Here is a 57,671-nt window from a genome sequence, read left to right as displayed (position 1 = left end):
TTATTCATTATTTTTAATTGTTTGGCATTTTCAGATTCCAGTGCTTCTTTAGCTGCGACTTTGCTCTGTACTACTTTGACTACAGGTGGTGTTCTCTTGTCTTTAACAGTCTGGACCTCTTTGTAGATATCATTTAGATTTTCACTAAATTGATTCATCATTTCTGTTAGAAGTAAAACTTCACTATTGGTTTCCTGCAGCCCTTTCACCATTTCAAGCGGAACTTCTTCAGAGAAGTTAGACATATGCTCTAGTGGCAATTCAGGAACTTCTAAACTACTGATCCAGGTCCGTAAATCACTGATTTGTAATTTACTGAGTGGATGTGCCAAAGCCAAAAGTAATGTAATATAAACAGCTTTTTGTGTCACGCGTACATAAAGATTTTTTGCGACACAATCTTCAAATTCATGATTGAATTGTTCTGGAAGATCTGCCAAAAGTGCTTCAAATTGTTCTGGCTTCTCATAATCTTCCGATACCTCGAATTTTCTTAGGAGATAGACAGAATATTGACTCAATACATCATCTGAATAGAGCTCTTCCCCTAATCGACTCGCTTCAATTTCTTTTCTAAAAAAAACTTTTTTGCTTCCTGTTGCATTCTTTGTAAGATTCAACTTTTCCATATGTACTAACGGCCCCTTTTTCACTTGTACCTTACCTTTTTATTTAGAAACACCCTTTTTATGATCAAAGAGGCTGGGTCCAAAGTTTTTACTTTAAAAATCAAGACCATCAACTTTCCTTAAAAGCCGATCAGATTGAATGGGTCATGTCTTATCAAATAACTTTTGTAACACCAGTTTGCTTGGATTAAGGCAGCATCACGTAACACTAAGCTACTTATGCTCCAATCCCCTCTACATCCTTTTTTATAATTCTATGTTTACTACGTTCTTTTTTAAACAATCATATTTAATTTTACCCTAAAAACAACCCGATTTGTTTTCATAAAATGTGCTGATATCATAAAAAAATGAGAATATCTCGTTTAAAAATCGATTTTACATCTTTATTTATTTTAAATTGCAACAAAAACAAAATAAAAAGGATTTTATTATCCTTTTTATTGGATTTATATAAAAAATATCGTGTTTACTCCTTATATTGTTTTTCAATTCGTCGATCTGGTATGATCCACATAATCAAAATCCCAATATTTACAATTAATACGAAATAGGGATGGATTAATAACCCTAAGACCAACCCTAGAATATTTAGAAAAATCGTTACATACGCTTTATTATAACGTTGAAACAGATTTTTTAATGTTGAATCACTGCCGTTTGCCCGAATCAACTCACGAGTCAGCACCAGGTATGAACTATTCGCTAAAAGTGTCATCACACCATATGTTAACTGAGGAATTAAACTATCAATAAAATCCCCCACCCAGGCAGTAGCAAATGGCACGAGTGTTAATGTAAAAATGAAAAAGTTATTCGCCCATAGAACACGTCCATCGATTTTGTGTACTAACTGAAACATATGATGATGATTATTCCAATAAATCGCCAGCATGACAAAACTTACTATATAAATGAATAACTTCCGCTCAATTCCTACTAAACCAGCTAAAGTATCTGTTGTTGGCTGACGTAATTCTAAAACTAAGAGGGTCATTACGATGGCTATAACGGCATCTGTAAAAGCTTCTATTCTTGATTTCGACATATTTTTCATCTCCTTCTTTTTAATTTTACGTTCTTTTTGAGCAAATGCAATGAATATGACCCGCCTAAAGATGGATAAAAAATCAGCCTAAAGGTGGATTTCTTGAACGGGGATTCTTGCTATACTTTATTCATAGAGAACGAGAGAAAAAATGGAGGTTTTCATAATGAGACAACGATCAATGGTAATGAATATATTAATGGTAATCGGGTTATTTTTCTTAGGAAGTATTGTTTTAAGTATTGCACTTGGGATTTTAGGTGGACTATTATGGTTTGCAATTAAAATCATGATTCCTGTGGCTATTGCAGTTTGGTTAGTTCGTATGATTTCAGGTTCATCTAATCGTCGTAGATATTACTAATAAATAGAAAAAAAGATTCGACCTAATAAGGGTTGAATCTTTTTTACCTTGTTTATTACTTAGTTTCTGTTGTATACATTTTATCTCGATAACGCAATAATTGTTGCTCCTTGATTTCTTCAATCGCTTTTACAACATAAGCAAGTCCCTTATGGTAATCTTTATGAACTTGTTTGGAAACAGTCAAAAGATTCGTTTCATGATCGCTGCCACCTTCGGATACAAAAACTAAGTGATGGATTTCTACTTGCTGATCGCTTGTTGGAATTCTAACGCCAAAACGGTTGGTAAAGGCTAAATCTTCGCCTGTTATCCTACAATAGAATCGATCTCTACTGGCAATTCTATAAGGTAACGTGGAAAGGCCCCGCTTAAAAAAAGTTGCTTTCCCATAATTCCGACTACAACGGTCTGAGCAAAATGATCTGCGCCGACCTTCTAAAGGTTGGTTACACCATTTGCATAAGCTTATATCTTCTCGAAAATCAATCGTTTCAAAACCTAATGTTTCACCAAAGGCTTTTTCATATTCATAAAGACTCAGCCAGCGTCTTGTATAGGTATCTGATGTTTCTTCTAAACGTAATTGGCTGCCCTTCGCTTTATAGATATATTTATCAGGAATCTCTTCAACAGTTTCCTGAATGTCTTTTTTCCTTTCAATAGAAAACGCTGAGAAGTCATTAACAGGCAATTCTCCCACACCAAATTGTCCAATCGTTTTACATTTAAAACAAAGGTAAAATTGCGGTAAACCTGAAGACTCTTCTGAAAAAAGTAACTCTACTTTTTTTGAGCATTTCGGACAATAGGCTTTCGGTAGTTTAAAACGATGATAATTCATGGTGTCATTCCTTCGTGTTTTTTTCTATTATAACGTATTTTAGAAATAAAAAAGTAGAGAAGGATCTAATTGACATCCTTCTCTACTTCTTTATTATTCAATTAGTTTCGGTCATTACCCTAATTCTTCTGTTTTTTTAACGATTTTTTTGATTTCATGAATCGCCTTCTTTTGTTCTAAATAACTTTTCACTTTATTTTCACCGCTATCGATTTTACCCAACGTTGCATCTAATTTATCAATTTCATTATTGATTTGACCAACCAATGATTCTTGATCATCGATCCAGTTTTCAGTATTTTCAACTGCTTTATCACGTGCTTTTTGTTCGTCTTTTTCAATCTTATTTTCTTTGCGGATAATTGATTTTACTTCATGTAACGCTTTTTCTTGTTCATAAAAATGTTTGATTTTGCTGTCAGTATCTTCCATTTTTCCAAGAGTAACGTCTAACTTATCCATTTCTTTACCGATTTTTTCTACTAATTTTGCTTCTTTTTCTGCATAATTTGTCATAACTTAGTCCTCCTTGTCTTATCTAAATGCATAAACAATATGTGTGATACCAAAAAGCATAAAATAAAATCCAACTAGAAAGCTTAATGTTAGAGCAGAAGATAAAGGATTCATCAATAGCATGATTCCTAAAATAATCCCTAAAACATCTACAACTAAGGTAAACCAAAAGTAGCCTGTACTAACTGATTTCGCCAAATCTAAAGCAAACAATCCAAAAACAGAGTCTAAGATAAACCAAATTGCAAATATAAACGGTAAAGCTGCAACACCGATATTTAAATTGAATAAGAAATACACACCGATAATAATATCGATTACACCTAAAATAATTGGTGCATACGCTTTGTACCCTGTTAATTCTTTCATTCTGTTACGAGCGAAAATTTCAAAGATTCCTTTCAAAATCGCAAATATAGCAAAAACCATCACAATTGCAATCAAGTTTCCAGCTGGATCTTGAAAAGATAATAATGCTGTTAAAACAAACAGAATGCCTAGAATCAAAGAACCCCAATCAATGCCTTTTTTGCTTGTTTCATTCATAATTTCCCACTTCTTCCTGTTTTATTTCTCTTTACAATTTTATGGTACTCCTAAAAAATGACTGGGTCAAAACAAAAGGTCCTAAAAACAACAAACGTTATTTTTCTGACATAAATCACACAAAATCAGTTATTTTCTGTCAAAAATCATTCAAAAAATTAATTCAAGCATATATGAAAGATAAAAATTCGCCAGATTTCCTATAACTATGAATCATACAAAAAAATTTTATAAGAAATCCGCTATATTGCTTTACAATATAGCGGATTTTTAGTATATTGTATTACAAGATACCAATATCAAAGGAGGAACTTAGTTGGATGCTACCCAGATGTTAAAAGGTTTACTCGAAGGTTGTATCTTAAAAATTATTCAAAAAAAGACTGTTTACGGGTACGAGATGATTACGCTCTTATCAGAATATGGCTTGAATATGGTCAGTGAAGGTAGTATTTATCCCATCTTACTCAAGCTTCAAAAACAACAATTGATTTCAGGTGAGATGCGTCCATCTTCTGAAGGACCAAAAAGAAAATATTACTCTTTGACACCAACTGGAGAAGTTTATTTACAGCAATTCGAAAAACAATGGGCATTGATCTCCACAGGCGTTAACAACATTATGGAACAGGAAAACGAGGGCTGAACATGAACACAAAAGAGATTATCCAACAAAATAACGAACTAAGAAAACAGTTAAATCCAGAAAATAAAAAATACTATGAGGAAATCTTGCTTTATATCCGCGTAAACGTGAATAAAGATGAACAACAGACAGAAGAAATTCTCTTAGAAATTTTACAAGATATTTTAGATGCGCAAAAAAATGATACTTCAGCGCAAGAATTTTTCGGGAAAAATCCGAAAGAAATCAGTGATCGTATTTTAGCAGAATTACCCCATAGCGCTGGAACAGATTTAATAAAATTTGTTCTTATGATCTTCATTTTGCTCCTGCAATTTAATTTATTTAATCTTCTACTTGAGCCTGTAATAGCAATCAGCCTGTTCAAAACAGGTCTTCCGATTTTGCTGTTAGGTTTAGCTATCGTGTTTATACTTGCAACAGTGAAATACAGTGGGGTTTCAAAAAAAGTGAGTTATTCTTTTGCCCTATTAGCTTTTGTTTGTTGGTTAGCTAGTTTTTTAATTCCAATATTCGACAACATGATGAACGGTATAGGAAAAACAATCATACTTTCTCATCAAACATTTGCTTTGATTCTACTTTTTTTATCCGGGATTATTTTAATAGGATATTACTTAGAGAAAAGCAGCTTTTTAGAGGCCATCCCGACGGTCATTCTAACCATTTTAGAATTCACTATTCTACTAGGATTAGTGAATCCTGCCACATTGTCTTTAGGGAGTAAAACGATTTTCTCAACGCTTCTACTACTAATGATGTTCGTACTCCCTTCTATTCAATTTTATAGGCAGGAGAAAAAGAATTAGCTACAACTGTAACAAAAAGATCAGAGTCAAAAAACGATTAACGTTTTTTAGCTCTGATCTTTTTTTATTTTTTCTTACCAATCGATTGAAATGCACGTTTGATTACATCAAAAAATCCTAATGACTGTACCATATGATCTGGCGCTACATATTCCTGCATCTTCCTAAGCACTTTTTTTGGTTGCTTAGAAGAAAACGTAAACGTTCCATTTTTCTTTGTTTGGATCGCATAACGAGGAATCCATTTCCCCTTAAACATCACAGAAGCAATCACATAATCAACTTCTTCCCACGGGATTTGAACAAATTTTCGGCTATCACGAGAATTATAAAATTCAAAACCTTTGTCTCCGATCATAATTTTTCCATAATCCGTAAGTCCCGTAAACGCGGTAGCATCTGTTATGAAATCTACTTTAGTATTCAGTGATTGAACCATTTTATCTGCTCCATTTCTTCCGTGATCTATAGTCTTTATTATATGTGTTTTCAATCAATTAAGCTATGTAAATGAAACTTGGGACAAAACCGAATGGCTTTATCCCAAGCATAAAACTCATAGACGTATTACAGTAAACCGATTACGTGACCAAGTACACCGACTACGAATAAGCCAAGAATAATAACGATTGGAGAAACTTTTTTCTTCAATAACCACATACATAAAAATGTAAGTAGTAACGCTGCTAAACCAGGAATCAATTGATCCAAGTTATTTTGCAATGTCGTTACTTTCATTGCTGAAAGTGCCTTGCCTGAGCCAACTTCTTCAAAGGCTTTTTGTAACCCTTCACCATTGATTGGAAGTTTGTCCCATTCAACATACGCACCCTTATCCAATTTAACCGTTGAAACGATTGGTATGAACTTGATGGATACCCACCGCTGTACGAGCGCCGCCAGTACAAACATACCGAGAATCGAAGCACCTTTTGTAACATCTTGCAATAACCCGCCTGAAAGGTCTTCTGTGATCTTAGAACCAGCTTTATAACCAAATTCTTGTGTATACCACATAAATGACCAGCGAATGATATTCCAAGCTAAGAAGAAAATGATTGGACCAAGAATGTTCCCACCAATTGCTAGTGAAGCTCCTAAGGCACCTAACATCGGACGGATCGTAAACCAGAATACTGGATCACCAACACCAGCCAAAGGTCCCATCATTCCAACTTTAACACCTTGAATCGCTACATCATCAACAGGTGCGCCATTGGCACGTTCTTCTTCCAATGCTAACGTTACACCTAGAATTGGTGAAGCAATGTATGGGTGAGTGTTAAAGAACTCTAAGTGACGTTTTAATGCCGCTGATTGATCTTCTTTTGTTTTATATAATTTACGGATCGCTGGGATCATTGAAAATGCCCAACCACCATTTTGCATACGTTCATAGTTCCAAGAGCCCTGAATGAATGTAGAGCGCCATGCAACGGCTAAACGATCTTTTTTGGATAATTCAATTTTTTCTGCCATGTCTTTTCTCTCCTCCTTCAGGATTAATAATCATTTAAGATATCGCCTAGTGGGTCACCAGTATTGCTTCCGCCGCCGCTACCATTTGAAGAACCACCCATTTTAGAAAGGTTCAAGTAGATCAACGCTAACGCAACGCCTAAGGCACCAAGTGCGATCAATGTTAATTGAGAAATTGCCGCTACAACGAATCCGATGATAAAGAATGGCCATACTTCTTTTGTTGCCATCATATTGATTACTAATGCGTAACCAACTGCTACAACCATACCACCACCGATAGCCATACCTTCAGTTAACCATGCTGGCATTGATTCCAATGCTGATTGAACAGTTTCTGCTGGAATGAATAAAAGTGCTGCTGCTGGAATCGCAATACGGATCCCTTGCATACATACTGCTAAAATGTGTAACATTTCGATTTTTCTGATATCGCCTTTTTCAGCTGCCGCATCCATCATGTGAACGATCGGTACAGCGAGTGTACGAACGATCATTGTTAAGAAAAGACCTGCTACTGCAAGTGGTACAGCAATCGCGATTGCTGATGGAACACCTTTAACACCTTGTCCGCCTAATACTAAAATAATTGCTGATGCAACAGATGCTAATGCCGCATCCGGTGCTACTGCGGCTCCGATGTTTGCCCAACCAAGTGCGATCATTTGTAACGTTCCGCCAAGAACGATCCCAGCTTCCAAGTTTCCTGTTACTAAACCGATCAACGTACATGCCACTAACGGTTGATGGAACTGGAATTCATCAAGAATTCCTTCCATACCAGCTAGAAAGGCAACTAAAATTACTAAAATAATTGTTATAATAGACATGATAAGCCTCCTATTTTCATTTGAATTTTTGGATTATTTTGAGTGTGCTTGTGCTAACTCATGTTTTGCTTTTTTAAGGATTTCATCCATGTTTGCGCTAGAGTCATTTGGAACTTTACGAACGTCGAATTTAACGCCTAAATCTTCTAATTTCTCAAAAGCTTCAACATCTTCTGGTCCCATTGATAATACTTTACTTACGACTACTTTGCCGACTGAATGTGCCATAGAACCAACGTTTACTTCTTTGATATCTACGCCTGCTTCGACTACTTTTACCACATCTTCTGGGTTTTCAAATAACAATAATGCTTTGGTATTCCCAAAACGTGGATCTTTTGAAATTTCAATCATTTTGCTGATTGGGATAACATTTGCTTTAACCCCTGGAGGCGCTGCTTGTTCGATCAGTTTTTTACGAAGATCATCTTTAGAAACAGCATCTGAAACAACGATAATACGATTTGGTAAAACCGATTTTGTCCAAGCTGTCGCTACTTGACCATGTAATAACCGAGAATCGACACGTGCTAAAACGAACTTGATTTTGCCGTCACCGACAACTGTTCCTGCTGGTAATGCCCCTTTTGGTTGCGCATCTTCCACAGCAGCTTTCGGTGCTTCTGCAGGCTCTAGCTCTTCTGGTTTGATTCTCACACCTTCTTTAGCTGTTTCAAGAATGTGTTTAGCAATTTCTTGCGCTGAATTCATTGAAAAGCGTGATGCATATGCTTCAATCAGCATTGGTAAGTTCAAACCACTAACAATCGCCCATTTGTCTTTATGTTCTTCAAAAAGACTGTTTGCTTGGTTAAACGGTGTGCCTCCCCATAGATCAACTAAAAATAATACTTCGTCTTCTTCATCAAACGTTGCGATTGCCTCTTTCAGCTTTGCTTTTAAATCGTCTGGGCCTTCGCTAGGCATCAATACAACTGCTTGTACTTTTTCCTGTTCGCCAAAAATCATGGAACCGGATTGTAAAATGCCTTGAGCAAATTCCCCATGGCTAGCAATAATAATTCCTACCATAATTTGATACCTCCTATATTTTTTTCAATTACTTGGTTATTACCCTCATCAACAGACGAAAACACTTGTTAGAAAAATATAAAAAGAAAAAATGCATGACTCTTTTTGTGCTCTCAATTGCTGCTTGCAATCTGTCAGATGATTTTAAAGTTAGAACCATCTATTGCTCAACGATCAGTACTCACTTTTTGATCGATCGGATCACTCCTTCCAATACTATGCATAAGTTTCGACAATTGGCATCTAGTTCATCACTTCATTTATATAGAATCTGAAAAAGAATTATACTAACTGTTCTTTTTTCAGCAATTCCATCAAATCTACTTGGTTATCTGCAACTACTTTTCGAATTTCCAATGTAATTCCTTGATCATGTAAATATTTGAATGCTGCAATATCCTTTTCGTCAACAGCAACAGCATTTGTGATCATTCGTTTACCACTAGTAAAGCTCATACCCCCAATATTGACAGAGGTAAGTTTGACATTCCCTTCAACCACACGTTTTACATCTTCTGGATTAGTGAACAACAACATTACTTTTAAACTGTCAAAACGCTCATCGGCAAAAACGTCGATCATCTTTTCAACCGTAATGACATTTACTTTTACGCCTGGTGGGGCAGCTTGTACCAGTAATGCTTTTCTTAACGTATCGTGAGCAACTGCATCGCTTATAACTAAAATTCGATTTACATTCGTACTTTTGGTCCAGACAGTAGCAACTTGACCATGTATCAAGCGATCATCAATTCGCACTAAACGAATATCCATCATGTATTGTTCTCCTTTTTTCCTATTGTCTAATCAATAAATACTTAGTGTGTTATTACTAAAATACTATGTCCAGTCATTTATTGCCAAAATAACGACTAGCGGAATCGACTACATCATCAAAAATTAAGTGATTGCGTAGTAGGCAGATTTCACCCACGACTTAATTAAAGCAAGTATCGTGCCAAAAATAGTGTATTGCTGAAATAAAGTAAAAAATAAGGCTTTTATTAAGAAAATACACAAAGAAGATACACTAAAACAGTGTATCTTCTTTGTGTATTCCTTCTAGTGTATCTTCTGTATTTTGTTCTTGATTCAACTGTGTATTTTTAATCAGCTGAATAATATAATAAATTTCTTCTATTGGTATTTCTATTTTAAAGGTTTGCTTTAAATAGAGAGATGCTTTCATCACAGTTTCATAGCTTGGCTCAGAAGTGATTTGTTGCAATTCTGCTTCAGTGAGTGTCAATGTGTCGTGTTGCAGCACTCTTTCTAACATACCAGCTAAATGCATAACTAAGTTAACGTAGAATGTATAGTCCAGTTGTAAAGCAAGTTTAGTTCTGATAATGTCTGTAAACGCCCATAACGGGTCAATTACTTTTCTAGGATTGATAAAAATAAAACTTTCTTCCATATAATCAATACAGATTTTTTTTGCAGCGGATTCATCCATTGCTTGCGTCTCTACATAGATGTCACTAGCCATCAATAATTGATCGATTACAGACTCAGCTTCTCCTGAAAAGAACGTCTCCATTGGAATAAATGGTGCTGCAATTTTTGGATCGGTGATTCCCGTTGCAGCAATCACACGATATTCATCTTGAATAGCAACTAGTTGCTCTTTCATATCGATAATAGACAACGGTAATACTTCTAACTCTAATCCTAACTGTGGTGGAACAGCTGCTTCGATCATTTCCTTCATCCGTTTAGCTGTCCCTTCACCAGAAGCACAGATTGCGATGATCACTCGTTTTTTCCAAGAGGCTAAGGGGTCGATTTCTCTCTCTTGCTGAATATCCGCATATCCTTGAAAATTTTTCAAAGAATCATATAGTGTATCCAATTGTGTATCGATCAAAGTCGTTTTTCTGGCAGTTTCTAAAACAATAGGGGTTGTGACCATATCGACTGTCCGCACATCAATTCCAGTCTGTCGAGTAATTTCATCTGAAAACGTTGCTAAAGAACCCATATCTACTAAAAGAATCACACCACTATCTTCATTGACTTCTTTGACTACATTGACAATTTGGCGTAATGCCTCTTTTGGTTGCATTTCTAAAGGCATATCGACAGCTCTTAGATTATCGACATTAAGCAATTGAGATACAACTTGTACCATACTTGTAGCTGTACTTTTTCCGTGTGCAGCAACCACAATCCCAATTCGTCCCGCATCTTTATTTTCTCTTAATGAAATTAGTAACACTGCTAAATAATAGGTTTCAAATTCTGGTATTTTCATTTGATAATTGATTTCGATGATACGCTTGATCTCTTGCGCTGTCTCGAATTCTACTGGATAATCCAACACCATATTTCTGATATTTTCGTTTAGCTGATGCTGACGCTCCTCACCGTTTTGGATTCGTTTTAAAAATGAACTGATATGCAAACTCATAGCATAAATAAAATTAGATTGAAAATTGTAATTTAGTTTTTGTTTCGCAAAATTATAGATTTCCTTGGTGACATCAATAATTCTCTGGTCAACGATTTCCGCTAACTTATTTTCAGTATCAAAGGTAAAACCATGATCTTTATAGAAGGATTTTAGATGAACATTGATATCTGTCGTAATAAAATTATTGATCACTTCTTGTTCTAGTCCATCTGCTTTTAATAAGGCGGCTTTGTCTCCAATAATTTCGTATAAATTATATGGCAGTTCATATGAATCAGACTGTATCGTTACTAATGGTTCATTTGGTGTAACGATCATTTGTGGTTCTAGATATTTAGATAGTTCAGCTAGCATATCGCGATTACTTGCCAGTTGCATCATGCCTTCTTTAATACTATCCGTCAATTCATCAATCGTGATTGTTAGTTCATCTTGATCGATATGATTCAAAAACCCTCTGGCTGTCACTAACTGAACATTGGATTTCAATTGACCTACATTTCCGTAGGAGACGCTGCCGATCAAAGCTTTGACGACATCTTCAGATAAAGATATTTTTCGTTGAATTCGTGAAGCTTCCATCGAAATCATCACTCTAAGCAAATCGATTTTTTCTTTTGCTGGACGATCTATAAAATTCGGCAATTGGATAATAATCGGAATTCTACGGACAAAAGTATTCAATAAAGAGGAGGTTGGATTTTCAGTTGTTGCACAAATGATCCGTACATCTGCACGGCGATTTTTGACAGTTTCACCTAGCCTTGAATACGTCCCATGATCCATAAAATAAAAAACCATCTCTTGTCCTTCCGGCGGTAGGCGATGCACCTCATCAAGAAATAAAATACTGCCGTCAGCTTCGTGAATGATTCCTTCTTTAGCTTTTGTTGCACCAGTAAATGCCCCTTCAGCATATCCAAATAAATGGGACATCAACAACTCTGGGTTGTGGGCATAATCAGCGCAATTAAAAACAACTAGTTTTTTATCTGAATCGATCACATGATTTAATAAAGCAAATTGAAACATTGCATGAGCAAAGTACGTTTTCCCCGATCCAGTCGGTCCTGTGATTAAACAATTTAATCCTTTTGGCGGATATAGAATTGCCGCTTTGGCTTGCTCCACAGGTGTTCTCATACTCCCCGTGGAGCCGATCATTCCTTTAAAAATATCTTCTCCAGCAAATTTTTTCGTTGGCTTATGTACCTGTTCAGCACTTGCGGTTTGACCATTTATTAAACTATGTTCACGATAGCTCATAACAGGTTTAGACAAAGGCTGATATTTAAAAATAGCTTTATCGACATATTTGACTGGTCGACCTTCTGTTTTGTCTAATAATCCTTCTCGGACAAGCTGATTCAAATCTTTACTAGCATTCGTCCTTTGAATATTCAACGCCTTGGAGACATCCTCTGTTGTCAGTCCGCCTCCCAAAGAAACATCACTCGTCGTTAAATTTTCAGTCTGTTCTTTTACGTAAAGGTAGATTCGTTCGATGCGCTTCATCTTGACTTCTCCTTTCAATTTAAAAGCCTTACGAGTTCAGCCGAGACTAACTCATAAAGCAAGATCACAATACCATTTGGATCTATAAAAGATACACTAATTTTATGTGTATCATACAGTGTATCGTTTTAAATGTACACTAATAACCTTTTTATTAAAATGTTTCACATGAAACACCTTTTTTATAAAAAGTTATCTCATTTTAGTAAAATCCATACAGTATTTCTGAAAAAGTCTGAAATTCCTTGAAAAATATGGGTTTCCTCGCTATAATGCAGAGAGGTTTAACTATTCTATATGAAGTGAGGAAAACAATTGATTACTGTAAATGATGTAAGTTTGCTCTTTTCAGATCGCAAACTTTTTGATGATGTAAATATTAAATTCACACCTGGTAACTGTTATGGCTTGATTGGTGCAAATGGTGCTGGTAAATCAACGTTTCTTAAAATTTTATCTGGTGAAATCCAACCAACAACTGGATCGATCACATTAGGACCAGATGAACGTATGGCAACATTGAAACAAAATCATTTTGATTTTGAAGATAATACTGTTCTGGAAACAGTTATCATGGGTCACAAACGCTTATACGAAGTAATGAAAGAAAAAGATGCAATCTACATGAAGGAAGATTTTACTGATGAAGATGGGATCAAAGCAGCCGAACTTGAAGGAGAATTTGCCGAGTTAGATGGTTGGGAAGCGGAACCAGAAGCAGCTGTTTTACTGCAAGGTTTAAACATTCCTGAAAGTCTGCATGATCAAAAAATGAGTGAGCTAACAGCTGGCCAAAAAGTCAAAGTGTTACTTGCACAATCTCTATTTGGTAAACCAGATGTTTTACTATTGGATGAGCCGACCAATGGTTTGGATACTCGTTCAATCAATTGGTTAGAAGAGTTCTTGATCAATTTTGAAAACACGGTTATCGTGGTTTCCCATGACCGCCATTTCTTAAATAAGGTATGTACACACATGGCCGATCTTGATTTCGGTAAGATCAAATTATATGTTGGTAACTATGATTTCTGGTTGGAATCTAGCCAATTAGCCGCAAAATTACAATCGAATGCAAACGCGAAAAAAGAAGAGCAAATCAAAGAGTTACAAGACTTTATCGCTCGTTTCAGTGCCAATGCTTCGAAATCAAAACAAGCAACTTCTCGTAAAAAAATGCTTGATAAAATTACCTTAGATGACATCCAACCCTCTTCACGTCGTTATCCATTTGTTGGGTTTACTCCTGAAAGAGAAATCGGAAATGATCTACTTCACGTAGAAAATGTTTCTGTAACGATTGATGGTAAGAAAATTTTAGATAACATTTCTTTCTCTTTAAATAACGTTGATAAAGTAGCTTTCATTGCAGATAATGATATCGTTACAACCACTTTATTCAAGGTGATCATGGGGGAAATCACTCCTGATACTGGCAGCGTCCGTTGGGGTGTTACAACAACTCAAGCTTACCTACCAAAAGATAACAGCAAAGACTTCGATACTAATTTAACGATTTTAGATTGGTTACGTCAGTTTGCAAGTAAAGAAGAAGATGATAATACGTTCTTACGTGGATTCTTAGGAAGAATGTTGTTCTCTGGTGAAGACGTACTGAAATCAGTAAATGTGCTTTCAGGGGGCGAAAAAGTTCGTGTAATGTTGTCTAAATTGATGCTTTCTAAATCAAACGTACTTGTTTTAGATGATCCTACCAATCACTTGGATCTAGAATCGATCACTGCTTTGAATGATGGCTTGATGGCCTTCACTGGCGCCATTTTATTTGCTTCACATGACCACCAATTTATTCAAACATTAGCAAATCGGATCATTGCGGTTTCTGATAAAGGTGTTGTTGATCGCGCTGATACAACCTATGATGAATTTTTGGAAAACAAAGATGTTCAAAAACAATTGGATGAACTGTTTTCTGGTGAATATTAATTAAAAAAAGAAGAAACATCTGAATTAACGGATGTTTCTTCTTTTTTATTACGCTCTTTTCTTCCCTCTAGAGAAAACTGCAATACAACCATTTCCTGTATGACTAGTAATCGTTGGACCTAAAGGATGTAAACGAATCTCCTTAACCTGAATCTTTTCTTCAATCATAGCTTTGACTTTCTCAGCACTCTCTAAATCCCCAGCATAGGCAATAAATAATGTTTGTTTTAATGGCTCGACCATTCCTTTAACCGTCTCATCTGCCAGCTTTTTCAATGCTTTACTACGACCTCGAACTTTGCCGATATTTTGTAGTTTTCCTTGTTCGTCCACTATAATGATTGGTTTCACATTCATCAATCCGCCAATTGCAGCGGCAGCTTTAGAAATCCTACCACCTCGTTCTAAATGTTTCAAGTCATCCACCGTCACCCAAGACTGAACCGTCATCTTATTTTCAGATAACCATAATAAGATATCCTCTAAAGAATGTCCGTCTTCTTTTAATTGAACAGCTTCACTCACAAGCAATCCCTCGCCTAAACTAGCCGCTTTTGTATCGATCACATAAATTTCAGCGTCCTCATATTCTTCTTTTAGGATATCAACAGCCTGCATAGCACTTTGGTACGAACCGCTTAATCCTGAAGAAAAAGCCAAATATAGTATGGGAACTTTTTTTTCCACGTAAGGTCTAAAAAATTCAATATATCTCCCAACATTTACTTGAGAAGTCGTAGGCATGCCGCCAATTTTTATCTCTTCTAAAAACCAATCATAGTCAAATGTTTTCCCCAAGTCATCGACTAGTTCTTTGCCATTTAATTGAATTGTCATACTGATAAAATCAACATCTTTGGCTTCTAAATATGTATATGGTAGATCACAACATGAATCTGTCATTATTTTAAATGTCATTTTAAATCCTCCCTAACTATTTTTCTATTTTAACACATAATCGTTGGATACTCATGCTTTATTAAGCGAGTAAACAACCAAAATAAGCCGTTCCTTAGAAAAAAGTGATTAAAAAACGAGAGACAATTTTTACGTTGTCTCTCGCTTATTTTATCGTTTAAATTTGTGCCCAAACACTTTCTAATACATTTGTTTGGTTACGGTCTGGACCTACTGAGAATGTTGAAATACGTACACCGACTAATTCAGAAATACGGTGAACATAGTTTCTTGCATTCGCTGGTAGATCAGCTAAGGTCTTACATCCAGTGATGTCTTCTGACCAACCTGGTAGCTCTTCATAGACTGGTTTACAACGGCTCAACTCTTTCAAACTAGCTGGATAATGATAGATCAATTCGCCATCTAATTCATAGGCTGTACAGATTTTCACTGTGTCTAAACCACTTAAAACATCGATTGAATTCAATGATAAATTCGTGATTCCAGAGACACGTTTAGAGTGACGCATCACAACCGTATCAAACCAACCCACACGACGTGGACGACCTGTTGTTGTACCATATTCTTTCCCAACTCTACGAATTGTTTCTCCTGTTTCATCAAACAATTCTGTAGGGAATGGTCCATCACCAACACGTGATGTATAAGCTTTACAAACACCAACGACTTTATTGATCTTAGAAGGACCAACTCCGCTTCCGATCGTAACGCCTCCAGCAACTGGATTTGATGATGTTACAAATGGATAGGTTCCTTGGTCGATATCTAACATAACACCTTGTGCGCCTTCAAATAACACACGTTTGCCAGCATCTAATGCATCGTTTAAAATAACAGACGTGTCTGTTACGTATTGTTTGATTTGTTGACCATATTCATAATATTCTTCAAAAATATCTTCAAATGCAATTGGTTCACTATCGAACATTTTGACGAATTGACGATTTTTTTCTTCTAAATTGATTTTTAGACGTTCTTCAAAGATTTCTTTATCTAATAAATCTGCTACACGAATCCCTACACGAGCTGCTTTATCCATGTATGCTGGACCGATTCCTTTGATTGTTGTACCGATTTTATTGTCACCCTTAGCATCTTCTTGTAATTGATCCAATTGGATGTGATACGGTAAAATCACGTGAGCACGGTCAGAAATACGTAAGTTATCTGTCGTTACATTATTTTCTTTTAAATAAGCCAGTTCTTTTACTAAAGATTTCGGGTTAACTACAACGCCGTTTCCGATCACGCTGATTTTTTCTTTGTAAAAGATACCTGAAGGAATCAAGTGTAGTTTATAAGTAACACCATCAAATTTAATGGTATGACCTGCATTATCTCCGCCTTGATAACGTGCGATGACCTCAGCATTCTCACTTAAAAAATCCGTGATCTTTCCTTTTCCTTCATCGCCCCACTGCGTTCCGACTACTACAACTGATGACATTCGAACACCTCGTTCTAAATTATTTTGTCCTGATTCATTGTACCAAGAAAGCAGAACGCTTTCAAGGAAAAATCGAATATTGTTTTTTTCGAAAAGAAAAAAACGAGCAAAACACGAACATTATTCCGATAATTATTTTACATCAGATAAAAAAGCGAAAATTTTCTTATTGCCTTGTAAAGGAATTTCATTTTGTTATAATCATAAACAATATATTATAAATTTAATAGGAGGTACATTCGGGATATGAAGCATTCTTTTTGTTTAGAGATTGACGAATCTTTATCTTTAATTCAACCAACACTTGAGATGGCACAGGAACTTTTTGAAGTTGTCGACTCAGATCGAGATCATTTAAGAAGGTTCCTAGATTTTGTTGATTCAACAACCTCTTTTGAACCGCAAGAACAATATATCAAGATGAAATTAGAAGGCTATGTCAACGGGACAGACCGCTTATTTTTAATTGCTTATGATCAAAAGATCATCGGCTGTATTGATCTACATTTTATTGATAACAATAATAAAAAGGCAGAGCTTGGTTATTGGCTTCATTCATCTCAAACCAATAAAGGTATCATGACAAAAGTAGTTAAAATGGTTTGTGCAATTGGGTTTGAAGATATGGATTTAAATAAATTAAGTATACGAGCTGATACTGAAAATAAAGCAAGTAATGCGGTGGCGGTCAAAAGTGGTTTCTCCTTTGTTGGAACGGATAAGTCTGAAGTTCTTATGTATGATGAATTTAGAGACTTGAATAAATATTCTCTTTTAAAAGCAGATTTTAACTAAACTAATAGCCCAGGTAAGTGTTTATCAGTAGATACTTACTTAGGCTATTATTTTTATCTATTCACGCTTCGCTAAAACTCTTCTCTTGGTGATAGTGAAGCGAATTTATTGAATTCTTTAATAAATAATAATTCAACCGTTCCACGGGCACCACTACGGTTTTTCTCGATGATCACTTCAATTACGTTGTCGATTTCGGGCTCTTCCCGATCGCCATCTTCTCCGTCTTCACCACGATCATAATAATCATCACGATATAAGAAGGCAACGATATCGGCATCTTGCTCGATCGATCCAGATTCACGGATATCACTTAATACAGGACGTTTATCCTGACGCTGTTCTACACCACGAGATAATTGAGAGAGTGCAATAACAGGAACTTTTAATTCCTTTGCTAATTTCTTCAATTGACGGGAAATTTCAGATACTTCTTGTTGACGACTTTCACGACCAGTTCCTTCAATCAGTTGCAAGTAATCAATTAAAATCAACCCAAGATTACCGCGTTCTTGCGCTAGTTTACGACATTTCGCTCGGATTTCGGTAATTTTGATACCTGGCGTGTCATCAATGTAGATTTGAGCTCTAGACAAGCTTCCCATTGCAATGATTAGGTTTTGCCACTCTTCTTCTGATAGTTGACCAGTCCGTAAGTGCCCCGCTTCGATCGAACCTTCCGCACAAAGCATCCGGTTAACTAATGATTCTGCCCCCATTTCCAAACTGAAAATAGCAACAGAGCGGTCTGTTTTGGTTCCGATATTTTGAGCGATATTCAGAGCAAATGCTGTTTTCCCCACGGCAGGACGGGCGGCTAGAATAATCAATTCTTCTGCTTGCAGTCCAGCGGTCATTTTATCTAAAGCTGGATAGCCAGTTGGTAATCCAGTGATTTCTTCATCATTTTGATACAGTTGGTCAATGTTTGCAATCGACGTATTCAATACATCTGCAATTGACAGGAATCCGCTTCGGTTTCTTTTTTCTGAAACTTCTAAAATACTACGTTCAGCATCATCCAAGATAGTTTCTACATCTTCCCCTTGTTCAAAACCTTTAGTAACAATCTCTGTAGCGGTTTGAATCAAGTTACGAAGCAATGATTTTTGTTCAACGATTTTCGCATAATATACAATATTCGCAGCAGTTGGCACAGCCAACGCTAGATCAGACAGATAGCTTAAACCGCCTACGTCTTCCAGTAAGTTTTCTTGCTCCAAACGATCTTTGATCGTGATAACGTCAATCGCTTCATTTCGATCGTTCAAAGTCAGCATAGTCTGAAAAATCAATTGATGATTACGGCGATAAAAATCTTTTGGTTCTATGTATTCTAACGCATCGATAATAACCTCAGCATCTAAAAAAACCGACCCTAAAACGGCCTGTTCTGCTTCCATACTTTGGGGCGGTACTCGATCTTGCCATACTTCATTCATTTTTTTCTCTCCTATAGCTCAAATTACGCCGTTCAGTCTTTCTATTTTAACAAGAAATAAGCGAAATGTACAATGACATTATCGTATCATTTCTTGTTAATAATAAGCAAAAAACAGAGGAGATCCTCTGTTTTCACCCTTTATTCTTCTACAACATGAACTTTGATTGTCGCAGTTACTTCGTGATGTAATTTCACTGGAACTTTTGTAAAACCTAATGCACGGATTGGTTGAGATAGTTCTAGCTTACGTTTGTCTAATTTCACCTTATATTGCTTGTTTAAGGCCTCTGCGATTTGTTTTGAAGGAATAGATCCAAAGAGACGTCCATCCTCTCCAGCCTTCGCTTTAAGCTCTACAACTGTTTCTTCTTTTTCTAGAAATTCTTGCATTTTTTTAGCTTCTGCTAAAACTTCAGCTTCGTGTTTATCTTGTGCTTTCTTTTGTCCAGCTAAAGCACTGATACTTCCTTTATTTGCTTCTTGAGCGTAACCATTTTTGATGAGAAAGTTTTGAGCATAACCTGTTGGTACTTCTTTTACTTCCCCTTTTTTCCCTTTACCTTTAACGTCTTGTAAAAAAATAACTTTCATACTATTATTCCTCCTTAATTTTAAAGCATAGAAGTTTATGGAGCTGGATCATACATTACATCTATATTTTGTTGGATCACTTTCAGCAGTTGCTCTTTTACTTCAGCGACTGTTACATTTGTTAATTGTACCGCAGCATTCGTAAAATGACCACCTCCGCCTAAATTCTCCATAATCAGCTGGACGTTTATCGACCCGTTACTGCGGGCACTGATTCCAATTTGTTTATCAGTTCGTTTCGTTATCACAAAAGCTGCATTGATGCCGACCATTGACAATAAGGTATCTGCCGTTTTCGCTGCAGTTACGCTATCATATTCTTTCTCTTCGCTACCTGTTACGATAACTGTATCTGGTGTAACATACTCACTTTGGGCAATCAAACTGTTCATCTCCAAATAACTGGTTAAATCCGAGCTTAATAAATATTGTACTAAAGATGAATCTGCACCACAAGTTCTTAAATAGCTAGCCACATCGAAGGTGCGTGCCGTTGTTCGAACACTAAAACTCTTCGTATCGACTACGATTCCGGCTAGCAATAATGTCGCTTCAAGTTTGTCTAAACTTCTTTGAGCATTACTTTGATATTCGATCAATTCAGTCACCAACTCTGAAGCAGATGAAGCGGACGATTCAATATAAGCAAGTAATGGTTTTGCTGGAAACTCATCACCACGTCGATGATGATCGATAATCACCACTTTGTCAAACTGTTCGTATAACTCTTGTGAAATTGAAAGAGATGGCTTATGGTAATCAACCATGATCAATAAACTGCTGTCCGTTTTTCGTTTCATTGCTTCTTTTGGCGTAATGATTTGCTTTGCAAGATCAGGATACTTTTCTAATTCAGACATCACTCGCTCAACATCTGGAATACTTTCATTTTGCTCCAAAACGACCCAAGCTTCCTTGTTATGGAATTTGGCTAATCTTGCCATACCAAATGCCGAACCAATCGCATCCATATCTGGAAAACGGTGTCCCATGATATAAACATCCGAAGACTCTGTTAAAATCCCTTGAATTGCAGTACTCATTGCACGAGAACGAACGCGTGTTCTCTTTGCAACTGAAGCTGTTCTACCCCCATAAAAAATAGGTTTAGCGTTATCTTTTGCTTCTTTGACTACTACTTGATCTCCACCTCTGACTAAGGCTGTATCTAAGTTTGTTTGGGCAGTATTCCCCGTTTGGCTTAGTGTTTCACCACCATAAGAAATCCCCATACTTAATGTTATTGGTATATCTCTTGTACTTGATTCTTTTCTGATCTTATCTAAAATTTGAAATTTAGTGTCCATCATTTTCTTTATATCTTCTAACTGTCCAATGAAAAAATACCGTTCAGCGTTTAGTCTTTTGTAAAAAACTTGATACTCATCCATCCAATCAGAAACCATTGTGGTGATAAAACTATTCAAGTAAGAAATTTCTTTCTCATCCATACTATCTGTAATATCGTCATAGTTATCCACCGATACGATTCCAATTGCTGTCTGCATCTCTAATTTTTCTTGATACAAGTTACTCTCTTCTGTGATATCTCTAAAGGTAATCGTATTTTGACTTGTATCAATATTAAAACGATACACATGATCCCCAACTTTAAATATATCCTTACCTTTTTCAGCTCGTGATACATACGTCTGTATCAATTCTGAACTAATAAGTGTCTGACCGTCTTTATAAAAAATATCTTCTGCAAACGGATTTAGCCACTTGGCTTCTTTCGTTTCTGGATCATAATTTATGATCCCTACGGATACTTCATTAAAAGCATAATCCAACGACTTTTCCGCAATGGTACTTGCTTCTCTGATTTTTTCTGTATTTGATATCTCAATTTTTTTAATTAGGTAAAAAATTCGATTGATCAGTATAAGATTGAGTATCAATAATCCAACTATAATCATGTATTTATTAGATAGGAAGAAAAGTAATATTACTTCTAATAAAAAGAGAACGAATACAGAACCCAAAATCCGTTTCATTCTAATTTTTTTCATTTTTAGGACTCCCCCATTGTTCTACAGATAAGGTTATTTTAGCATAAAAAAGAGATTTCTGCGAATCTCTAAATGTTTCACGTGAAACATTTGGAAATCATATTCGAATCCTAAACTAAAAAAAGATCAAAGAACTAAAAGTCCTTTGATCTTTACGTAATACTATATTATTGCTCTTCACCAACAAATGGTAATAAGCCCATGATACGTGCACGTTTGATTGCAATTGTTAATTTGCGTTGGTTCTTAGCGCCAGTACCTGTTACACGACGTGGCAAAATTTTTCCACGTTCAGAAATGAATTTTTTTAATAATTCGATATCTTTATAATCAATATATTCAATATGGTTAGCAGCGATATAATCGACTTTACGACGTTTACGTCCGCCTCTTCTTTGTTGTGCCATTCTTATTCCCTCCTATCAAATTCGTTTAGAATGGTAAATCATCATCTGAAATGTCGATAGTTGAACCTGATCCACTAAATGGGTCAGAATCTCTATCAAAATCAGGCATACCGTTATTGTTAGACTGAGAGGATGATTGATTAAAATTGTTTTGTCCTGAAAAATTATTGTTCTGTGATTGTTGGAAACTTCCGCCGCCAGCATTATAAGTTGGTGTTGAATCTGATCCATCTGTTGTTTGTCTTTGCTCTGATGCAGAACGAGACTCTAACAACTGGAAATTTTCACATACAACTTCCGTCACGTATACACGTTGACCTTGTTGATTCTCATAATTTCTAGTTTGAATACGACCAGTTACGCCTAATAATGTACCTTTGCGCGCGTAGTTTGCCATTGTTTCAGCAGGTTTACGCCAAATCACACAGTTAATAAAATCTGCTTCACGATTTCCATTTGCATTCGTAAAGTTACGGTTTACTGCTAGAGTAAATGTCGCAACTGCAGAACCACTAGATGTATATCGTAAATCCGGATCTTTTGTTAGTCTTCCAACTAATACAACGTTGTTAATCATTTAAACATCTCCTTTCGTCAATCCAATGTTTCACGTGAAACATTTGGTTATGCTTCTTCCTTGATAATCATGTGACGGATAATATCGTCATTGATTTTAGCAAGACGATCAAATTCATTGATTGCTCCTGCAGTTGATGGAGAAGATACTTTAACGATATGATAGATGCCTTCACGGAATCCGTTCATTTCATATGCTAAGCGGCGTTTTTCCCAATCTTTTGATTCGATAACTTCTGCTCCGTTATCTTTTAAGATTGTGTCGAAACGTTCTACTAAAGCAGTTTTTGCTTCTTCATCAATGTTCGGACGAATAATGTACATAATTTCATAATTCGTAGCTTGACTCATTGATTTTCACCTCCCTATGGACTTTAGGCTCTTAGATTGCTAAGAGCAAGGAGAGTTATCTAAAATTTATAGACTACTCACAAGGTTTCATTATACAGCTAAAAGCTGATAAAATCAAGTCTTCTTAGCAATTTTTGATCATTTTTTTCAGCAATGGTTTTTTCCTCTCGTGTCTTACTTTAATATACGTATAATTTTATTTTTTTCATTTTTTTTGCTATTGATTTAGGTTATTTATTTTTCATGTTATACTATCCTTGTTCGATATTACACAAATATTTTAAGGTAGTTTGAAAGGATGCTGTTACATTGAATCAACTGTTAGAATACCAACCACTCAACTTATACACAAATTATTTTGAGGCTGCACGTAATACCCCAGAAATTTCTATTATTCATGATGAACTTCTACCAGCTTTTCCTGAACTTGGCACTAATTATACTTATCAACTAAGTCACGACGCAATTTTAAATCGTGCCTATCAATTAGCTAGTTTAGGTGTAAAGGCTGAGGATAAAATCATCATTTTCAAGAGCCCAAAATTCGATACGTATTTGTTAGCAGTTGCCGCTTCTTATTTAGGCGCTGTTCCTGCAATGATTTCTTATCATTTTCCCGCAGAAATGATTGATGTTTTTGTTGATCGCTTGGAAGACCCTTTTATTCTATTTGATGATGAAACAGCAGAAAAAGTAGCACATGTGAAAAATAGTTCACAAGAAAAACAAATTTCAGTCCAAAAACTTTTGCAATCACCTGCTAAAAAAGTTTCCCAAGTAGAGTTACCTAAGGATGCTATTGCATACATGACGCATACATCCGGAACAACTGGTATTCCTAAATTAATCTGTCACTCCGCAAATTCTATGGGCTGGCGAACAAAGTGGCAAAAAACAATTTTCACAAAAATTGCAGAAAAGAAGATTGTGGGTTTCCACATTTCACCAGTGCACTCCCGCTTTAATATAGGTATTTCTTCTTTAATGGCAATGGGCTTTCCTATGATGCCTTTATCAATATCAAATAGTGATTCTGTTTCAAAAATGTTATTAAAACATCAACCAATTGCTCTTGAGACTCACCCAAACAATTTTGTTCAGTGGACCTCTATGGCAAAAAAACAACCTGAATCCTTTGCAAGTGTCCGTTATTACCACTCCACTTTTGATGCCATCAACAACGCAACAATGGGAAGTTTCTTAAAAGCTTCAGAAAAGAATCAACCGATTTTCCTTCAAGTTTATGGACAAAGTGAATGCGGGCCTATGATTTTAAAAGCTCATACGTTAGACTCCCTAAAAACATCTGATGCTCGTGACATGGGTGTTGGTTTAGAAGGATTAACTGAAGCTCGAATCGCGGATAAAGAGGGAAACGTACTACCTGCTATGACAGACGGACACATCCAATTCTTATCTAAAGGCCGTGCTTTAACGTACTATAAAGAAGACGACCGTTTCCAAGCAACCGTCTTTGGTCCTTGGTGGGATAGCGGGGACTATGGTTTTATAGATGAAAATGGTCATTTATTCCTGAAAGATCGCCAAGTTGATTTAATAGAGAAAATCGATAGTAATTTAGCAATCGAAGACCATTTATTGGATGCTCTGGATTTCCTTCAGGAAGTAATCATTGTTAGAGCAAAAGATAACTCTCCTCAGCCAATTTTAGCAGTTGATCCAAAACAAGGAATGGATTGGGATGCTTGGTGGGAACAAGTTGCTGATTTACCGCATCTAAACAAGCCGATTATTATGGATTGGGATGAGATTCCTCGCACTGCAACAATGAAAGTACAACGATTACAAATCGAAAAAGCATTGAAAGAAAAAGAATGATTTAAACTAAAAAGAATCGCAGACTAAGATGGAATAATAGTCTGCGATTCTTTTATTTAGTATATATAGTTTCTAAAGTACCATATTTTAATAATTTTTCTTTGGATAAAGAAATGCCGATTCCCTGACCATTTGGAACACTGATTTCACCGTTTTGAATTACAATTGGTTCACTTAGGATATCCTCAAAGTAATAACGATCAGAAGCGGAGATGTCTCCAGGAAAAGTAAATATTTTTTGAGAAGCAAATTGTAGATTCAAAGCTCTTCCTACACCAGATTCAAACATTCCTCCAAGCCAAACAAGCAGCCCTTTTTCTTTACAAAAATCAACTATTTTCATAGCTTCTGTAATTCCACCTACTCTAGGAATCTTTAAATTGATTGCTCGACAACTCCCCAAAGCAAATGCTAGCTCACAATCTTTAAGCGTTCGAATATTTTCATCTAAACAAATATCTGTTTTTATTTCCTTTTGCAACTGTGCATGATCCAGAAAATCATTCGCAGCAAAAGGTTGTTCGATCATTGCCAAATTATAGGCATCTAGTTGCTTTAAGTAGGAGATATCCTTAATAGTATAGGCTGAGTTGGCATCTACCATCAGCAAAATATCAGGAAATTCTTGTCTAATGGCTTCGATTGGTTCTAAATCATATCCTGGACGAATTTTTAGTTTGACCCTTTGATAACCCTGTTCAACATATTTTCCAATTTGATCGGTTAACTTAGTTAGATCGGTCTGAATTCCCACACTGACACCGACTGGAATTCTTTCTCTAGTATCATAAAAATATTCTTTTAGGCTTTTGCCCTTTCGTTTAGCATATAAATCCCAAATCGCTGTTTCAAGGCTAGATTTAGCCATTTGATTGCCTTTTACTTCATCAAATAAAGTCGATACTTCTTTAGGATGTTGAATATCACTATTTTTCATTAACGGAATCAAATGTTTTTCAATGATTATTCGAGCTGTATCGATTGTCTCTTCTATGTAATCTGGCTGCTCAAATGGAACTAACTCGCCCAGGCCACAGTTACCTAATTCGTCTGTCACTACCAAAATATCAAAAGCTTTCTCTGTTAGACGACCGTAACTCGTTTCAAAAGGAATCCTCAACGGCAATCGAACACAGTAACGATCAATACGGTGAATTTTCAACGTAGTTTCCTCCTTTTAAAAGTTTAGCGACTCGTTCAGCTCTGACTGGATAATTTAAGTTGTCGCATTTGGTTTCTCGGACAATTTAGCTATTTTCCTAAGGATTGATTTGTGAAGCTCGATAACACTAAATGCTAAACAAATCGGGGAATCCTTTAGAAAATTAGGAAATGGACATTGAAGCGCTTTTCGTTTCGATGGCAATTTATCTATTTTCCCAAGGATTGATTTGTGAAGCTCGATAAAAATGTATAAACAATTTTCTCAAATACCTGTGGTTTTTCCAAATGAATACAGTGACCAGCATCTTGCACAACTTCAATTACCAAATCTGGTTGTTTTTCTTGCATTTTTTTGGCAATATCTTGGAATTTAAGATCTAGTTCTCCTACGATCAAAAGGGTAGGTATTTTTATCTTGTTAAGTTCCTGCCAAAAATCTGCCTGAACTCCGGTCCCCATAAACCATAAACTGCACGCCAATCCAAAATTCCGTTGGGATAATCGCTCTTTGCGAAGCATTCCTTGGACTTTAGGTGATAACCTTTTTTGACTCTCAAAAAGAGGTAACTGTTCCCATTTATCGACAAAGTCTTCAATTGGATGGCTCATAATAAAACTAGCTAAATGTTCATCAGAACATTTCCGCACTATTCTTTCTGACTTGCTCTGTAAGCCCGGAGATCCACTCTCTAAGATCAGTTGCTGAATCTTCTGAGGAAATAGATGAGTGAAACCTAAAGCCGCTCTAGCGCCCATTGAATAGCCTAATAGAGAAAATTGAAATATACCCAAGTGTTCGGTCAATAACGCTATATCCTGACATAAGCAATCCATCTGATAACGATAGGGGTGAACATAACAATCCGTTTGACCATGACCAATTAAATCAATCGCTAAAATATTTATATCACTTTTTTTTTGAAAAACTGATGTGAAAGTTTGACTCGTTCCAGTAAATCCATGTAGGCAAACCAATGTTGGTTGGCCTGGTTTGTAGACAGACAGCCATTCATAATAATAAGTTACGCCATTTATAGTCGTATTCATTTATTTTTTACCTAGCTTTTCTTTCAATCCACTAATAACTTTTTCATATAGCAACACATTTTCCTGACGATTACCGACAACTTCAATCATTTGAAATCTCGGTTGCTTTTGTGTCGCCTCCAACACTAATTCTAACTGTTCTAAACTCTCAGTTTTTACATAATCTGCTCCGTATAATTGAGCAACTAAAGAAAAATCCAAATCGATTGGTGTCCCAAAAATTGGTTCAAAATCATCGGGTCTCAACTGACGTTGTGAAAGAAATGAAAAAATGCCGCCGCCATTATTATTCAGTAAAACAATCGTCAATGGTAAATTGTATCGTTTTGCTAATAATAATCCATTCATATCGTGATACATAGCTAAATCACCTATCAACAACACATTCTGACGATCTGGATTAATCGCGCACATTCCCAAAGCAGTTGAAACGATCCCATCGATTCCATTGATTCCACGATTACCGAATAAATGATAATGATTATTTTCAGATGCCGTAAAACGGTCTAAGAAACGTATCGCATTGCTGTTTGAAACAAATAATTGACCATTTTTTGCCATTTTTTTATGAACAAGAATACTTGCAGTCGTTTCATTTAGTGTCTTCATTTCACTTAGTTCTGCTAATTGTTGCTCTGTTGTTTCCTGCCAATCGACCCACTGATTACGCCATGAATCTGAAGTTTTCGTTTTAATTTTATCCGTAATCGCCTCAGCAAATATTTGTTCTTCTGCTTGGATCGCAACTTGGGTTTGCTTTAGTTGGTCTTGCCATTCGCCTGTTTCATCGACAAAGTAGATTGTGGTCGTCTCATTAAGTGATTGCAACCAAAGCATCGTATTTTTTGAAATAGGCAACATCCCAAAACGAACGACTACCTCTGGATACAGCTTCATTTCCGCTTCTTGGATAAATAGATCAGCATAGCTCATGATCAAAGAGCTGTCTTTACTACACGAAGTAATATTTGCCAAAGGATCACTAATAATCGGCCAATTCAATGTTTCTGCCAACTCAATAAATACTTCAGCTTCTTCTAGTGTGTGACTTCCCCCTACAACTAAAACTCCTTTTTTCTCTTGCCATGCAGCAACACACTTAAGCAACTGTTCTTCTGATAGTTGCTTTTGACCAGCGAAAATTTCTGTTTGTCTTTCAACGCTCAATGATTGATTTAAATCAGGTAATAACGGCTCACGTAATGGAAAATTCAAATGAATGGGACCTTTTGGTGTTTGACAAGCCGTATCAGTAACTCGCATTCCTTGCCAATACGCATAGTCTAACATCACATTCGTTCCTTCTGGAATCGCCATCTCTATAAATTCTTTTACATGACTTTGAAATAAATGGAATTGATCCATTGCTTGAGGCGCGCCTACTTGCCGTAATTCATGTGGTCGATCTGTTGTTAGAATGATCAAAGGAACATGACTAGCACTTGCTTCGCAAATTGCTGGATAATAATTTGCAGCGGCTGTTCCAGATGTACATAATAAAGCGACTGGTTTACTGCTAGCTTTACTTAACCCTAAAGCAAAAAATGCTGCAGAACGCTCATCAACTTCAATAAACGTTTCGATTTTTTCTTGTCGATGTAATAATAGTGCTAAAGGTGTAGATCGAGAACCTGGACTTATCACAGCCTGTTCTACGCCACTGCTGATCATTCCCTCAACAAACGTTTGTAGATAATTTGTCATTTCACTTTGATTTGTCATGATCATCCCCGCCTATTCCTCTTAACATCGGTTGAAATTTGATTTTTGTCTCAACTCTTTCTTGCTCTACTTGAGAATCTTTCACAATACCACAGCCAGCGTATAAATAACCGATATTCTCTGAAAGTACTGCAGAACGAATTCCAACAGCAAATTCTCCTATATCTTCCTTGATTGCAACCCAACCAATTGGAGCACCATACAAACCTCGGTCCAAACGTTCATGTTCTTTAAGCCACTTCAACGCTAACTCCTTTGGTTCTCCACCCAAAGCTGGGGTCGGATGTAATTGCTGGATTCCTTTTAGAAAACGGTATTCAACTTGTCGTTGTCCTTCAATGGCTAGGTGAAGGTGTTGAATATCACGATTCTTTAATAATTGCGGCTGTTGCGGGTGAATCGTAGTACCCGTCATCCATTCTAATTCTTTGATAATTCTATCTACAACGATTTTATGTTCTTGCCGATTTTTCATATCATTCAATAAATAATTCCCTAACGCCTTGTCTTGTACCTCTGTTGTTCCACGTGAAACAGAACCAGCAATACTTGCTGTCGAAAATGTCGTTGCAGAAGCCCGTAGTAAGCGTTCTGGAGTAGCACCTATAAATATATACTCATCTGATTCTAAAACAAAAAAATAGGTGTTTGTTTGCTGCTGCTGAAGATTTTTTAAAATCACATCTGCTTGGAATGGACGATCACTTTTCACTTCCATCCGTCTAGCTAAAACGACTTTCTCTAAAGGTCCTGCTTCCCTCAGTTTTGCTACAGTTTGATCCACAACTGACATCCATTCAGATACAGCGATTTCTTCTGCCTTTATTTGTAAAGGGGCATTCTTTTCTAGCAACTGAACAGTCATTAGTTCTGTGAATTGTTCTGTAAGTTCTAGCCATTTTTGCTGTAATATTTCTTTATTTTCTGCACTGAAATTCATCGAAAGATACCGTTTGCCATCGGTTTCTGTAATTAAAAAGGTGGGTAAGTAAAATAATCCTTGTTCCATCTTGCCCCAGTCATTCTGCTTCATTTGTTTGCTATCAAAAGCAAATCCACCAAATAAAATAGCTCCTATTCCAGTCATCGAATGATTTTGATATATTTTTTCTTTTTCTGCTAAAATAAATGCATCCACCTGTTCAAAAGTAGCTTGATCATAGGTCAGTTCTTGCTCTTTACCGAAGCCGACTAGCGTAAAATTTTTGTCAGGTGTTTGCCAATAAAAACGGACACCTTTAAACGTTTTTTGTCCCTTCTCAAATAAAGTACGCAAAGAATCTGTATTTTCATTTATTTCTTTAATCCAGCTAAATTGGCGATAGCCATTTTCATATGCTTGTTCTAATTCTTTAGGAATGCTCATTTGCTTAAAAAAGCCTCCCTTTCTATTGTTGTTAAGCGGTGCTTCGCTAATTTTCCACTAGCTGTTTTTGGTAGAGAATGGCATAAGTAAATTCGTTTAGGTAGTTTATACTTTGCTAAATAATTTTCAGCAAATTCATTTAGTTTTTCTACTGTAATCATCGATTCTCCAACAATATAGGCCACAGGAACAGCGCCCCATTTTTCATCAGATTCGCCAATTACGGCAACTTCTTTTACACCTGGAAACTCTTGGATAACATGTTCGATTTCTGTAGGATAAATATTCTCACCACCTGAGATGATCAACTCACTTAAACGACTGACTAAATACAGATATCCTTCTTCATCCAGATACCCCATATCACCCGTTTTAAACCAACCATCTGCTGTCCATTTCACCATTTGCCATTGCTCTCCATTTAAATACCTGTAAACAACATTCTTCCCTTTTAGAAGAATCTCCCCAACCTCATTTGGCTGCAATTTTTTCTCGTTGTCATCAACGATTTTGACTGCCATTCCCATCAAAGGCTTACCAGCTGACCCTATTTTTTCTGCAGCATCTTCAAAACCTAATGCTACAACTTGGGAACAGGTTTCTGTCATTCCATATGATTGGATCACACGTATACCATGGCTTTCACATTTTTCCAACGCTTTAGGCGAAATCGGTCCACCGCCAAGCAGCATCGCTTTGAAATTTGAGCTGTAGCCTGCCTTAGGATAGTTTTCTAGTAACTCTTGTAGCATAACTGCCACAACAGAAATCACGTTCCCACGACCTTTTGCTAGATCGTTTGTCACCATTTTTGCGTCAAATTTACTATATAAACGGAGACTACATCCTAATACTAACTGGCGAATGATGATCGATAATCCACTAATATGAAATAGTGGGACTGGGCAAAGCCAACAATCATCTGCTGTAATATTCATGTTTTCTTGTGTCGCCAAAGCACTAGCCAAATGATTACTGAAACACTGCACAACACCTTTAGGGTTTCCTGTCGTACCTGATGTGTACATGATCGAAGCTGTCGCATCAAACTGATAAATAGAGGTATTTTCGGTTGCTGATGTTGCTTTAATTGGCGTTGATTTTGTCATTTCAATCCGTTTTATTTGATCTAATTCAGAAAAAAGTGCTGCACTTTCAGTAGAAACCACCACCAGATTCACCTCTGCATCGGTCAATTGGTAGTGGAGTTCCTGTAAGCTTAAATGTGTATTTAATAAAACGAGCTCTTTACCTAATTCCCACAAAGCTAAAATTGAAAAATACATTTCTTTTGAATTACGACTAAATAGAGCAACTCTTTTTTCTTTATTCGGTATCTTTAATGAAAACGATTCTGCCCATTGCTTGACTTCTTGAGCTATTTCAGCGAACGACCAAACTTCATCCTGCCAATAAAAAGCAGGATGATCTGGTCGTTCATTTACTTGTTTTTGTAGCCAACTGCACATGTTTTTCACCCTTTTATTTTATGGAAATTTAGGGAATTGGTCGAAATCAGGTTCACGTTTTTCTTTAAATGAATCGCGTCCTTCTTTGGCTTCATCCATTGTATAATAAAGTAACGTTGCGTCTCCTGCTAATTGCTGAATTCCAGCCAAACCATCTGTATCGGCATTTAGAGAAGCTTTGATCATACGCAATGCAAGTGGGCTTTTCTTCAACATTTCTTCGGCCCATTCCATCGTTATATCTTCTACTTCGGCTAAAGGTACAACGGTATTGATCCACCCCATATCCAGCGCCTCTTCCGCTGAGTATTGTTTGCATAGGAACCAAACTTCTTTGGCTTTCTTATGACCAATAACACGCGCTAAATAGCCAGATCCGTATCCACCATCAAAACTACCAACGTTCGGTCCTGTTTGACCGAATTTAGCGTTATCTGCCGCAATCGTCAAATCACAAACAAGTTGAAGTACGTTCCCACCACCGATCGAATAGCCTTTGACCATCGCAATGACAGGTTTTGGAATCACACGAATCAAACGTTGTAAATCTAATACATTCAAACGAGGAACACTATCTTCCCCTACATAACCACCGTGACCACGAACTTTCTGATCGCCGCCAGAACAAAATGCTTTATCGCCTGCACCAGTTAAAATAATCACGCCAACATCTTGTTTATCACGGCTAATGTTGAATGCATCGATCATTTCCATGACTGTTTTTGGAGTAAAAGCATTGTGTACTTGAGGACGATTGATTGTGATCTTCGCCACTTTACCTTCTTGCTCAAATAAAATTTCTTCGTATTCTTTGATTGTTGTCCAGTTTCTCATTGGGAAACCTCCTTATAATTTTTAAAGCGGAACAAGCTGCTTAGCTCTGATAGAAAAATAGGAAATTAGGACTAAGGTGCTTTTTGCCTTATTCATAATTTATCTTTTTTCCGAGAGACTGGCTTGTGCAACTAGATTAGTTTTCAATGCCTCTATTATACACAAATATGAAGATTTTAGAATGATAGACGGTTTAGAGAGTGGCGAAATTGAACTTAGAAAAAGGAACATCCTACGAAACCCTGTCGTAAGACGTTCCTTAACATTTATCACCATGGTCAATGATGGAATCTGGATTCCTAACTTGATTATTTTTGAATTTAAGACTTTTAATGAATCTTCTGATATCGATGCTATTACTTTACGGAATTAACAGTACTTTCGTTTATGGTTACTTTTTTCTTCAGAAAAACTGTCTGATACAACAATGAAGTTACATCAGACAGTTTTATTTTACAGATAGATACTTCCCTTGTATTACATACAGTTCTCTTCTAAGTTCATGTCGTAAAGCGCTTAGCTTAAACGTATTTCATCAAAAAAGGAATAAAGCGAGTTTGTGATCACTTAGATTACTCCTCTCTAAATTAAAGATTCTCCCTATAAAAAGCCTCTAATCTCTCCACTGCCAAACCAACTGGTTCTTCCTGATCATACAAATCATAATGACTAGCACCTTCGATCACATACAAATCCTTCTTCTCAGAACCTGCACGAGCAAACAATTCGTGTCCATCTCTATTCGAGCCAAATGCACCTTGTACACTACCAACAATAATTTGCAGTGGTTGTGTCAGTAATTCTTCTACAAGATGAAACGCATCAAACCCAATTACTGAACCAAAACTAGTATATCTCACTTTATTTGGAGAACAAGGATGTTGGCCACGAGGTGTCGTATAATAGTCCACTGCTTCAATTATATCAATATCTGTGATTCCAGCAGCTTCTCTTTCTTCTTGATTCTTAGGAATCCAATTCGCAATCAAAGGATTTTCGCCTCTTGCTTCCACAGTCCGTTGTTGCCCAATCTCTTCCAATGCCTTGATTACGCCAACTGTATCGCCATGACTTTCACGATTGACACGACCAATATTTGCACCTACAACAGTTCCAACTGCTTTGATCCGACGTTCGGTCATTGCTGCATTGACTGCGTAACCTCCACCAGCACAAACACCTAAAACACCAATGCGATCGACATCCACATAATCAATTGTTGTTAAATAATCAACTGCACAGCGAATATCTTCGACTCTTGCTGCTGGTTCTTCAATAAAACGCGGTTCTCCTTCACTTTCTCCTTGATACGAAGCATCAAAAACAAGCGTGACATAGCCTAATGCTGCTAGTTTTTCAGCATAAATTCCAGCAGTTTGGTTTTTACAACTACTGCCAGGATGGACACACACAATCGCAGGATATTTCTTGCTTGCATCTAATCCATCAGGGACATTTAAAATACCAGCGACCTTTAATCCTTTTGCATCAAATTTTACAGTTTGTTTTTCTACATTCATCATAATACCACCTTTATTTTTCTCTTGAGAGAATTATTACACTCTAGTATAATAAAATGCAGAAAAATACTTTTCAATAACCAAAAAAAGAAAAATGAGACTTACTACACACTTATTCAAAAATGTGTAGTCTAGGAGAATGACTATGAGTAAAATCGATCGAAGAATTCTAAAATCAAAACAAGCGATTCGGGCAGCCTTTGTAAACTTATTAATGGAACGTGGATTTGACGAAATAACGATAAAAGACATTGCTGAACAAGCAGATATTGCTAGAAAAACCTTTTACCTGCACTATCTAGATAAATTTGATCTTTTAGAACAACTTGTCGATGAGCACTTATCTGAGTTACGGATAATTTGTGATCAAAAACAAGAAAAAGAATTGATAGAAGGAACAATTATCTGGTTTAACTATTTTGATGCACGTAAAGATTTTTTTAAAGCGCTGTTTAAAAGTAACAGTACACTTTCATTTCGAAAAAAGTTACTAGATTTTACGATGGGGGAACTAAAGAAAAAAATCTACCCACTATCTGATAGCAACAAAATGATCGATCAAGAAATTCTCTTAAAATTTTTGGGAATTGCTGTGATGGGGATCATTGAATCTTTTGTTCTAGAAGAGATCAATGGTGATACAGCAATTGTAGCCCAACAAGTCGGAAAACTTGTTCAAAGAAATATATAATCAAAAATAAAAATGAGACAATCATTAATGATTTATATTAGTATCAATGTGCCAGCATCTCTTGTGCAATATCAAATCCAGTCATACCAACAGGATAGTACGTAGGCCAATTGTCCATTTCTTCCAATAATTTTTGCTGACTTTCATCACCAAAATAGATATGGAAATGTGCTGCTTTTGAAGGGGCGATCCCATGATCTGAAAATTGCACATACTTATACGGCGTGTCTTCTGTGGCTTCAAATAAATAGCGAACTCCACGATTTCCTGCTTTATAAGTTAAGATTTCTTTTCCTACGTATTTATATTTCGACGAGTACTGTTTATCCCCTACTATAAAAGTCATGGTGTCCTTACTGATATCAACTCGATCTACGTCTGTTTGATACCCTTTCTGATAATAGTCTTTGTATTCTTCTGCCGTCATTTTTTTCGTTCGTTTTTCTTTATAGTCAAATACTTGGTCAAACATGCCCTCTTCTAAATAAGGAAACACCGATTGCCACTCACCAGCATAATCAGAAAGCTCACGATCTTTAACATCCTTGTCGTCAAAATAGCCATTTGAAACCGTCTTGTTTACAGTAGCTTCAGTTAGTTCTTTTTTAGGCGTAACTTCTGTTGATTTTATCAGTGCTTCTAAATTATCTTTCATCACACTAATATACGTTTTGCCTGCTTTCATATCCTCATTTGTAAGACCTTCTAACGGATTTAAAACAAGTAATTCAACACCTGTCTCGTTTGCTAAGGTTTTCGCTACTCGGTCATTTGCATTTTCTTCAAAATAAATATAGTTGATCCCTGTTTCTTCCACTAGTTTTTTCAGTTCTGCAATCCGAGAAGGCTGCGGTTCTTGATCGGGAGAAATTCCTGCAATTGGTACCTGTTTTAAGTTATAATCTAAAGCTAAATAAGAAAAAGCTGTATGTTGGGTAATAAAATTTTTTTGTTTAGCATTCGTCAACTTTTTCTCATACAGTTCATTAAGCTCCGTTAATTGTTCGATATAATCTGCCGCATTTTTAGTAAATGTCGTTTTTTTCTCTGGGAAATGTTTACTCAATTCATCTCTGATTGTTTCAACTTCTTTGATTGCTCGAAATGGACTTAACCATACATGAGGATCATAGTCATGAGAATGCCCGTCGTGATTTTCCTCTGCTGAATGATCGTGATCATCATCACTCCCAGGTAAAAGAACCATCCCTTCACTTGCCTTGATACTCGTCACATTCTTTAGTGATTTTTCCATCTTAGGCACCCAAGTTTCCATATATTCACTATTATAAACAAAGGCATCCGCATCTTGTAATTTGGCAATGTCCTTTGCAGAAGGTTCGTAATCATGCGCTTCTGTTCCAGCTGGAACCATTAACATAACCTCACCAACGTCGCCAACGATATTTCGAGTAAATTCATACATCGGATAAAAAGAAGTGACAATCGTTAATTGTTTTTGATCTTTATTCTCTTTTGTCTCCGTTTTTGGTTTGGTACAAGCTGTTAAAATAATTCCTAGTAAAAATAACCCTACGCTAATAAGTCGTAACTTCTTTTTCATTTTTGATCTCCTCAATTGTTTTATTTATGATCTAGTGTATCTTAAGATAATTGCTAGTGTGAAAAACACATTATTGTAATAAAAACTAATTGCTCATCAGACCACTCCTTTCCGATTCTCACAACGCAAAACGTAATGGTTACGTTTTAACCACATGAGAATATAACAATTTTTGTTATCGTTGTCAAGAGACGAACAGAGACCAAGAAAGTATAAAGCCAAAATAAAAAGCGTAAGACAATAGTCAGAAAAAAATCTGATTATTATCTCACACTCTCTATTTTTTATTCTTATTCCATATAAATACTGTTCGTAGGAACGACTTGTGCACCAAACGGCATCAATGCCAATTTAGCCAATTTAAACGACTGCATCCCAAATGGTATTCCAATGACCGTTACACATAAAATAATTCCGCTGACACAATGTCCTACTGCCAACCAAAATCCACTGAATACTAGCCAAAGAATGTTTACTAAGAATGAGGTCGTACTTGTGCTGTACACAACTTTTTTACCGAAGGGCCAAAAACTTAAACCTGCTAGTTTGAAACACTGCAGTCCAATCGGAATCCCAACGATCGTAATACACCACAGAATTCCTGCTAAAAGCCAAGTCAATCCACCAAAAAAACCACCAAAAATGAACCAAATAATATTTCCTAGACAACCCATATCTTGATCCCTGCCTTCTTTATACTTTAAATAGAAATTATACTATAAAATCCAAAAACATTCTTTTTCTTTATGCATAAAATGATTAAATCATATAAATTTTCTTGTGAACACTTAATACTTTCGTTACTATTACTATTAAGAACCTCATTATTAGCCCCAAAGGAGATTTTTTTATGAGCACAGCAATCATAGTCTATCAAAGTACACCAATGTTTGGAAAAAACATACTTCCAGATGGAAACGTTCTAGGCATGTTTAAACAAAATAAATTAGTAACCAAGCTAAACCAAACACTCGAAAAAAAGAATAGTCACTGGCTCGCCGTTTTAGACGACTCCATCGCAGATATCGACTTTATTGCTCAAGAAGCAGATGCTGTTATTTGTGTCCCAGGACTGCAAAAACAATTTGATCTAAAAGATTATCCAAGAGAAAAAGTATTCTATTTTGATTCTTTAAGTTATCATGAGTTGAATCTAGATAAGGTAATTGCTTTTCTGGAATCGATCCAGTAATGATTTGCTAAAAAAAAGAGAGGATTGGGTGATTATGCATTTATTAGACTATTTGAACATTGAAACAACTGAGCTATCTAAAGAAAAAGTAGTTCTAACCATGAAAATAGAAGATTTCCATAAACAACCTTATGGCATTTTACATGGAGGAATGAATGGTATTTTGATTGAAACAGCCTGCAGTTTAGGAGCAAATGAACAGCTGGATGAAACTTCTTATGCAGTTGGTATCGACCTTCAAATCAACCATTTAAAAAGCGTACCTAGCGGCATATTAACGGTCGTCGCAACAGCAGATCGAATTGGACAAACTGTTCAAGTTTGGGAAGGAAAAATTTTTAATGCTTCAGAGGAGTTGACAGCTGTTGGTCGTTGTACACTAATGAGCCGCAAAATTGAGAAATAAAAATAGGAGTGTGGAACAATAGTCCTTTCTCCAAACAAAAACGATTGATGGTTCATAGCTAGGTTGAGAACTTTGAGTGAGCCACATCATGCGAATGGTGAAAAGATGAACCCATTTGATGATAAAAAAGGCTAACGCGTTCCTCAAGAATACGCTCAATCAAGCTCATCCATGGTAATTTTTTCTAGCAGAAAATTAAAATCTAGAGGAAGAACTTGATTTTCGGTATAACGTTTAACTATAAAAACACCTCGCTAGTTTGATTGAGTCGTTACTTTTATTCTAGTAAAGGTATTCTTATTTTTGTACAAAAATAATCCAGATGTCCATCAAATTGACTGGTATCTGGATTTCGGTTTAGAACGTATGGTCCAAGCTCCTCTAGTTTAGTGTGTTTATTCAACTTTCTATCAATAATTAATATGCTTTATCCCACTATTTTTATTAATTGAATACGTAAAGGTTACTCTTTATTGTTTCGGTTATTTCGCTTTTTTCAGTAACTGTACCAACTGCTGAAGATGCTCGTCTGCAGATTCTACATCTTCGCGGATCATTTTCTCTGATAAAATAAAGGAGCCACCAACAGCTATGATTTCCTCAGCGTTTACATACTCTAAAAAGTTGCTTTCATGAATCCCACCAGTTGGCAAAAATTTCACATCATAAAAAGGACCACTTAAGCTTTTAATCGCTTTTAACCCACCATATATATCTGCTGGGAAAAATTTCACCACATGTAACCCAAAGTCTAATGCTTGTTGAATATCCCTAGGCGTAGCCGTTCCAGGAAAAACGGGAATATTTCTTTCTAAACAAAATTCAATGACTTCTGGAACAATGGCTGGCGACACAATAAATTGAGCACCATTACTGATAGCATCTCTGGCTTCTTGTAACGTACGAACAGTACCAGCACCCACAATTAATTTCTCAGAAGCGGCTAATTGTTTGATGGCTTCCAATGCTAAGTCGCTTCGAAACGTGACTTCAATGAACGGTAGCTCATTCCTTAGTAACAGTTCTTCTACTTGTGGTAAGTAGCTTAAATCTGTTGCTGTATATAGCGGCAACAATTTGCAATCGGCTAACGTTTGGTACATTAGCTCTTTTTTTTCCACATCTATCATCATTCTCTGTCACTTCCTATTTTCATTTGCTTTGGTTGCTTCATAAAGCCCTTGAATATACGTTAAGCCCATTGCTCGATCATATAAACCATAACCTGGCATCGCATTCTCATCCCAGATTGCGCGACCGTGGTCTGGACGAATCACCCCTTCGTACCCTACATCAACTAAAGCCTGCATCAAGGCGGACATATCTAAAGAACCTGCAACACTTGGATGAGCTGTTTCTTCAAATCGATGATCTCCTAAATATTTTACATTCCGGAAATGAACAAAATTAATTCTGTCACCTATTTCACGAATCATGGTAGGCAAATCATTGATTGGATCTGCACCAAGAGATCCTGTACAAAAAGTGATGCCGTTTGCTGGTGAATCGACTAAAGATAAAATTCGTTTCAAATCGGCTAAGTTCTTGGTAATTCTTGGTAAACCAAAGATTTCCCAAGGTGGATCGTCGGGATGGATCCCCATTTTGATATCTTCATCTTCACAAACGGGAATCACTCTTTCTAAGAAATAGCGTAGATTTTCAACTAAATTTTCTTCTGTGACCCCTTCGTACATTGCTTTTAATTCTTGAAATTGTTGCAGCCGTTCTTCTTCCCAACCAGGTAAACGAAAGCCCTTCGATTGGCTATGAATCAATTGATACATATCTTCTGGTTGCATATTTTCCACAACAGCTTGGTCAAAAAGTAAAGATAAACTGCCATCTTCATTTTCGTAAGCCAAATCCGTTTTGGCCCAACCAAAAATAGGCTTAAAACTGTAACAAACTAACGAAATCCCGCATTTTCCTAGATTACGTAATGTTTGAATATAATGATCGATATACAAATCCCGCTCAGGCGTACCAGCTTTAATCGCATCATGAATAGCTACGCTTTCGATTCCTAATAACTCCAAACCTTCTTTTTCAACGGATTGTTTTAATGTTTGAATTTCTTCTACAGACCAAATATCTCCTGGCAGTTTATTTAATAATGTTCCAACGATTCCAGTAATTCCTGGGATTTGTCGGATATGTTTTAACGGAATGGCATCTCCTTCAGTGCCATACCATCTAAATCCCCATTTCATTGCACTCATCCTTTGCTTCCTCCATTAAAAATCATCCTCATCATCATCAATTTCAGTTGTTATCATAGATATATCCCACGCTTGTACACTCTCTTTTCCTTGTACTACAACAGCTTGAGCTGCTTCAGCGATAGGTGTCCCCAATATTTGATGATTAATAGCTTCTAAAATCATTGGTAAATTCGTGCCGCTAATAACATACATATCTTTTTGAATAGTTGGCTCTAATTCATTGATCACTAAAACAGCTTGATTGTATGGACTCGCACTCAGTAAATCAACTAAAACCAACACACCATCATTTTGATTCACTGTTTCAATCGCTTTTTTGATTTGCTCACCTAACGCCTGTACATCATCTCCACTATTTAAATTTACTGTTTCAATATTTTCTGTTGCTCCCATGATAACTGTAGCAGCATCTTTTGCTCCATCGCTTAGTGCGCCATGTGTCGCAATCACAATTCCTAGCATACTTGTTCCTCCTGTGATCTTATTGAGGCTATTTAACTGACCTAAAATGGCCTATCTTTCCCTTTGTTTTACAAGTCAAAATTTCCTAATACGTCTTTTAAACTAGTTTTTGTTGCGGCGGGTGTTGCTTGGAAATAAATGTCTTCTACCCCGTAGTTATCGTGCATATCTTTTAATTTTTCAGCATCTTCTTTGTTTAAATAGACTGATTTAGTAACGAATAAATCCTTCTCTGGATTTTTTTGTGCAATTCCACCGATATTTAATTCTTTTATCGGCACCCCGTGTTTTACCAAGTCGTAAATAACCCCAACGGTTTTAGCAATTAAAATACAGTTATACTCTTTGAAATTGTATTCATCCCAATAAAATTTAGCTTTTTCTGGCGTAACAACAATTGTTTTTTGCCCAGTGCGGCTACCTGCACTTTTGTATAAATCCCGCATAAATTTATCTTTTGCCACAATCTCATCCACTACGAAAATTGAATTAACACCACTCTTTTGTGATAATGTCATCATTACTTGTCCATGGATCAAACGCTCATCCACACGTGCTAAATTTACTACACCCATTTTTTTCACGTCCTCTTCTTTTTATAAAATACCAACTGCGGCCAAAACAATTAAAATACCTGTGAGCCACAATAATGCTTGCGTTACTTTTAGACCTTTTTTCGTATAGAACCAATACACACCCATCACAACTGCTAATGGTAATAGTCCTGGTACAATTTGATCCAAAATATCTTGAACAACGAATTCACGCCCAGAAAGCTTAAATTGTAATGTTGAAGAAACTTTGACATAATTTCCAGCTAAAATCCCCATCATAAACAGACCGAGAACAGACAACATTTCAATTGCCTTTTGAATCCCTGCACTTTGCATTAAACCCGTTGCATTTCGACCCATTTTAAAAGATGATCTGGCAAAGAAAACACCTAATAACACTTGATATAAAGCGAATGCGATAAATGGAAAGATCGCCCCTAATGCACTTCCTTGTTGTGCCCACGGAACCGCAATGGCGATGAAAATATATTGCACAGTTCCAGAGTCGATCGCATCTCCAATCCCTGCCAAAGCGCCCATCAAACCAGCTTTGGTGTTATACATTAAATCATCTTGCATCATGATTTCGCGTTTTTCATATTCTTCTTTAGCTCGTTCTTGTTCCATTGACGCCATCAACCCAGTAATGACACCACCGCCCCAACTTAACTGTGTATTGAAGAAAAGTAACTGACGCATGTAAGCCGCTTTTAATTGTTCATCATCTTTGTATAGCTTTTTCAAAAGTGGCATCATTGCGTAAAGCAATGATGGTGCCAAATAACGTTCAAATGAATGTGGAATTTCATTGGCAAAATGCCAACGAAGATAAGCTTTCGTTACATCTTTATTTGTAATTTCTTCTGGTGCCAAAGCCGTTGTTTTCGGGACCATTTTTTCTGTTGTTTCCGTCATTTTTAGTTCCTCCTTTTTTCCTAAAATCCGTCATCGTAATCGTCGTCATCATCAAAATCGGCAGATGAATGGTTGGAAACAGCACTTTCTGTCACAACGGATTTGCCTTTTTGAACTTGAACAAAAATTAACGCGATAATAACACCGAAGATTGCATAAGTCACCATCGTGATTTCTAATGATTTAAAGACAATACTCATGAAATAAGCTAGGAAGAAGAAGACCAAGAAGTCTTTACGTCCAATAACATAAACTGTTGTCGCAATCCCGATCGCCGCTAGCCCGCCGCCGACTACTTCTAATACATGAATAACCACTGTTCCTTCTAATGCCTTGATAATATCTGCAATCACTGGTGCACCTAAATAAAGAGCAAAAAACACTAACGGAACGAATAAAATAAATGATGCAATCGTTGGGTACCAGATAATCGAACGCGCAATTTTTTTTGAGTTTAACTCTGCTACTGCTCGGTCAGTATACTTTCCTAAAAATGTATTAATAAAGAAACGGAATTGATACAAATAACTTCCTAAAAGTCCCACAGGTACCGCTACAGCAATCGCCGCTTCTGGTTTTAAGTTTCCTAATAAAGCAACAGGAACTGCGATCGCTGCGGCAATCGATGGTTCCGCCGGCATAGAGCCACCTGGAGAAAACACCCCCATATAGATCATTTGCAGTGCCGCTGTAACAATCATTGCTTTTGGCACATCCCCCATCACTAAACCAGCAACTAATCCAGTCATTAAAGGTGAAAAACGTAACGTTAACGTTGCGCCTCCTCCAAGCCATCTTGACATAATTGCTGCTACCCAAAGCGCCATTATCAAACTTTGTAAAACACTTAAAGTTTCCATAGTTCCTCCTTCTTATCCTTGTTCTCGGATATATTTTTCTAGGTCTTCAATTCCTTGCTGCAACGTTTTTTCAGAAATAGCGATCGGAATTAAATGAACCTTTTCTTTTGAATCAATAAATTGAACCATAGCTTGCAAAATATCTGTATCTTCTGGATATAGCCCCATTTGTTCTAGCGACATAGGCAAGTGCATGTCTTGATAAAAAGGGATTAAGTCGTCAATTACCGACCACTTTTGTTCTAATGCTAATTGATAAAAAATACCATAGGCGACTTTTTCACCATGTAAGAAATCATGACTGTTTGATAAAAACTTACTCATTGCATCATGCATCGCGTGTGCAGCGGCATTTCGGGCATATTTATCGCCTAACCCACCGACTAATCCTGAAACCGCAAAAATGATTTCTGAAAGGTGAACAAATTCTGGCGTTACCTTTCTATTATCCATGGCGTTCAAGGCAGTGACTGAATCACGCATAATAGCTTCCTGACAAAGCTTAGCCGTTGCGCCAGCCAATTCTAAAAACGGTTCGTCTTGTAATTTTTCTTGTCGTAAAATACTTTCTGATTCATACCATTTCGCTAAGGTATCGGCTAATCCTGCAATAAAATAATCGCGAGGCGCATCAATAATCAACCGCGGATCTGTCATTAAAAATGCCGCTTGTCGAAAGAAATGTTCTGTTTTTCCTTCAGCTGCACCATTTTCTTTATACATCACTGCTAAAGGTGTCCATGGGGCACAATTACTCGCCAAAGTCGGGATAACACCAAAATTCAAATCATTAAGATATGCTGCATAACCGACCAAATCGGCTAATTTACCGCCACCAACACCAATCATAAAGTCGATCTCATGGCTTTTGATCTGATCTGCAATCAACTCTGCCCCATAATAGCTGCATTCACCTGTATAAGAATGATAAAAAAATCGATAACGCTCATCTGACAAAAAAGTTAAAAATGGCTGGGCTTTTTCAAAAGATAGTGAACCATGAACCACTAAAATTCTTTTAGCATGGTATTCTTCCAATAATTGCGGGACAGTATCTAATGCTCCTTCATGGTAACGATAAAATTGCGGTCCCACTTTGACTTTTAAATCTGTTAACATCTTCATCCTCCTCTTTTAGCTGACATAACGACTATCTGCTTGAACGGCTCGTTGCGGTAAAACACCTTTTGCAACATCTTCCACATCTCGAACACATTTTTCCCCCATCGCTTGCAAACATTCCATCGTATAAGCTGATGTATGGGGTGTCATTACTACGTTTTCAAAAGAGAGATAAGGATGGTTTTTTCGACCAGGTTCTTCTTCTAAAACATCGGTACCAAATCCAGCGATTTTCCCTGAACGCAAGCCTTGAATCATTGCTTTTTCATTAATTAATGCACCACGTGCACTGTTTGAGAGATAAACTCCGTCTTTCATTTTTGCAATTTCTGTTTCACCGATCATATGGTAGCTTTCGTCTGTTAAATTGGCACATAAACAGATAATATCTGCAGAGGTTAGTAACGTGTCTAAATCAACTTTTCTCGCCCCATAACTTTGTATATACGTTTGCGATTTATAAGGATCATAGGCTAACACCTCACAACGAAAGCCATTTCTCAATGCTTCAACCACGCAACTCCCTGTATTACCAATCCCAATAACGCCCACTGTTTTATTAAACAATGTTCGACCAACAAATTGGGCTCGCTTTTCCCATTGATCTGCTTTGACGCTTGAATCTGCTGCGACTGTCCGTCGTAAAACAGCTAATAAATTCGTGATATTATTCTCAGCGACAGCATCTCGTTCAACTAATGCTGGAATGATAGAAACAATCGTATTGTGTTTTTTCGCCGCTTCTAAATCAATGTTATTGTAGCCGATGCCATGACGAGAAATTAATAGTAGTTCATCTTTGTGTTGGAAAAATTCTGCTGTAAAAAATGGGGTAACACTGGCGATGATCATCGTGTATCCATGCAGCAATTCAGCTAACTCTTTACCACCAATTTCACTGTCTACTATAAAATGGTCAACTACTCCAATTTTTTCTAATCGAGCCAAATGTTCTGGAAAAATTTCACCAAAACTACTTGAATTCACTATTGCGATTTTCTGTTCTTTTGACATAGTTAGGCTCCTTTACTGACTTTCTACAACCGCATGACCACCAAAGCCTCGACGTAAGGAGGCTACTACCTTGTTAGAAAAATGATTTGTTAACATACTTTCGTTACGAACGAACAACGATAATGCTGTTGTTGGAACAGGCATTTCTAATCGTAATGCTTCTTCGATCATCCATTTCGCTTCCCCATTTGAAGCAACTTTTCCTTCTAAGCTGGCTAATGTTGGATCATCTGAAAAAATATCAGCTGCTAATCCCATCAAACGTGCTTCGATAATTGAGCCGTGGTTCCAAACACTCGCCACCTCATCCAATGCAAATGAATAACCCGAAGCTTCTAACAAGTTAAAGCCTTCACCCATTGCTTGCATCATCGCGTATTCGATGCCATTGTGAACCATTTTTAAGTAGTGCCCTGCTCCTGATTTTCCTGCATAAAGATAGCCATTCTCACAAGCTAAATCTTTAAAAAAGGGTTCCAACACAACCACCGCTTCTTTTTCACCACCAACCATTAAACAGGCTCCTTCACGAGCTCCTTTTAAACCACCAGAAGTGCCGCAATCAATAAAGTAAATACCTTTTACTTTGGCTTTCTCTGCATTCGATACACTGTCATGAAAATTTGAATTACCACTATCTATGATGATGTCTCCTACCCCCAGCACTTCTGTAAGATCTGCTACCAATTGATTAGTGATCATTCCAGCTGGTGTACTTAAAAATATTACCTTCTTTTTGTTAAGCGCTTTCAATAAACTCTCTAAAGAATCTGCTACCGAAAGACCTTTTTGCTTAGCTGTTTCTCTTGCCTCGTTGTTTACATCATAGCCAATTATTTCCCAGCCTTGTGCTTGAACATTCAATGCCATGTTCAACCCCATCTTCCCAAGACCAATAAATCCAATAATCATTTTTTACTCACCTGCCTTTTTGATACCCCCATCATAATAGATAAAAAAAAAAATGTAAATGCATACATTAAATAAAAAATATTTTTTATTTTTTAAAGAAAATTCGCTTTTTACAGGAGGAAAATAACATTATTTTTTTGCTGTTTTCATGTAAAAGAAAGGAAACAACGATGCTCAGATCGAACATTCTGACTTATTTTCATTTTCTTTCTTCAAGATTTTTTCAAGGCTTTATAAATTTTTCAGAAAAAAGATTGTTTATTTTTTTACCCCTTTTTTTAAGACTTTATTTTTTTTAGACGAGAGGAGAAATTGTAATTCTAATTTTTTTTCTCTATAATAAGTCTATGCTAATCATAAAAAGGCATTCATTTTGTAAAAAAGGTTGAAAGATTGGAGGAACTTCCTTATGAAAAATCATTACCTTGACCAGCGAATTCGGATAAAACGACCAAGTTTAAGTATTACAGAAAAAAAAATTTCAGAGTATCTTGTTCAATCAGAAGCATTATTGACTCAGATGACGTTAGAAAATCTAGCGAATGAAATCGGTGTTTCTCAATCTTCCGTTTATCAATTCGTTAAAAACATTGGCTATTCTGGTTTTCAGGAATTTAAGATTGATATTGCTCGAAATTCCAATTATCAACCGACCTTTCAGAACATCAATTCCGTCAATGGCGCAGATGATATTTTACCAGATGATAATAGTATCGATATTGCCAAAAAGGTCTTACAAGCCAATATATATTCATTAAGTAATGCCACGCAGTTTTTAACGAAAGAGTTATTGGACAATGTTTTGGCACTAATGTATTCTGCGAAAACCTTACACTTTTTTGGACAAGGTGGCTCTTCTATTGTTGCTTTTGACAGTTTTCATAAGTTTATTCGCACCAAATATCGGTGTAATTATATCTTTGACTATCATATGCAGTTAAGCTTTGTTACTAAGCTGACTAGTGAAGATTGTGTGTTTATTTTTTCTCACTCTGGCAAGACAAAGGAATCCATTAACCTAGCTCGGCAGGTAAAAAAAACCGAGGCAAAACTTATCACTTTAACCGGCAACAGTGGTTCAGAATTAGCTGGATTATCGGATGAAGCTATTATCGTTGTAACGGAAGAAGGACTATTTCGTGCTGAATCATTAGCTTCTAGAATCAGTTATTTAACCGTTATGGATATCCTATACACCAATATTATGTATCATAATTTTGATCAGAATGCCGATTCTTTAAAAAAGATTCGCTACAATATTAGTACTACGTAGAGATCTACGCATTGATTATTACTATATATCCTTCAAAAATAAAAAAAAACACATTTTTCAAAAAAAATTGACACTCGATATTCGAGCATAAAATTTCAATGAGGATGTGTTTTTTTTATTTTTCTTCAACAACTCTAACGATCTCCCATATTCTTTTGATTATATAATCATTGTTACTCTATAATATACTTTTGGGAGGTTGAAGTTGAAATTGTTTCATTTAATCGGTTTAATAATGGGCATTTGGTTCCTGGTAACACTGTCTGCATTTTTCATTCGTATAAGAGCGTTTTTTATTGCATCATACGATCATATAAAAGAAATTAAAAAAACTTAGTAACAAACTGTTTTTATGGTTAGTTATTTCTATGTTTGTATCATTAGTTGCTTCAGCATATCTTTTATAGCGTTAATTTCAAGTAAAAATCGTATTTACTAATCCGATCAACATTCCTGTTACAGGTACTAAAACCCAAATCCATGAACTCCAGTCCGCTTTGTTTTCTTCCTTCATCGTTGCTAAACGTAATCTTAAATTTTCGTTTTCTACTTTTAATGCTTCGATTTTTTCATTTTGATTTGTCATATTTATTCGCTCCTAAATTAGTTGATAAGCTTATTATGACGGATTCAGCTCCAGACAAATAGAAGCTTTTGTCAGGAATCAACATGACAATTGTCATGTTTTTAGGCTAGGACATAACGCTACAAGTCACATTCTCATTTAACTAAATTATTTCACCAGTGATAACTTTTAAATTCATCAATAAAGAGGACATTACATCCAATTCTCTTTGATCTACTTCCGCATATTTTTGATTCATGATTTTTTCTCTTTCTTTTTTGACAAGTTGGTACATTAGAGTTAGTTCTTCCGAGGTTAAATTTGATAAATAAACGTGATTTGGCTCTGAATAAGCAAAAGCTTCGATTTCAAAGGTTTCTGGATTTCTTTTCAGACTTGTCCGAATTTGAAATCCATTTGAAAAAGTGATCATCTCTACATACAGATATTCAGAAAAAGTAATGGGTCTCCGTTCATAAACCGTCGTTTTCCCTCCGAATATTTCTAGTATATTTTCAAGAAAGTTAGATAATGCTGTTCCAATATTTAATTGTTTTGAAAAAGTTTTTGATAGTAATAATTTTTCTTGTGTCATCATTTTTACCTCTCACTTCTTATTACTCCTATTATAATCATACTTTTTTTCAAAACAAAGCGAAACGATATTATGTTTTTTTTAAATTTAGTAAAAAGAAGAACATCTCGGCCTTCCGCTAAGATGTTCTTCTTTTCAATTTATTCTTCTGTTGTTGTATCTGTATCTAGCGTCTCAGTTTCAATCACTGTTGTTTCCACACTTTCAACTTCTTCAACGATTTCGTCTGGTTCTGGCTCAACAACGGCCATCGTTACAACTTTTGCATCATCTTCCATTCTCATCAAACGAACACCTAATGTGGCACGTCCTGTTTGAGAAACTGAATCGACATTGAAACGAATAATTACACCTTTATTGGTGATCACTAGAATATCTTCATCACCACGAACGGTAGTAAGTCCTGCTAGTGGTCCGTTTTTCGCTGTAATGTTAGCTGTCTTGATTCCTTTACCGCCACGGCCCTTCACAGGGTACTCAGAGGCTTTTGTCCGCTTACCGTAACCATTTTCCGTCAACACCAGTACTTCCGTGTCAGCGTCCAATAAAGAGGCTCCTACGACGTAGTCATCTTCTCTTAGACGAATACCGCGCACACCTGATGCTGTACGTCCCATATCACGAACCGCTGTTTCAGCAAATGTCACAGAATAACCGTTATGCGTTCCGATGATCATGTTTTGTTCACCATTGGTTAAGACAACATTGACTAGCTCATCATCTTCTTTTAGACCAATCGCAATCAAACCATTACTTCTAATGTTAGAGAATGCCTTAACTGCTGTACGTTTAACGGTACCTTTACGAGTCGTAAAGAATAGATAATGTCCTTCTTCTGCTTGTCCTTCAACAGCGATGATCGCTTGGATCTTCTCACTAGAGTCGATCCCTAGCATGTTGATCACAGGGATTCCTTTAGCCGTTCTGCCATATTCAGGAATTTCATATCCTTTAGCACGGTAAACTTTCCCGTTATTCGTAAAGAATAATAACGTATCATGAGTGGAACAAGAAACAAGGTTTTTCACGAAATCATCATCATGAACGCCCATTCCTTGAACACCACGACCACCACGGCGTTGTGCTCTAAATTCACTATTCGCCATACGCTTGATATAGCCATTGTTTGTTAGTGTGATAACAACTTCAGCTTCTTCGATCAAGTCTTCATCTTCTAGACTTAGAACTTCACCGACTAATAATTCTGTACGACGAGCATCACCATATTTATCATGAATCTCACCAAGTTCTGTTTTGATGATTTCAATAACACGTTCTGGACGCGCTAAAATATCATTCAAATCAGCAATTAATTTCAATAATTCTTGGTACTCATTTTCGATCTTATCGCGTTCCAAACCTGTTAAACGGCGTAAACGCATATCTAAAATCGCTTGTGCTTGACGATCAGAAAATTCAAAACGTTCGATTAAAGCGGCTTTTGCTTCATCATCTGCTTTTGAATTTCGAATAATTGCGATGATCTCATCAATGTGATCTAAAGCAATTCTCAAACCTTCTAAGATATGAGCACGTGCTTCAGCTTTTTTCTTATCAAATTCTGTACGACGTGTAATGACTTCTTTTTGGTGTTCTATATAATTTTCAAGAATTTCTTTCAAGCTTAGAATTTTAGGAATTCCTTTTTCGATTGCCAACATATTAAACCCAAAAGAAGTTTGTAATGCCGTCATCTTATACAGATTATTCAAGATAACAGAAGCACTCACATCACGACGAACATCGATAACGATACGCATTCCTTCACGAGAGGATTCATCTCGTAAATCAGTGATTCCTTCGATTCTTTTTTCACGATGTAATTCTGAAATCCGTTCAATCAAGCGCGCTTTGTTGACCATATATGGCAGCTCTGAAACTAGAATACGTTCTTTGCCGTTTGGCATATCAACGATCTCAACTTTTGCACGAATCGTGATCGAACCTCGACCTGTTTCATAGGCACGGCGGATACCTGATTTACCCATAACTAAACCACCCGTAGGGAAATCTGGTCCAGGTAATACTTCCATTAATTCATTCGTTGTTGCTTCTGGATTTTCCATCAACAAACTTGCAGCTTCAATAACTTCTGCTAAATTATGAGGCGGAATATTGGTTGCCATCCCTACAGCGATCCCTGTTGTTCCATTCACCAAAAGGTTAGGAAAACGTGCTGGCAGTACATCTGGCTCTTGTTCTGAGTCATCATAGTTTCCATGAAAATCAACTGTATTTTTATTGATATCACGTAGCATCTCCAGCGCAATCTTACTCATTCTCGCTTCGGTATAACGCATGGCAGCGGCACCGTCGCCGTCGACAGAACCGAAGTTTCCGTGTCCATCAACGAGCATACTGCGGTAACTAAATGGTTGAGCCATCCGTACCATTGCTTCATAAATAGATGAATCACCATGTGGATGATACTTACCCATAACATCCCCAACGATACGAGCGGATTTTTTATGCGGTTTATCAGGTGTTACACCTAACTCATTCATCCCATATAAAATACGACGATGAACTGGTTTTAACCCATCACGAACATCCGGTAACGCACGCGCCACAATAACGCTCATCGCATAATCAATGAAGGATTCTTTCATTTCACTGGTCAGATTGACGTCTTGAATGTTCTCTTTCATTTCTTCACTCATGAATTTTGCTCCTTCTTCATTAAATATCTAGATTTTTCACGTAATGGGCATTTTCTTCAATAAATGCTCGGCGTGGTTCAACACGGTCTCCCATCAACATTTCAAAAATTTGATCGGCTTCGATTGCATCATCAACACTGACACGTGACATCAAACGTTTTTCAGGATCCATGGTTGTTTCCCATAATTGATGATCATCCATCTCTCCAAGACCTTTATAACGTTGAACACTTGGTTTTGGACTAGCTGGTAGGCTCTCTAAAACTTGAGCGAGTTCTTCCTCAGCATTCTTCCCTGGTTGAACGTATGTGATATTTTTTCCTTGTTTGACCCCATATAAAGGTGGTTGAGCGATATAGACGTATCCCGCTTCAACAACTGGACGCATGAAACGATAGAACAATGTCAATAACAGCGTACGAATATGTGCACCATCGACATCGGCATCGGTCATGATCACTAGTTTGTGGTAACGTGCTTTTGATACATCAAAATCCGCACCAAATCCTGTTCCCATCGCTGTAAATAGTGAACGGATTTCTTCGTTAGCTAAAATTTTATCCATGCTAGCTTTTTCAACGTTTAGGATTTTCCCACGAATTGGTAAAATCGCTTGGAATTCACGGCTACGGCCTTGTTTTGCTGATCCACCGGCCGAATCTCCTTCGACGATAAAGATTTCGCATTTTTCAGGATCTTTACTTGAACAATCGGCTAATTTACCTGGTAAATTACTGATTTCAAGTGCACCTTTACGACGAGTTACTTCACGTGCTCGTTTAGCAGCCATACGGGCTTTTGAAGCCAATAGACCTTTTTCTACGATTTGTTTCCCAACAGTTGGGTTTTCCATCAAGAATTTATTGAAATACTCAGAGAATAAACGGTCTGTAACCGTACGAACTTCTGAATTTCCTAGTTTTGTTTTAGTTTGTCCTTCAAATTGAGGTTCTGGATGCTTGATAGAAATAACAGCTGTTAATCCTTCACGAACATCTTCCCCTGTTAGGTTTTCGTCATTTTCTTTCATGATCTTTTGTTTACGAGCATAATCATTGATGACACGCGTCAATGACGTTTTAAAACCTGATTCATGTGTTCCGCCTTCATACGTATGGATGTTGTTGGCGAAACTTAGTAAGTTAGTATGGTAACCATCTGTATATTGCATCGATACTTCAACGATGATGTCTTGTTGTTCTCCTTCAATGAAAACAGGTTCAGGGAACAGCACATCTTTATTCGCATTCAAGTGTTCCACGTAACTCTTGATCCCGCCTTCATAGTGATATTCTTTCAAGACAGGTTTTTCTTCACGTTTATCTTCAATAGAGATTTTTAATCCTTTATTCAAGAACGCTAATTCTCTTACACGTGTTGCTAATTTATCAAAATTAAAAATCGTTGTTTCTGTAAAAATTTCTGGATCTGGAACAAAGTGAACCGTTGTACCATGACGGTCTGTATCGCCAATCACTTTTAGATCATCTTTGACGGCACCTTGATGGAACTCTTGGAAGTAAATTTTTCCTTCTTTGTAGACTTTTACATCTAATGTTGTTGATAAAGCATTAACAACAGAAGAACCTACCCCGTGAAGTCCTCCGGAAACTTTATATCCGCCACCGCCGAATTTTCCTCCAGCATGGAGAACGGTGAATACTGTTTCTACAGCTGGTCTCCCTGTTTTAGCTTGGATACCGACTGGGATTCCACGACCATCATCGACAACAGTGATGCTGTTATCTTCTTCAATAATTACTTGGATACTTGACGCAAAGCCTGCCAAAGCCTCATCGATCGAATTATCAACGATCTCCCAAACTAAGTGATGCAAACCTTCTGAACTCGTCGATCCTATGTACATACCAGGACGTTTACGAACCGCTTCAAGACCTTCTAATACCTGAATCTGACTGGCATCATATTCTTGTGCACGTTCTTTCATGTTTTTTTCTTCTTCTGTCATATAGATGCTTCCCTCTCTATCTCTCCCTGATGAACATGAAATATATCTGGTTCAACAGTTAATTTATTGTTTAAATGATCCAAACTTGTTGTTGTTAAAAAAGTCTGAACCTTTCCTTCAATCGTTTCTAGCAGGTGCAATTGTCGTTCATTATCTAACTCACTCATGACATCATCTAATAACAACACAGGATATTCTCCTGTTTCTGAATACATTAAATCAATTTCCGCAAGCTTCACGCTAAGAGCTGTGGTTCTTTGTTGACCTTGTGAACCATATGTTTGAACGTTTTGTCCATTTACATTAAAAATCAGGTCGTCTCGATGAGGACCTAAAAAAGTATTTGCTTTGAACAATTCACGTTTCCGGTTGTCAAGAAGGCTCTGCAGCAGTTGCTTTTGGATCTCTTCCAGTGAAAAATTTTCTTTGTCTAATGGGATACTTGAAAAATAATCGATCGCTAATTCTTCTTTTTCATGGCTGATTTTCTTGTGTAGTAAGTTCGCCCAGTGCTCTAATTTTTGAATAAATTCGAGACGAGCAAACAAGACCTTACCGCCAAATTCTGCCAATTGTTCTGTCAAAATATCTAGATAAACAAGATCCGACTGTTTTTTTTCCGCCAGCTGTTTTAAATATTGGTTACGCTGTTTTAAGACAGACTGATATTGAACCAAATCATATAGGTAAATCGGATTGACTTGGCCTAATTCCATGTCAATAAACTTACGACGTAATTGTGGTGAGCCTTTGACTAGCGATAAATCTTCTGGTGCAAATAAAATGACATTCAGCTGACCAATGTATGAACTCAAACGCTTTTGTTCAATGTGATTGACTTTTGTCTTACGGCCTTTGTTGGAAATAATGATTTCAAGCGGCACCGTTCCCGTCTTTTTTTCAATGACACCACTGATCCTTGCTGAATCTGAATCCCAATGAACTAGTTCTTTTTCATTACTGGTTCGGTGACTGCGGGTCATTGCTAAAACATAAATACTTTCCAAAAGATTCGTCTTGCCTTGCGCGTTTTCTCCAAGAAAAATATTTAATGTTTTAGGAAAATCTAAGCTCAGCCCATCATAATTACGATAATGCTGCACCTCGATTTTATTCAGTCTCATCGACTGCCTCGCCCTTTTTAACCATAAAAAAAGTACCTTCTTCAGGTATCTCGAGCATCATTCCAGCATACAATTTTCTGCCGCGGCGATTCTCTAATTCCCCATCTACGAAAACACTATTTTCAGCTAAGTACCACTTTGCAGCACCGCCGCTACTGATAACATCGACTTCTTTTAAGACCTGACCAAGTGTCATATAATCAGTTTCTAAAACAATCGTCTTTTTCAAAATGCATCCCTCTTTTTTGTTTTCACTTTTACTTTAATATTATACTCTTTTTTACGTCAAAAAACAAATTTATCCGTCTAATTTTCTTTCTAAGCAATTTTGAATGCAATCGACAAAAAATATTCTAACGATTAAAAAAGGCTTAAAATGCATTTTAAGGAGAAATTTGTAAGTTAGGTCTCTTGAAATTTTTTTTCAGTAATTTTCATTTTGTTTATCATAAATAATAGTTATATGTGAAAATCATCTGAATAAAGAATCGACTTATACAGTTCGACGATATAAAGGTGTACGATAAATGGATATTAAGAAAATCTTGCCTCTAACAGAAACAACTTTTTATATTATGCTATCACTGATTGAACCTTCACATGGATATGCCAATGATGTTTTTTATGTTTGGCGCTATATGCTATATGATGATGGGAACCAAAACAAAAAAACGGAACAAGAAATATGTGAAGGGATAATCATTCAGATCTTAACTCCCAAAAAAGAGTGTATGAAAAACTGAGTTTCAGTTTTTCATACACTCTTTTTTCTTAATTTGTACGAACTGGTGTAATCAATTGAATAAAATCTAAATCTGTTTCTGTCGGTTCTAATGTAAATGGACGAATTGCAGAAATAAATTTAACGGTAATACTCATATCGCCAAAAGCACGCAATGCATCTTTCATATAATCTGGATTGAAAGAAATTTCTAATGGGTCACCCGTTACTTTTTCGTAATTTAGAGGTTCTTCTACTTTACCGATTTCTGGAGAGTTTCCGTAAAGAACAACAGAATCAGAAGCAATGGCTAAACGAACGATGTTATTGCGGCCTTCATGTGACAACAAAGAAGCGCGATCGATAGCTGATAATAATTCTGGTACATAAAAATCAATTTCTGTATTAAAACTTGTCGGAATCAAACGATTTGTATCAGGATAATTTCCTTCTAACAAGCGAGAATAGAAATACATATTTTGAGTTTTGAACAGTACTTGGTTTTCCATAATGCTGATTTCGACCATTTCTTCTTCATTTGTGAATGAACGAGAAAGTTCAGTCAAACTTTTTCCTGGAATGACAATATTGAAATTTTCAGCTGCTTGTTCGATAGGGATGATTCGTTGACTCAAACGATGTGAATCTGTCGCAACAGCTAATAATTTTTGATCTTCTAATATAAAGTGAACACCAGTCAAAATTGGACGACTTTCATGAAGAGAAACAGCAAATCCTGTTTCATTGATAATTTTTGTCAACAGGTGAACAGGTAATTGAATTTGATTTTTGGCATCGATCACAGGAAGATGTGGATAATTATCTGCATCCAAGCCATTAACAGTAAAGTCAGCTTTTCCTGAGGTAATCGCTACTTGATTATTCTCTAGTACTTCAAGTGTGAACATTTCTTCAGGTAATTTACGAATGATTTCACCAAAGAAGCGAGCTTGTAAAACGATACTTCCTGTAGATTCAATCGTCATTTGAGCTTTTTCATCTTCTTTACTTAGAAAGCTTTCAATAGAGATATCTGCATTACTACCTGTTAAGGATAAACCTTCATCTGTCAAAACGATTTTTACACCCGTTAAAATAGGGATCGTCGTTTTAGAAGAAATGGCTCTTTGAACGGTTTGTAATTCTTGTAAGAATGTATTTCTTTTTACAGTTAATTTCATAATGATTGAACTCCTTTTTAATTGATTTTAAAAGCATTAATTTTGCTAAGACAGTTTTGTATTTATATATAAATAAATAATAAAAGTAGTAGGGCTTGTTAATTCTGTGGAAAAGTCTAGAAACGAAATGAAACAGGAGTTTTCCACCTGTGTATAACTTGTGGAAAACTTTTTCCTTTTTCTCTTTTTTATCCACAGGTCAGGAATTAAGCAAGTTTTTGATTTCTCCAACTTCTTTTTGAATTGTCGGATCTTTTTCCATTAATTGTTGAATTTTTTCGTGAGCATGGATGACCGTGGTATGATCTTTTCCGCCGAACTCTGCCCCGATTTTTGGTAGAGAGTTATCTGTCATCTCTCTGGAAAGGTACATCGAGATTTGTCTAGGAACAACAATGGATTTTACGCGTTTTTTGCCTTTTAAATCTTTTAATTGGATATGGTAATACTTTGCCACTTCTTCTTGGATTTGTAAAATCGATAGGTGATTTTGACTGCCGACAGATTTTAAGGATTTCAAAGCATCTGCTGCTAAACTTGTTGTAATATCTTCACCATTGATTGTGGCAAATGCTTGAACTCGGACTAATGCACCTTCTAGTTCCCGAATGTTGGAATCGATTTGGCCTGCAATGTAACTAAGGGTATCATCAGGAATCTCCAGACGTTCTGCATCAGCTTTTTTCCGTAAAATGGCGATTCTCGTCTCTAAGTCAGGTGGTGTGATATCAACAGATAAGCCCCAAGCAAAACGAGAAACCAAACGCTCAGGAAGTTTGGGAATATCGTTAGGTGGCCGATCACTTGTTAGTACGATCTGTTTATTTTCATTATACAAATCATTAAACGTATGGAAAAATTCTTCTAATGTTGCTTCTTTCTCTGCTAAAAATTGAATATCATCGACTAATAGCAAATCAACATTTCGGTATTCTTTTCGGAACTGTTCTGAATTTTTCGTTTGGATCGAATTGATAAATTCATTTGTAAATGTTTCGCTGCTGACGTATTTTACTTTAGCGTCTGGTCGATTTTGCAGCATTTGATGACCGATTGCATGCATCAAATGGGTTTTTCCTAAACCAACACCACCATAAAAGAATAATGGATTGTAAATTGAGCCTGGATCTTCCGCCACAACTAAAGCTGCAGCATGTGCCATTTGATTTCCTTTTCCGATAACAAACGTATCAAAAGAATACTTTGGATTCAATAAAGCTTTCTTGCCATGTTCTGCAATTTTTTCTTGCGTTACAGGGGCTTTTTTTTCATCTTGAACAGGCATTGTCTCGGTTTCACCAGTAACAACAAAATGAGGCATCACTTCAGCACCAGTCAATTTAAAGCCGGTCTCAACGATTTTAGCGGCTAAATTCTTTTCCCAATAGTCTTTATGAACAGCAGAAGGAACTTCTAACCATAATTGGTTATTCTCCAACTTTAGCGGTTGCGTTGTTTTTATCCAAGCATCAAAACTTGGCGCAGACAAAACAGATTGGTAAGTATCTTCTAGATCTTTCCAGAAACTTTCCATATCGGGCAT

At 36.5% G+C, this 57,671-nt stretch carries 56 protein-coding genes (1 of these 56 running past the window's edge); 11 read left to right on the top strand and 45 right to left on the bottom strand.

What is annotated here, in order from left to right; all coding sequences use genetic code 11:
• A protein-coding gene (locus tag AC4BB7_RS00280; RefSeq protein ID WP_490483999.1) for a hypothetical protein crosses the window boundary here: on the bottom strand, nucleotides 1-629 show its 5' portion. 1,522 nt of this gene lie to the left of the window's left edge; the window shows 629 of its 2,151 coding nt (coding positions 1-629); it begins with the start codon at nucleotides 627-629; the stop codon falls past the left edge of the window.
• A gap of 469 nt (nucleotides 630-1,098) precedes the next feature.
• Complete coding sequence (locus AC4BB7_RS00275) at nucleotides 1,099-1,677, bottom strand: TMEM175 family protein (protein ID WP_086314841.1); 579 nt, start codon at nucleotides 1,675-1,677, stop codon at nucleotides 1,099-1,101.
• Between the two features lie 166 nt (nucleotides 1,678-1,843).
• Here AC4BB7_RS00275 and AC4BB7_RS00270 point away from each other — a divergent pair, with 166 nt between their 5' ends.
• Nucleotides 1,844-2,041 (top strand): hypothetical protein, encoded by a 198-nt coding sequence (locus tag AC4BB7_RS00270; RefSeq protein WP_490483998.1) that lies wholly within the window; start codon nucleotides 1,844-1,846, stop codon nucleotides 2,039-2,041.
• Nucleotides 2,042-2,096: 55 nt separating this feature from the next.
• On the opposite strand, the gene AC4BB7_RS00265 is transcribed toward AC4BB7_RS00270, so the two are convergent.
• The 3 genes from AC4BB7_RS00265 to AC4BB7_RS00255 all read right to left on the bottom strand — a co-directional run bounded on the left by AC4BB7_RS00265 (nucleotide 2,097) and on the right by AC4BB7_RS00255 (nucleotide 3,947).
• Nucleotides 2,097-2,885, bottom strand: coding sequence for an HNH endonuclease (locus AC4BB7_RS00265; protein ID WP_490483997.1), 789 nt, complete (start codon nucleotides 2,883-2,885; stop codon nucleotides 2,097-2,099).
• A 114-nt stretch (nucleotides 2,886-2,999) separates the two neighbouring features.
• Nucleotides 3,000-3,401, bottom strand: a complete 402-nt coding sequence (locus AC4BB7_RS00260; protein ID WP_490483996.1) for a hypothetical protein — start codon at nucleotides 3,399-3,401, stop codon at nucleotides 3,000-3,002.
• Between the two features lie 18 nt (nucleotides 3,402-3,419).
• Nucleotides 3,420-3,947, bottom strand: coding sequence for an HdeD family acid-resistance protein (locus AC4BB7_RS00255; RefSeq protein WP_086314833.1), 528 nt, complete (start codon nucleotides 3,945-3,947; stop codon nucleotides 3,420-3,422).
• 316 nt (nucleotides 3,948-4,263) lie between these two features.
• Between AC4BB7_RS00255 and AC4BB7_RS00250 the strand changes: the two genes are divergently transcribed.
• Nucleotides 4,264-4,593, top strand: a complete 330-nt coding sequence (locus AC4BB7_RS00250; RefSeq protein WP_086314831.1) for a PadR family transcriptional regulator — start codon at nucleotides 4,264-4,266, stop codon at nucleotides 4,591-4,593.
• 2 nt (nucleotides 4,594-4,595) lie between these two features.
• Nucleotides 4,596-5,402 carry a DUF1129 domain-containing protein gene (locus AC4BB7_RS00245; RefSeq protein ID WP_490483995.1) on the top strand — a complete coding sequence of 269 codons (807 nt, stop codon included), beginning with the start codon at nucleotides 4,596-4,598 and terminating at the stop codon, nucleotides 5,400-5,402.
• Between the two features lie 64 nt (nucleotides 5,403-5,466).
• Here AC4BB7_RS00245 and AC4BB7_RS00240 read toward each other — a convergent pair whose 3' ends face one another.
• The 6 genes from AC4BB7_RS00240 to AC4BB7_RS00215 form a co-directional block, all read right to left on the bottom strand.
• Nucleotides 5,467-5,841, bottom strand: coding sequence for a DUF956 family protein (locus AC4BB7_RS00240; RefSeq protein ID WP_086314827.1), 375 nt, complete (start codon nucleotides 5,839-5,841; stop codon nucleotides 5,467-5,469).
• Between the two features lie 128 nt (nucleotides 5,842-5,969).
• On the bottom strand, nucleotides 5,970-6,881 hold the full coding sequence (locus tag AC4BB7_RS00235) for a PTS system mannose/fructose/sorbose family transporter subunit IID (RefSeq protein ID WP_086314825.1): 912 nt from the start codon (nucleotides 6,879-6,881) through the stop codon (nucleotides 5,970-5,972).
• A gap of 23 nt (nucleotides 6,882-6,904) precedes the next feature.
• Nucleotides 6,905-7,711 (bottom strand): PTS mannose/fructose/sorbose transporter subunit IIC, encoded by an 807-nt coding sequence (locus AC4BB7_RS00230; protein ID WP_010762081.1) that lies wholly within the window; start codon nucleotides 7,709-7,711, stop codon nucleotides 6,905-6,907.
• A 33-nt stretch (nucleotides 7,712-7,744) separates the two neighbouring features.
• Nucleotides 7,745-8,743, bottom strand: coding sequence for a mannose/fructose/sorbose PTS transporter subunit IIA (locus tag AC4BB7_RS00225; protein WP_490483994.1), 999 nt, complete (start codon nucleotides 8,741-8,743; stop codon nucleotides 7,745-7,747).
• Nucleotides 8,744-9,025: 282 nt separating this feature from the next.
• Complete coding sequence (locus AC4BB7_RS00220; RefSeq protein ID WP_490483993.1) at nucleotides 9,026-9,520, bottom strand: mannose/fructose/sorbose PTS transporter subunit IIB; 495 nt, start codon at nucleotides 9,518-9,520, stop codon at nucleotides 9,026-9,028.
• Between the two features lie 253 nt (nucleotides 9,521-9,773).
• A complete protein-coding gene (locus tag AC4BB7_RS00215) occupies nucleotides 9,774-12,671 on the bottom strand; it encodes a sigma-54-dependent transcriptional regulator (RefSeq protein ID WP_490483992.1) in 2,898 nt (965 codons plus the stop codon).
• Between the two features lie 315 nt (nucleotides 12,672-12,986).
• On the opposite strand from AC4BB7_RS00215, the gene AC4BB7_RS00210 reads away from it, so the two are divergent.
• Nucleotides 12,987-14,618 (top strand): ABC-F family ATP-binding cassette domain-containing protein, encoded by a 1,632-nt coding sequence (locus AC4BB7_RS00210; RefSeq protein ID WP_490483991.1) that lies wholly within the window; start codon nucleotides 12,987-12,989, stop codon nucleotides 14,616-14,618.
• Between the two features lie 48 nt (nucleotides 14,619-14,666).
• On the opposite strand, the gene AC4BB7_RS00205 is transcribed toward AC4BB7_RS00210, so the two are convergent.
• Complete coding sequence (locus AC4BB7_RS00205) at nucleotides 14,667-15,536, bottom strand: DegV family protein (RefSeq protein ID WP_490483990.1); 870 nt, start codon at nucleotides 15,534-15,536, stop codon at nucleotides 14,667-14,669.
• Nucleotides 15,537-15,693: 157 nt separating this feature from the next.
• Nucleotides 15,694-16,986, bottom strand: coding sequence for an adenylosuccinate synthase (locus tag AC4BB7_RS00200; protein WP_010770295.1), 1,293 nt, complete (start codon nucleotides 16,984-16,986; stop codon nucleotides 15,694-15,696).
• 246 nt (nucleotides 16,987-17,232) lie between these two features.
• Between AC4BB7_RS00200 and AC4BB7_RS00195 the strand changes: the two genes are divergently transcribed.
• Nucleotides 17,233-17,781 carry a GNAT family N-acetyltransferase gene (locus AC4BB7_RS00195; protein ID WP_086314813.1) on the top strand — a complete coding sequence of 183 codons (549 nt, stop codon included), beginning with the start codon at nucleotides 17,233-17,235 and terminating at the stop codon, nucleotides 17,779-17,781.
• 71 nt (nucleotides 17,782-17,852) lie between these two features.
• Here the strand turns inward: AC4BB7_RS00195 and dnaB are convergent, their stop codons facing one another.
• The 6 genes from dnaB to rpsF all read right to left on the bottom strand — a co-directional run bounded on the left by dnaB (nucleotide 17,853) and on the right by rpsF (nucleotide 23,162).
• The gene (gene dnaB, locus AC4BB7_RS00190; RefSeq protein WP_069653498.1) at nucleotides 17,853-19,223 is read right to left on the bottom strand and encodes a replicative DNA helicase; all 1,371 of its coding nucleotides are present in this window, start codon (nucleotides 19,221-19,223) and stop codon (nucleotides 17,853-17,855) included.
• A gap of 140 nt (nucleotides 19,224-19,363) precedes the next feature.
• A complete protein-coding gene (gene rplI / locus AC4BB7_RS00185) occupies nucleotides 19,364-19,816 on the bottom strand; it encodes a 50S ribosomal protein L9 (protein WP_086314811.1) in 453 nt (150 codons plus the stop codon).
• A gap of 35 nt (nucleotides 19,817-19,851) precedes the next feature.
• Nucleotides 19,852-21,828, bottom strand: a complete 1,977-nt coding sequence (locus AC4BB7_RS00180) for a DHH family phosphoesterase (RefSeq protein ID WP_490483989.1) — start codon at nucleotides 21,826-21,828, stop codon at nucleotides 19,852-19,854.
• Between the two features lie 167 nt (nucleotides 21,829-21,995).
• Complete coding sequence (gene rpsR, locus AC4BB7_RS00175) at nucleotides 21,996-22,235, bottom strand: 30S ribosomal protein S18 (protein ID WP_010762117.1); 240 nt, start codon at nucleotides 22,233-22,235, stop codon at nucleotides 21,996-21,998.
• Between the two features lie 25 nt (nucleotides 22,236-22,260).
• Nucleotides 22,261-22,812 carry a single-stranded DNA-binding protein gene (gene ssb / locus AC4BB7_RS00170; protein ID WP_086314807.1) on the bottom strand — a complete coding sequence of 184 codons (552 nt, stop codon included), beginning with the start codon at nucleotides 22,810-22,812 and terminating at the stop codon, nucleotides 22,261-22,263.
• Between the two features lie 47 nt (nucleotides 22,813-22,859).
• Nucleotides 22,860-23,162: a 30S ribosomal protein S6 gene (gene rpsF / locus AC4BB7_RS00165; RefSeq protein ID WP_069663270.1), complete on the bottom strand. Its 303-nt coding sequence runs from the start codon at nucleotides 23,160-23,162 to the stop codon at nucleotides 22,860-22,862.
• A gap of 309 nt (nucleotides 23,163-23,471) precedes the next feature.
• On the opposite strand from rpsF, the gene AC4BB7_RS00160 reads away from it, so the two are divergent.
• Nucleotides 23,472-25,001 (top strand): AMP-binding protein, encoded by a 1,530-nt coding sequence (locus AC4BB7_RS00160; protein WP_490483988.1) that lies wholly within the window; start codon nucleotides 23,472-23,474, stop codon nucleotides 24,999-25,001.
• A 52-nt stretch (nucleotides 25,002-25,053) separates the two neighbouring features.
• Here AC4BB7_RS00160 and menC read toward each other — a convergent pair whose 3' ends face one another.
• From menC to AC4BB7_RS00125, 7 genes are all read right to left on the bottom strand, one after another.
• Complete coding sequence (menC, locus tag AC4BB7_RS00155) at nucleotides 25,054-26,163, bottom strand: o-succinylbenzoate synthase (RefSeq protein WP_490483987.1); 1,110 nt, start codon at nucleotides 26,161-26,163, stop codon at nucleotides 25,054-25,056.
• 209 nt (nucleotides 26,164-26,372) lie between these two features.
• Nucleotides 26,373-27,212 (bottom strand): 2-succinyl-6-hydroxy-2,4-cyclohexadiene-1-carboxylate synthase, encoded by an 840-nt coding sequence (gene menH / locus AC4BB7_RS00150; protein ID WP_490483986.1) that lies wholly within the window; start codon nucleotides 27,210-27,212, stop codon nucleotides 26,373-26,375.
• Nucleotides 27,213-28,934 (bottom strand): 2-succinyl-5-enolpyruvyl-6-hydroxy-3-cyclohexene-1-carboxylic-acid synthase, encoded by a 1,722-nt coding sequence (menD, locus tag AC4BB7_RS00145; protein ID WP_490483985.1) that lies wholly within the window; start codon nucleotides 28,932-28,934, stop codon nucleotides 27,213-27,215.
• Nucleotides 28,918-30,300 (bottom strand): isochorismate synthase, encoded by a 1,383-nt coding sequence (locus AC4BB7_RS00140; RefSeq protein WP_490483984.1) that lies wholly within the window; start codon nucleotides 30,298-30,300, stop codon nucleotides 28,918-28,920. Before AC4BB7_RS00140 ends, menD begins: the two co-directional genes overlap by 17 nt.
• Nucleotides 30,297-31,769, bottom strand: a complete 1,473-nt coding sequence (locus AC4BB7_RS00135) for an o-succinylbenzoate--CoA ligase (protein ID WP_490483983.1) — start codon at nucleotides 31,767-31,769, stop codon at nucleotides 30,297-30,299. Before AC4BB7_RS00135 ends, AC4BB7_RS00140 begins: the two co-directional genes overlap by 4 nt.
• A gap of 18 nt (nucleotides 31,770-31,787) precedes the next feature.
• Nucleotides 31,788-32,603, bottom strand: coding sequence for a 1,4-dihydroxy-2-naphthoyl-CoA synthase (gene menB, locus AC4BB7_RS00130; protein WP_490483982.1), 816 nt, complete (start codon nucleotides 32,601-32,603; stop codon nucleotides 31,788-31,790).
• Nucleotides 32,604-33,190: 587 nt separating this feature from the next.
• Nucleotides 33,191-34,123 (bottom strand): alpha/beta hydrolase, encoded by a 933-nt coding sequence (locus AC4BB7_RS00125; RefSeq protein ID WP_086314796.1) that lies wholly within the window; start codon nucleotides 34,121-34,123, stop codon nucleotides 33,191-33,193.
• Between the two features lie 145 nt (nucleotides 34,124-34,268).
• Between AC4BB7_RS00125 and AC4BB7_RS00120 the strand changes: the two genes are divergently transcribed.
• Nucleotides 34,269-34,814, top strand: coding sequence for a TetR/AcrR family transcriptional regulator (locus AC4BB7_RS00120; RefSeq protein WP_490483981.1), 546 nt, complete (start codon nucleotides 34,269-34,271; stop codon nucleotides 34,812-34,814).
• 43 nt (nucleotides 34,815-34,857) lie between these two features.
• On the opposite strand, the gene AC4BB7_RS00115 is transcribed toward AC4BB7_RS00120, so the two are convergent.
• Together AC4BB7_RS00115 and AC4BB7_RS00110 are read right to left on the bottom strand one after the other, a co-directional pair.
• Entirely contained in the window at nucleotides 34,858-36,378 is a 1,521-nt protein-coding gene (locus AC4BB7_RS00115) for a zinc ABC transporter substrate-binding protein AdcA (RefSeq protein ID WP_490483980.1), read from the bottom strand.
• A 290-nt stretch (nucleotides 36,379-36,668) separates the two neighbouring features.
• Nucleotides 36,669-37,052 carry a YccF domain-containing protein gene (locus tag AC4BB7_RS00110; RefSeq protein ID WP_086314793.1) on the bottom strand — a complete coding sequence of 128 codons (384 nt, stop codon included), beginning with the start codon at nucleotides 37,050-37,052 and terminating at the stop codon, nucleotides 36,669-36,671.
• A 176-nt stretch (nucleotides 37,053-37,228) separates the two neighbouring features.
• On the opposite strand from AC4BB7_RS00110, the gene AC4BB7_RS00105 reads away from it, so the two are divergent.
• Both AC4BB7_RS00105 and AC4BB7_RS00100 read left to right on the top strand, forming a co-directional pair.
• Nucleotides 37,229-37,570, top strand: coding sequence for a hypothetical protein (locus AC4BB7_RS00105; RefSeq protein ID WP_490483979.1), 342 nt, complete (start codon nucleotides 37,229-37,231; stop codon nucleotides 37,568-37,570).
• 34 nt (nucleotides 37,571-37,604) lie between these two features.
• Nucleotides 37,605-37,976 carry a PaaI family thioesterase gene (locus AC4BB7_RS00100; RefSeq protein WP_086314791.1) on the top strand — a complete coding sequence of 124 codons (372 nt, stop codon included), beginning with the start codon at nucleotides 37,605-37,607 and terminating at the stop codon, nucleotides 37,974-37,976.
• A gap of 482 nt (nucleotides 37,977-38,458) precedes the next feature.
• On the opposite strand, the gene AC4BB7_RS00095 is transcribed toward AC4BB7_RS00100, so the two are convergent.
• From AC4BB7_RS00095 to gnd, 9 genes are all read right to left on the bottom strand, one after another.
• The gene (locus AC4BB7_RS00095) at nucleotides 38,459-39,109 is read right to left on the bottom strand and encodes a bifunctional 4-hydroxy-2-oxoglutarate aldolase/2-dehydro-3-deoxy-phosphogluconate aldolase (RefSeq protein ID WP_490483978.1); all 651 of its coding nucleotides are present in this window, start codon (nucleotides 39,107-39,109) and stop codon (nucleotides 38,459-38,461) included.
• A gap of 6 nt (nucleotides 39,110-39,115) precedes the next feature.
• Complete coding sequence (uxuA, locus tag AC4BB7_RS00090) at nucleotides 39,116-40,189, bottom strand: mannonate dehydratase (protein WP_490485168.1); 1,074 nt, start codon at nucleotides 40,187-40,189, stop codon at nucleotides 39,116-39,118.
• Nucleotides 40,190-40,213: 24 nt separating this feature from the next.
• Complete coding sequence (locus AC4BB7_RS00085; RefSeq protein ID WP_490483977.1) at nucleotides 40,214-40,663, bottom strand: PTS sugar transporter subunit IIA; 450 nt, start codon at nucleotides 40,661-40,663, stop codon at nucleotides 40,214-40,216.
• Nucleotides 40,664-40,731: 68 nt separating this feature from the next.
• Nucleotides 40,732-41,238: a PTS sugar transporter subunit IIB gene (locus tag AC4BB7_RS00080; RefSeq protein WP_490483976.1), complete on the bottom strand. Its 507-nt coding sequence runs from the start codon at nucleotides 41,236-41,238 to the stop codon at nucleotides 40,732-40,734.
• 21 nt (nucleotides 41,239-41,259) lie between these two features.
• On the bottom strand, nucleotides 41,260-42,132 hold the full coding sequence (locus tag AC4BB7_RS00075) for a PTS system mannose/fructose/sorbose family transporter subunit IID (RefSeq protein ID WP_025870614.1): 873 nt from the start codon (nucleotides 42,130-42,132) through the stop codon (nucleotides 41,260-41,262).
• Nucleotides 42,133-42,152: 20 nt separating this feature from the next.
• On the bottom strand, nucleotides 42,153-42,992 hold the full coding sequence (locus tag AC4BB7_RS00070) for a PTS mannose/fructose/sorbose/N-acetylgalactosamine transporter subunit IIC (protein WP_025870612.1): 840 nt from the start codon (nucleotides 42,990-42,992) through the stop codon (nucleotides 42,153-42,155).
• A gap of 12 nt (nucleotides 42,993-43,004) precedes the next feature.
• Nucleotides 43,005-44,111 carry an iron-containing alcohol dehydrogenase family protein gene (locus tag AC4BB7_RS00065; protein WP_490483975.1) on the bottom strand — a complete coding sequence of 369 codons (1,107 nt, stop codon included), beginning with the start codon at nucleotides 44,109-44,111 and terminating at the stop codon, nucleotides 43,005-43,007.
• A 15-nt stretch (nucleotides 44,112-44,126) separates the two neighbouring features.
• Complete coding sequence (locus AC4BB7_RS00060; RefSeq protein WP_490483974.1) at nucleotides 44,127-45,128, bottom strand: D-isomer specific 2-hydroxyacid dehydrogenase family protein; 1,002 nt, start codon at nucleotides 45,126-45,128, stop codon at nucleotides 44,127-44,129.
• A gap of 12 nt (nucleotides 45,129-45,140) precedes the next feature.
• A complete protein-coding gene (gene gnd / locus AC4BB7_RS00055; protein ID WP_490483973.1) occupies nucleotides 45,141-46,040 on the bottom strand; it encodes a phosphogluconate dehydrogenase (NAD(+)-dependent, decarboxylating) in 900 nt (299 codons plus the stop codon).
• A gap of 409 nt (nucleotides 46,041-46,449) precedes the next feature.
• Between gnd and AC4BB7_RS00050 the strand changes: the two genes are divergently transcribed.
• Complete coding sequence (locus AC4BB7_RS00050; protein ID WP_086314782.1) at nucleotides 46,450-47,313, top strand: MurR/RpiR family transcriptional regulator; 864 nt, start codon at nucleotides 46,450-46,452, stop codon at nucleotides 47,311-47,313.
• 415 nt (nucleotides 47,314-47,728) lie between these two features.
• Here the strand turns inward: AC4BB7_RS00050 and AC4BB7_RS00045 are convergent, their stop codons facing one another.
• The 6 genes from AC4BB7_RS00045 to yaaA form a co-directional block, all read right to left on the bottom strand.
• Nucleotides 47,729-47,899 carry a coiled-coil domain-containing protein gene (locus AC4BB7_RS00045; protein WP_170923032.1) on the bottom strand — a complete coding sequence of 57 codons (171 nt, stop codon included), beginning with the start codon at nucleotides 47,897-47,899 and terminating at the stop codon, nucleotides 47,729-47,731.
• 142 nt (nucleotides 47,900-48,041) lie between these two features.
• Nucleotides 48,042-48,476, bottom strand: a complete 435-nt coding sequence (locus AC4BB7_RS00040) for a hypothetical protein (protein WP_490483972.1) — start codon at nucleotides 48,474-48,476, stop codon at nucleotides 48,042-48,044.
• A gap of 137 nt (nucleotides 48,477-48,613) precedes the next feature.
• Nucleotides 48,614-51,133, bottom strand: a complete 2,520-nt coding sequence (gyrA, locus tag AC4BB7_RS00035; protein ID WP_086314779.1) for a DNA gyrase subunit A — start codon at nucleotides 51,131-51,133, stop codon at nucleotides 48,614-48,616.
• A gap of 19 nt (nucleotides 51,134-51,152) precedes the next feature.
• On the bottom strand, nucleotides 51,153-53,102 hold the full coding sequence (gene gyrB, locus AC4BB7_RS00030) for a DNA topoisomerase (ATP-hydrolyzing) subunit B (protein ID WP_086314778.1): 1,950 nt from the start codon (nucleotides 53,100-53,102) through the stop codon (nucleotides 51,153-51,155).
• The gene (gene recF / locus AC4BB7_RS00025; protein ID WP_490483971.1) at nucleotides 53,099-54,226 is read right to left on the bottom strand and encodes a DNA replication/repair protein RecF; all 1,128 of its coding nucleotides are present in this window, start codon (nucleotides 54,224-54,226) and stop codon (nucleotides 53,099-53,101) included. The genes gyrB and recF overlap by 4 nt, the downstream gene beginning before the upstream one ends.
• Nucleotides 54,213-54,455, bottom strand: a complete 243-nt coding sequence (yaaA, locus tag AC4BB7_RS00020) for a S4 domain-containing protein YaaA (protein ID WP_010770272.1) — start codon at nucleotides 54,453-54,455, stop codon at nucleotides 54,213-54,215. The genes recF and yaaA overlap by 14 nt, the downstream gene beginning before the upstream one ends.
• A gap of 298 nt (nucleotides 54,456-54,753) precedes the next feature.
• Between yaaA and AC4BB7_RS00015 the strand changes: the two genes are divergently transcribed.
• Nucleotides 54,754-54,969: a hypothetical protein gene (locus AC4BB7_RS00015; protein ID WP_490483970.1), complete on the top strand. Its 216-nt coding sequence runs from the start codon at nucleotides 54,754-54,756 to the stop codon at nucleotides 54,967-54,969.
• 28 nt (nucleotides 54,970-54,997) lie between these two features.
• Here the strand turns inward: AC4BB7_RS00015 and dnaN are convergent, their stop codons facing one another.
• Both dnaN and dnaA read right to left on the bottom strand, forming a co-directional pair.
• Nucleotides 54,998-56,128 carry a DNA polymerase III subunit beta gene (gene dnaN, locus AC4BB7_RS00010; protein WP_010770269.1) on the bottom strand — a complete coding sequence of 377 codons (1,131 nt, stop codon included), beginning with the start codon at nucleotides 56,126-56,128 and terminating at the stop codon, nucleotides 54,998-55,000.
• Between the two features lie 199 nt (nucleotides 56,129-56,327).
• Nucleotides 56,328-57,671 carry a chromosomal replication initiator protein DnaA gene (gene dnaA / locus AC4BB7_RS00005; RefSeq protein WP_490483969.1) on the bottom strand — a complete coding sequence of 448 codons (1,344 nt, stop codon included), beginning with the start codon at nucleotides 57,669-57,671 and terminating at the stop codon, nucleotides 56,328-56,330.

The organism is Enterococcus sp. AAFC-DPL-5182 (genome assembly GCF_058216605.1).
This window is presented reverse-complemented; position numbering and strand designations above follow the sequence as displayed.

Bases quoted from the DNA above. Each gene is read 5' to 3' on its own strand.
- dnaN (WP_010770269.1), bottom strand. From the start codon at position 56,128: ATGAAATTAACTGTAAAAAGAAATACATTCTTACAAGAATTACAAACC.
- AC4BB7_RS00015 (WP_490483970.1), top strand. From the start codon at position 54,754: ATGGATATTAAGAAAATCTTGCCTCTAACAGAAACAACTTTTTATATT.
- AC4BB7_RS00040 (WP_490483972.1), bottom strand. From the start codon at position 48,476: ATGATGACACAAGAAAAATTATTACTATCAAAAACTTTTTCAAAACAA.
- menH (WP_490483986.1), bottom strand. From the start codon at position 27,212: ATGAATACGACTATAAATGGCGTAACTTATTATTATGAATGGCTGTCT.
- AC4BB7_RS00085 (WP_490483977.1), bottom strand. From the start codon at position 40,663: ATGCTAGGAATTGTGATTGCGACACATGGCGCACTAAGCGATGGAGCA.
- dnaA (WP_490483969.1), bottom strand. From the start codon at position 57,671: ATGCCCGATATGGAAAGTTTCTGGAAAGATCTAGAAGATACTTACCAA.
- AC4BB7_RS00275 (WP_086314841.1), bottom strand. From the start codon at position 1,677: ATGTCGAAATCAAGAATAGAAGCTTTTACAGATGCCGTTATAGCCATC.
- gnd (WP_490483973.1), bottom strand. From the start codon at position 46,040: ATGATTATTGGATTTATTGGTCTTGGGAAGATGGGGTTGAACATGGCA.
- AC4BB7_RS00215 (WP_490483992.1), bottom strand. From the start codon at position 12,671: ATGAAGCGCATCGAACGAATCTACCTTTACGTAAAAGAACAGACTGAA.
- AC4BB7_RS00125 (WP_086314796.1), bottom strand. From the start codon at position 34,123: ATGAATGTAGAAAAACAAACTGTAAAATTTGATGCAAAAGGATTAAAG.
- AC4BB7_RS00050 (WP_086314782.1), top strand. From the start codon at position 46,450: ATGAAAAATCATTACCTTGACCAGCGAATTCGGATAAAACGACCAAGT.
- ssb (WP_086314807.1), bottom strand. From the start codon at position 22,812: ATGATTAACAACGTTGTATTAGTTGGAAGACTAACAAAAGATCCGGAT.
- AC4BB7_RS00110 (WP_086314793.1), bottom strand. From the start codon at position 37,052: ATGGGTTGTCTAGGAAATATTATTTGGTTCATTTTTGGTGGTTTTTTT.
- AC4BB7_RS00230 (WP_010762081.1), bottom strand. From the start codon at position 7,711: ATGTCTATTATAACAATTATTTTAGTAATTTTAGTTGCCTTTCTAGCT.
- AC4BB7_RS00060 (WP_490483974.1), bottom strand. From the start codon at position 45,128: ATGTCAAAAGAACAGAAAATCGCAATAGTGAATTCAAGTAGTTTTGGT.
- rpsR (WP_010762117.1), bottom strand. From the start codon at position 22,235: ATGGCACAACAAAGAAGAGGCGGACGTAAACGTCGTAAAGTCGATTAT.
- AC4BB7_RS00265 (WP_490483997.1), bottom strand. From the start codon at position 2,885: ATGAATTATCATCGTTTTAAACTACCGAAAGCCTATTGTCCGAAATGC.
- AC4BB7_RS00235 (WP_086314825.1), bottom strand. From the start codon at position 6,881: ATGGCAGAAAAAATTGAATTATCCAAAAAAGATCGTTTAGCCGTTGCA.
- AC4BB7_RS00260 (WP_490483996.1), bottom strand. From the start codon at position 3,401: ATGACAAATTATGCAGAAAAAGAAGCAAAATTAGTAGAAAAAATCGGT.
- dnaB (WP_069653498.1), bottom strand. From the start codon at position 19,223: ATGAATGAAGTATGGCAAGATCGAGTACCGCCCCAAAGTATGGAAGCA.
- AC4BB7_RS00075 (WP_025870614.1), bottom strand. From the start codon at position 42,132: ATGACGGAAACAACAGAAAAAATGGTCCCGAAAACAACGGCTTTGGCA.
- AC4BB7_RS00270 (WP_490483998.1), top strand. From the start codon at position 1,844: ATGAGACAACGATCAATGGTAATGAATATATTAATGGTAATCGGGTTA.
- AC4BB7_RS00255 (WP_086314833.1), bottom strand. From the start codon at position 3,947: ATGAATGAAACAAGCAAAAAAGGCATTGATTGGGGTTCTTTGATTCTA.
- menB (WP_490483982.1), bottom strand. From the start codon at position 32,603: ATGAGAAACTGGACAACAATCAAAGAATACGAAGAAATTTTATTTGAG.
- rpsF (WP_069663270.1), bottom strand. From the start codon at position 23,162: ATGAGTCAAGCTACGAATTATGAAATTATGTACATTATTCGTCCGAAC.
- menD (WP_490483985.1), bottom strand. From the start codon at position 28,934: ATGACAAATCAAAGTGAAATGACAAATTATCTACAAACGTTTGTTGAG.
- AC4BB7_RS00105 (WP_490483979.1), top strand. From the start codon at position 37,229: ATGAGCACAGCAATCATAGTCTATCAAAGTACACCAATGTTTGGAAAA.
- AC4BB7_RS00240 (WP_086314827.1), bottom strand. From the start codon at position 5,841: ATGGTTCAATCACTGAATACTAAAGTAGATTTCATAACAGATGCTACC.
- AC4BB7_RS00180 (WP_490483989.1), bottom strand. From the start codon at position 21,828: ATGAAAAAAATTAGAATGAAACGGATTTTGGGTTCTGTATTCGTTCTC.
- AC4BB7_RS00135 (WP_490483983.1), bottom strand. From the start codon at position 31,769: ATGTGCAGTTGGCTACAAAAACAAGTAAATGAACGACCAGATCATCCT.
- AC4BB7_RS00220 (WP_490483993.1), bottom strand. From the start codon at position 9,520: ATGATGGATATTCGTTTAGTGCGAATTGATGATCGCTTGATACATGGT.
- AC4BB7_RS00225 (WP_490483994.1), bottom strand. From the start codon at position 8,743: ATGGTAGGAATTATTATTGCTAGCCATGGGGAATTTGCTCAAGGCATT.
- AC4BB7_RS00070 (WP_025870612.1), bottom strand. From the start codon at position 42,992: ATGGAAACTTTAAGTGTTTTACAAAGTTTGATAATGGCGCTTTGGGTA.
- AC4BB7_RS00065 (WP_490483975.1), bottom strand. From the start codon at position 44,111: ATGTTAACAGATTTAAAAGTCAAAGTGGGACCGCAATTTTATCGTTAC.
- AC4BB7_RS00200 (WP_010770295.1), bottom strand. From the start codon at position 16,986: ATGTCATCAGTTGTAGTAGTCGGAACGCAGTGGGGCGATGAAGGAAAA.
- AC4BB7_RS00120 (WP_490483981.1), top strand. From the start codon at position 34,269: ATGAGTAAAATCGATCGAAGAATTCTAAAATCAAAACAAGCGATTCGG.
- AC4BB7_RS00245 (WP_490483995.1), top strand. From the start codon at position 4,596: ATGAACACAAAAGAGATTATCCAACAAAATAACGAACTAAGAAAACAG.
- AC4BB7_RS00140 (WP_490483984.1), bottom strand. From the start codon at position 30,300: ATGAGCATTCCTAAAGAATTAGAACAAGCATATGAAAATGGCTATCGC.
- AC4BB7_RS00080 (WP_490483976.1), bottom strand. From the start codon at position 41,238: ATGGGTGTAGTAAATTTAGCACGTGTGGATGAGCGTTTGATCCATGGA.
- gyrA (WP_086314779.1), bottom strand. From the start codon at position 51,133: ATGAGTGAAGAAATGAAAGAGAACATTCAAGACGTCAATCTGACCAGT.
- AC4BB7_RS00095 (WP_490483978.1), bottom strand. From the start codon at position 39,109: ATGATGATAGATGTGGAAAAAAAAGAGCTAATGTACCAAACGTTAGCC.
- gyrB (WP_086314778.1), bottom strand. From the start codon at position 53,102: ATGACAGAAGAAGAAAAAAACATGAAAGAACGTGCACAAGAATATGAT.
- rplI (WP_086314811.1), bottom strand. From the start codon at position 19,816: ATGAAAGTTATTTTTTTACAAGACGTTAAAGGTAAAGGGAAAAAAGGG.
- AC4BB7_RS00045 (WP_170923032.1), bottom strand. From the start codon at position 47,899: ATGACAAATCAAAATGAAAAAATCGAAGCATTAAAAGTAGAAAACGAA.
- uxuA (WP_490485168.1), bottom strand. From the start codon at position 40,189: ATGAAATGGGGATTTAGATGGTATGGCACTGAAGGAGATGCCATTCCG.
- AC4BB7_RS00115 (WP_490483980.1), bottom strand. From the start codon at position 36,378: ATGAAAAAGAAGTTACGACTTATTAGCGTAGGGTTATTTTTACTAGGA.
- AC4BB7_RS00195 (WP_086314813.1), top strand. From the start codon at position 17,233: ATGAAGCATTCTTTTTGTTTAGAGATTGACGAATCTTTATCTTTAATT.
- recF (WP_490483971.1), bottom strand. From the start codon at position 54,226: ATGAGACTGAATAAAATCGAGGTGCAGCATTATCGTAATTATGATGGG.
- AC4BB7_RS00205 (WP_490483990.1), bottom strand. From the start codon at position 15,536: ATGACATTTAAAATAATGACAGATTCATGTTGTGATCTACCATATACA.
- AC4BB7_RS00100 (WP_086314791.1), top strand. From the start codon at position 37,605: ATGCATTTATTAGACTATTTGAACATTGAAACAACTGAGCTATCTAAA.